Annotated in this window: 54 protein-coding genes and 1 pseudogene (2 of these 55 running past the window's edge); 41 read left to right on the top strand and 14 right to left on the bottom strand. The window is 62.6% G+C overall.

Annotation, left to right across the window (positions count from 1 at the left end):
• Window positions 1-527, top strand: partial view of a DUF6456 domain-containing protein gene (locus C8K44_RS05530; protein ID WP_245417369.1) — the 3' portion only. It extends 274 nt beyond the left edge of the window; the window shows 527 of its 801 coding nt (coding positions 275-801); its start codon lies beyond the left edge, outside the window; it ends in the stop codon at window positions 525-527.
• Window positions 528-530: 3 nt separating this feature from the next.
• Here C8K44_RS05530 and C8K44_RS05525 read toward each other — a convergent pair whose 3' ends face one another.
• Together C8K44_RS05525 and C8K44_RS05520 are read right to left on the bottom strand one after the other, a co-directional pair.
• Window positions 531-959 carry a SufE family protein gene (locus C8K44_RS05525; protein WP_109574749.1) on the bottom strand — a complete coding sequence of 143 codons (429 nt, stop codon included), beginning with the start codon at window positions 957-959 and terminating at the stop codon, window positions 531-533.
• Between the two features lie 104 nt (window positions 960-1,063).
• A complete protein-coding gene (locus tag C8K44_RS05520; protein ID WP_109574748.1) occupies window positions 1,064-1,408 on the bottom strand; it encodes a DUF5330 domain-containing protein in 345 nt (114 codons plus the stop codon).
• Window positions 1,409-1,863: 455 nt separating this feature from the next.
• On the opposite strand from C8K44_RS05520, the gene C8K44_RS05515 reads away from it, so the two are divergent.
• From C8K44_RS05515 to C8K44_RS05505, 3 genes are all read left to right on the top strand, one after another.
• Entirely contained in the window at window positions 1,864-3,639 is a 1,776-nt protein-coding gene (locus C8K44_RS05515) for a PAS domain-containing sensor histidine kinase (protein ID WP_109574747.1), read from the top strand.
• A complete protein-coding gene (locus C8K44_RS05510; protein WP_109574746.1) occupies window positions 3,614-4,417 on the top strand; it encodes a peptidoglycan-binding domain-containing protein in 804 nt (267 codons plus the stop codon). Before C8K44_RS05515 ends, C8K44_RS05510 begins: the two co-directional genes overlap by 26 nt.
• 84 nt (window positions 4,418-4,501) lie before the next feature.
• Complete coding sequence (locus C8K44_RS05505) at window positions 4,502-4,849, top strand: DUF1491 family protein (RefSeq protein WP_109574745.1); 348 nt, start codon at window positions 4,502-4,504, stop codon at window positions 4,847-4,849.
• Here the strand turns inward: C8K44_RS05505 and C8K44_RS05500 are convergent.
• From C8K44_RS05500 to C8K44_RS05485, 4 genes are all read right to left on the bottom strand, one after another.
• Window positions 4,836-5,837, bottom strand: a complete 1,002-nt coding sequence (locus tag C8K44_RS05500) for a DUF2336 domain-containing protein (RefSeq protein ID WP_109574744.1) — start codon at window positions 5,835-5,837, stop codon at window positions 4,836-4,838. The genes C8K44_RS05505 and C8K44_RS05500 overlap by 14 nt on opposite strands.
• Window positions 5,838-6,547: 710 nt before the next feature.
• Complete coding sequence (locus C8K44_RS05495; protein ID WP_109574743.1) at window positions 6,548-7,090, bottom strand: DUF1254 domain-containing protein; 543 nt, start codon at window positions 7,088-7,090, stop codon at window positions 6,548-6,550.
• A complete protein-coding gene (locus C8K44_RS05490; protein WP_109574742.1) occupies window positions 7,083-7,667 on the bottom strand; it encodes a DUF1214 domain-containing protein in 585 nt (194 codons plus the stop codon). Before C8K44_RS05490 ends, C8K44_RS05495 begins: the two co-directional genes overlap by 8 nt.
• Before the next feature lie 112 nt (window positions 7,668-7,779).
• The gene (locus C8K44_RS05485; RefSeq protein ID WP_109574741.1) at window positions 7,780-9,936 is read right to left on the bottom strand and encodes a penicillin-binding protein 1A; all 2,157 of its coding nucleotides are present in this window, start codon (window positions 9,934-9,936) and stop codon (window positions 7,780-7,782) included.
• A gap of 279 nt (window positions 9,937-10,215) precedes the next feature.
• Between C8K44_RS05485 and C8K44_RS05480 the strand changes: the two genes are divergently transcribed.
• The 32 genes and pseudogenes from C8K44_RS05480 to C8K44_RS05325 all read left to right on the top strand — a co-directional run bounded on the left by C8K44_RS05480 (window position 10,216) and on the right by C8K44_RS05325 (window position 39,424).
• A complete protein-coding gene (locus C8K44_RS05480) occupies window positions 10,216-10,683 on the top strand; it encodes a hypothetical protein (protein WP_146203908.1) in 468 nt (155 codons plus the stop codon).
• The gene (locus tag C8K44_RS05475) at window positions 10,625-11,905 is read left to right on the top strand and encodes a terminase family protein (RefSeq protein ID WP_109574739.1); all 1,281 of its coding nucleotides are present in this window, start codon (window positions 10,625-10,627) and stop codon (window positions 11,903-11,905) included. Before C8K44_RS05480 ends, C8K44_RS05475 begins: the two co-directional genes overlap by 59 nt.
• 12 nt (window positions 11,906-11,917) lie before the next feature.
• Entirely contained in the window at window positions 11,918-13,093 is a 1,176-nt protein-coding gene (locus C8K44_RS05470) for a phage portal protein (protein ID WP_109574738.1), read from the top strand.
• 28 nt (window positions 13,094-13,121) lie between these two features.
• Window positions 13,122-13,478, top strand: coding sequence for a DUF6107 family protein (locus tag C8K44_RS05465; protein WP_109574737.1), 357 nt, complete (start codon window positions 13,122-13,124; stop codon window positions 13,476-13,478).
• On the top strand, window positions 13,471-14,157 hold the full coding sequence (locus tag C8K44_RS05460) for an HK97 family phage prohead protease (RefSeq protein WP_109574820.1): 687 nt from the start codon (window positions 13,471-13,473) through the stop codon (window positions 14,155-14,157). Before C8K44_RS05465 ends, C8K44_RS05460 begins: the two co-directional genes overlap by 8 nt.
• Window positions 14,154-15,410, top strand: coding sequence for a phage major capsid protein (locus C8K44_RS05455; RefSeq protein ID WP_109574736.1), 1,257 nt, complete (start codon window positions 14,154-14,156; stop codon window positions 15,408-15,410). Before C8K44_RS05460 ends, C8K44_RS05455 begins: the two co-directional genes overlap by 4 nt.
• 102 nt (window positions 15,411-15,512) lie before the next feature.
• On the top strand, window positions 15,513-16,082 hold the full coding sequence (locus C8K44_RS05450; protein WP_109574735.1) for a head-tail connector protein: 570 nt from the start codon (window positions 15,513-15,515) through the stop codon (window positions 16,080-16,082).
• The gene (locus C8K44_RS05445; protein ID WP_109574734.1) at window positions 16,082-16,417 is read left to right on the top strand and encodes a phage head closure protein; all 336 of its coding nucleotides are present in this window, start codon (window positions 16,082-16,084) and stop codon (window positions 16,415-16,417) included. The genes C8K44_RS05450 and C8K44_RS05445 overlap by 1 nt, the downstream gene beginning before the upstream one ends.
• The gene (locus C8K44_RS05440; RefSeq protein ID WP_109574733.1) at window positions 16,414-16,602 is read left to right on the top strand and encodes a hypothetical protein; all 189 of its coding nucleotides are present in this window, start codon (window positions 16,414-16,416) and stop codon (window positions 16,600-16,602) included. Before C8K44_RS05445 ends, C8K44_RS05440 begins: the two co-directional genes overlap by 4 nt.
• A complete protein-coding gene (locus C8K44_RS05435; RefSeq protein WP_109574732.1) occupies window positions 16,583-16,996 on the top strand; it encodes a DUF3168 domain-containing protein in 414 nt (137 codons plus the stop codon). Before C8K44_RS05440 ends, C8K44_RS05435 begins: the two co-directional genes overlap by 20 nt.
• A gap of 49 nt (window positions 16,997-17,045) precedes the next feature.
• Window positions 17,046-17,462 (top strand): phage major tail protein, TP901-1 family, encoded by a 417-nt coding sequence (locus tag C8K44_RS05430; protein WP_109574731.1) that lies wholly within the window; start codon window positions 17,046-17,048, stop codon window positions 17,460-17,462.
• Window positions 17,459-17,800: a gene transfer agent family protein gene (locus C8K44_RS05425; RefSeq protein WP_109574730.1), complete on the top strand. Its 342-nt coding sequence runs from the start codon at window positions 17,459-17,461 to the stop codon at window positions 17,798-17,800. Before C8K44_RS05430 ends, C8K44_RS05425 begins: the two co-directional genes overlap by 4 nt.
• A 38-nt stretch (window positions 17,801-17,838) precedes the next feature.
• A pseudogene (locus C8K44_RS05420) lies at window positions 17,839-18,024 on the top strand (phage tail assembly chaperone); the annotation flags it as partial.
• A gap of 4 nt (window positions 18,025-18,028) precedes the next feature.
• On the top strand, window positions 18,029-18,592 hold the full coding sequence (locus C8K44_RS05415; RefSeq protein ID WP_245417376.1) for a phage tail tape measure protein: 564 nt from the start codon (window positions 18,029-18,031) through the stop codon (window positions 18,590-18,592).
• Between the two features lie 18 nt (window positions 18,593-18,610).
• Window positions 18,611-19,249 (top strand): DUF2460 domain-containing protein, encoded by a 639-nt coding sequence (locus C8K44_RS05410; RefSeq protein WP_109574819.1) that lies wholly within the window; start codon window positions 18,611-18,613, stop codon window positions 19,247-19,249.
• A gap of 2 nt (window positions 19,250-19,251) precedes the next feature.
• The gene (locus C8K44_RS05405; RefSeq protein ID WP_109574727.1) at window positions 19,252-20,133 is read left to right on the top strand and encodes a DUF2163 domain-containing protein; all 882 of its coding nucleotides are present in this window, start codon (window positions 19,252-19,254) and stop codon (window positions 20,131-20,133) included.
• On the top strand, window positions 20,130-20,576 hold the full coding sequence (locus C8K44_RS05400; RefSeq protein ID WP_109574726.1) for an NlpC/P60 family protein: 447 nt from the start codon (window positions 20,130-20,132) through the stop codon (window positions 20,574-20,576). The genes C8K44_RS05405 and C8K44_RS05400 overlap by 4 nt, the downstream gene beginning before the upstream one ends.
• 15 nt (window positions 20,577-20,591) lie before the next feature.
• Window positions 20,592-24,494 (top strand): glycoside hydrolase TIM-barrel-like domain-containing protein, encoded by a 3,903-nt coding sequence (locus C8K44_RS05395; protein ID WP_109574725.1) that lies wholly within the window; start codon window positions 20,592-20,594, stop codon window positions 24,492-24,494.
• A 36-nt stretch (window positions 24,495-24,530) separates the two neighbouring features.
• On the top strand, window positions 24,531-24,743 hold the full coding sequence (locus tag C8K44_RS05390; RefSeq protein WP_109574724.1) for a hypothetical protein: 213 nt from the start codon (window positions 24,531-24,533) through the stop codon (window positions 24,741-24,743).
• A 76-nt stretch (window positions 24,744-24,819) separates the two neighbouring features.
• Window positions 24,820-25,116, top strand: a complete 297-nt coding sequence (locus tag C8K44_RS05385) for a hypothetical protein (protein ID WP_109574723.1) — start codon at window positions 24,820-24,822, stop codon at window positions 25,114-25,116.
• 66 nt (window positions 25,117-25,182) lie between these two features.
• The gene (locus tag C8K44_RS05380) at window positions 25,183-25,848 is read left to right on the top strand and encodes a response regulator transcription factor (RefSeq protein ID WP_109574722.1); all 666 of its coding nucleotides are present in this window, start codon (window positions 25,183-25,185) and stop codon (window positions 25,846-25,848) included.
• A 45-nt stretch (window positions 25,849-25,893) separates the two neighbouring features.
• Window positions 25,894-27,270: an ATP-binding protein gene (locus tag C8K44_RS05375; RefSeq protein WP_199227022.1), complete on the top strand. Its 1,377-nt coding sequence runs from the start codon at window positions 25,894-25,896 to the stop codon at window positions 27,268-27,270.
• 98 nt (window positions 27,271-27,368) lie between these two features.
• Window positions 27,369-27,809, top strand: a complete 441-nt coding sequence (locus C8K44_RS05370; RefSeq protein WP_109574818.1) for a hypothetical protein — start codon at window positions 27,369-27,371, stop codon at window positions 27,807-27,809.
• A gap of 100 nt (window positions 27,810-27,909) precedes the next feature.
• Window positions 27,910-29,046 carry a c-type cytochrome biogenesis protein CcmI gene (gene ccmI / locus C8K44_RS05365; protein ID WP_109574721.1) on the top strand — a complete coding sequence of 379 codons (1,137 nt, stop codon included), beginning with the start codon at window positions 27,910-27,912 and terminating at the stop codon, window positions 29,044-29,046.
• A gap of 2 nt (window positions 29,047-29,048) precedes the next feature.
• The gene (ccmE, locus tag C8K44_RS05360) at window positions 29,049-29,489 is read left to right on the top strand and encodes a cytochrome c maturation protein CcmE (RefSeq protein WP_109574720.1); all 441 of its coding nucleotides are present in this window, start codon (window positions 29,049-29,051) and stop codon (window positions 29,487-29,489) included.
• Window positions 29,490-29,507: 18 nt separating this feature from the next.
• Window positions 29,508-31,496, top strand: a complete 1,989-nt coding sequence (locus C8K44_RS05355; protein ID WP_109574719.1) for a heme lyase CcmF/NrfE family subunit — start codon at window positions 29,508-29,510, stop codon at window positions 31,494-31,496.
• Entirely contained in the window at window positions 31,493-31,960 is a 468-nt protein-coding gene (locus C8K44_RS05350) for a cytochrome c-type biogenesis protein (protein WP_109574718.1), read from the top strand. Before C8K44_RS05355 ends, C8K44_RS05350 begins: the two co-directional genes overlap by 4 nt.
• 118 nt (window positions 31,961-32,078) lie before the next feature.
• Window positions 32,079-33,617 carry a DegQ family serine endoprotease gene (locus C8K44_RS05345; protein ID WP_109574717.1) on the top strand — a complete coding sequence of 513 codons (1,539 nt, stop codon included), beginning with the start codon at window positions 32,079-32,081 and terminating at the stop codon, window positions 33,615-33,617.
• Between the two features lie 189 nt (window positions 33,618-33,806).
• Entirely contained in the window at window positions 33,807-34,481 is a 675-nt protein-coding gene (locus C8K44_RS05340; protein ID WP_109574716.1) for a response regulator transcription factor, read from the top strand.
• On the top strand, window positions 34,481-35,932 hold the full coding sequence (locus tag C8K44_RS05335; RefSeq protein ID WP_109574715.1) for an ATP-binding protein: 1,452 nt from the start codon (window positions 34,481-34,483) through the stop codon (window positions 35,930-35,932). Before C8K44_RS05340 ends, C8K44_RS05335 begins: the two co-directional genes overlap by 1 nt.
• A complete protein-coding gene (locus C8K44_RS05330) occupies window positions 35,933-38,893 on the top strand; it encodes a bifunctional [glutamine synthetase] adenylyltransferase/[glutamine synthetase]-adenylyl-L-tyrosine phosphorylase (protein WP_109574714.1) in 2,961 nt (986 codons plus the stop codon).
• Between the two features lie 69 nt (window positions 38,894-38,962).
• The gene (locus C8K44_RS05325; protein WP_109574713.1) at window positions 38,963-39,424 is read left to right on the top strand and encodes a hypothetical protein; all 462 of its coding nucleotides are present in this window, start codon (window positions 38,963-38,965) and stop codon (window positions 39,422-39,424) included.
• Window positions 39,425-39,499: 75 nt separating this feature from the next.
• Here C8K44_RS05325 and C8K44_RS05320 read toward each other — a convergent pair whose 3' ends face one another.
• Together C8K44_RS05320 and pepN are read right to left on the bottom strand one after the other, a co-directional pair.
• The gene (locus tag C8K44_RS05320; RefSeq protein ID WP_109574712.1) at window positions 39,500-41,830 is read right to left on the bottom strand and encodes an ATP-binding protein; all 2,331 of its coding nucleotides are present in this window, start codon (window positions 41,828-41,830) and stop codon (window positions 39,500-39,502) included.
• A gap of 240 nt (window positions 41,831-42,070) precedes the next feature.
• Window positions 42,071-44,716 (bottom strand): aminopeptidase N, encoded by a 2,646-nt coding sequence (gene pepN / locus C8K44_RS05315; protein ID WP_109574711.1) that lies wholly within the window; start codon window positions 44,714-44,716, stop codon window positions 42,071-42,073.
• 149 nt (window positions 44,717-44,865) lie between these two features.
• Between pepN and C8K44_RS05310 the strand changes: the two genes are divergently transcribed.
• Entirely contained in the window at window positions 44,866-47,175 is a 2,310-nt protein-coding gene (locus tag C8K44_RS05310) for a xanthine dehydrogenase family protein molybdopterin-binding subunit (protein WP_109574710.1), read from the top strand.
• Window positions 47,172-48,113: a DMT family transporter gene (locus C8K44_RS05305; RefSeq protein ID WP_109574709.1), complete on the top strand. Its 942-nt coding sequence runs from the start codon at window positions 47,172-47,174 to the stop codon at window positions 48,111-48,113. Before C8K44_RS05310 ends, C8K44_RS05305 begins: the two co-directional genes overlap by 4 nt.
• Before the next feature lie 94 nt (window positions 48,114-48,207).
• Here the strand turns inward: C8K44_RS05305 and C8K44_RS05300 are convergent, their stop codons facing one another.
• The gene (locus tag C8K44_RS05300) at window positions 48,208-49,005 is read right to left on the bottom strand and encodes a helix-turn-helix transcriptional regulator (RefSeq protein ID WP_109574708.1); all 798 of its coding nucleotides are present in this window, start codon (window positions 49,003-49,005) and stop codon (window positions 48,208-48,210) included.
• 136 nt (window positions 49,006-49,141) lie between these two features.
• Between C8K44_RS05300 and C8K44_RS05295 the strand changes: the two genes are divergently transcribed.
• Window positions 49,142-49,540 carry a hypothetical protein gene (locus C8K44_RS05295; RefSeq protein ID WP_109574707.1) on the top strand — a complete coding sequence of 133 codons (399 nt, stop codon included), beginning with the start codon at window positions 49,142-49,144 and terminating at the stop codon, window positions 49,538-49,540.
• Between the two features lie 21 nt (window positions 49,541-49,561).
• On the opposite strand, the gene C8K44_RS05290 is transcribed toward C8K44_RS05295, so the two are convergent.
• Genes C8K44_RS05290 through C8K44_RS05280 form a run of 3 tightly spaced genes read right to left on the bottom strand, consistent with a single transcriptional unit; the run spans window position 49,562 to window position 51,768 of the window.
• A complete protein-coding gene (locus tag C8K44_RS05290) occupies window positions 49,562-50,215 on the bottom strand; it encodes a glutathione S-transferase family protein (protein WP_109574706.1) in 654 nt (217 codons plus the stop codon).
• A gap of 44 nt (window positions 50,216-50,259) precedes the next feature.
• On the bottom strand, window positions 50,260-51,117 hold the full coding sequence (locus tag C8K44_RS05285) for a uracil-DNA glycosylase (protein ID WP_109574705.1): 858 nt from the start codon (window positions 51,115-51,117) through the stop codon (window positions 50,260-50,262).
• A 36-nt stretch (window positions 51,118-51,153) separates the two neighbouring features.
• A complete protein-coding gene (locus tag C8K44_RS05280) occupies window positions 51,154-51,768 on the bottom strand; it encodes a hypothetical protein (RefSeq protein WP_245417368.1) in 615 nt (204 codons plus the stop codon).
• Window positions 51,769-52,057: 289 nt separating this feature from the next.
• On the opposite strand from C8K44_RS05280, the gene C8K44_RS05275 reads away from it, so the two are divergent.
• Window positions 52,058-53,740: an electron transfer flavoprotein-ubiquinone oxidoreductase gene (locus C8K44_RS05275; RefSeq protein ID WP_109574703.1), complete on the top strand. Its 1,683-nt coding sequence runs from the start codon at window positions 52,058-52,060 to the stop codon at window positions 53,738-53,740.
• 67 nt (window positions 53,741-53,807) lie between these two features.
• Here C8K44_RS05275 and C8K44_RS05270 read toward each other — a convergent pair whose 3' ends face one another.
• Window positions 53,808-54,848 carry an endonuclease/exonuclease/phosphatase family protein gene (locus C8K44_RS05270; protein WP_245417367.1) on the bottom strand — a complete coding sequence of 347 codons (1,041 nt, stop codon included), beginning with the start codon at window positions 54,846-54,848 and terminating at the stop codon, window positions 53,808-53,810.
• Window positions 54,849-55,068: 220 nt separating this feature from the next.
• Here C8K44_RS05270 and C8K44_RS05265 point away from each other — a divergent pair, with 220 nt between their 5' ends.
• Window positions 55,069-55,671, top strand: coding sequence for a DUF922 domain-containing protein (locus tag C8K44_RS05265; RefSeq protein ID WP_109574702.1), 603 nt, complete (start codon window positions 55,069-55,071; stop codon window positions 55,669-55,671).
• 63 nt (window positions 55,672-55,734) lie between these two features.
• Here the strand turns inward: C8K44_RS05265 and C8K44_RS05260 are convergent, their stop codons facing one another.
• Window positions 55,735-56,418 carry the 3' portion of an AMP nucleosidase gene (locus C8K44_RS05260; RefSeq protein WP_109574701.1) on the bottom strand. 819 nt of this gene lie beyond the right edge of the window, so the window shows 684 of its 1,503 coding nt (coding positions 820-1,503); its start codon lies off the right edge, out of view; it ends in the stop codon at window positions 55,735-55,737.

Genomic DNA, 56,418 nt, shown 5'->3' with positions numbered 1-56,418 from the left:
GCGATCTGGACACCATCATAGTAGATGGCGTTTCAGGGCAGCATGCAGCGCTGGTCAATTTGTCGGAGTCGCCACTTTGCCAACTCGTTAGGCGCAAGACCAAAGCTGGCGAGCCGTTTTTGAGCCATGGTGAATTCACGGCCGGCGAGCGGCTGCGCTCCGACTATACTCGTGGCCAGATCATGCCGCGCATGGGTGCCAACTGGGTGGCGAGTGTTTCGTCGGGCAAGCGGGGCGGTGGAGTGGCCGACCTTACCGATGCGGCACTTGCTGCGCGCCAACGCGTCGATCTGGCGATCGAAGCCGTAGGGCCGGAACTGTCGGGGGTGCTGATCGACGTCTGCTGCTTTCTCAAGGGCCTGGAACTGGTGGAGGCGGAGCGTAGCTGGCCGGTACGATCGGCCAAGATCGTTCTCAAATCGGCACTGGGCGTGCTGGCGCGCCACTACAATCCGGGCGCTGGTTCCCATCGTGGACGCAAGGTCCTGCACTGGGGCGCGGCAGACTATCGCCCGAAACTGGGCTGAGGCTTAGGCTACTTGGTGGAGTGCTGCCTCGGCGTCGCGCTTGATGCGCTTGACCATCGAGCGCAGGCCGTTGGCGCGCTGCGGCGACAGGTGCTCGTTGAGGCCGAGCTCCTTGAGAGTTGCTTCGGCATCGATCGCCTTGATCTCGCTGGCGCGACGACCGGAAAACAACGCCAGCATGATGGCGACCAGGCCACGCACGATATGTGCGTCTGAATAGCCGTCGAACCGGATGACCGGATCAGCACCGTCGTCCTGGTGGGTCACCAGCCAGACCTGGCTGACGCAACCCTGCACCTTGTTCGTGTCGGTCTGAGCGCTTTCGGGGAACGACGGAAGCGCTTCGCCGAGTTCGATGACATAGCGATAGCGGTCCTCCCATTCCTCCAGAAATGAGAAGTCGTCGCGGATGGTGTCGATCGAGGTCGTCATGATGTCTTGGATATAGTGGGAGCGCGGCTGCCCGTCACGAAAAAAAGAGCCAACGGAGGCGGGTGACCAGCGGCAATGGCCGCCGCAATGGTTCGAACCCTGGGCTAATTGGCCGGAGCCGGTGCCGCGATGGCCGGCAGGTCGTCCGTCGCCGGTACGCTGCCGGTCTGGGTGGCGGTATCAGGCTGACCGAACTGCTGGTCGAGCGCCTCATAAGCGATACGGGCGCTTTCGCGTGCCCGGACACCGATGGTCTGCATGGCGGCCTTGCCCGTCTCGCAAACCTCGGGCTTGCGCTCGCAGATACCGGCAATGTCGCCGACCGCTTCGCGCGCGGCGAAGATTGCCTGCAGCGGGCTTACGCTGTTTTCGCCATCCGGGCCGGTGCCGAGCGGCAACAGCAGCAGGACGAGCGAGAACCAGAATGCGGTCCTGATGAGAAAGCCCATGGGAAGCCTCTTGTGATCTGGCGGGGCCGGTTTGTCTTTAGGCGGCCATGCAACTTGTTGGGTCGACAATGGCATGAAGGAGCGAAGGAGCGCTTGCTTCAAAAGATGGCATTTTGAGAAGGCTTTTCACCAAAGTTTAACGGACTGCCCCGACCGGCAGGTATGTTCGCCCATGCAATTTGGCACGAGACTCGTAAGTAATTGATTTAAATTGCTAAAAATCACGACGGCAGGTTCAAGGCAGATTCGCGGACACCAAGTCGGCAAATAACCCTCCGTTTACCATGGCGAGAACTGTTCTCGAATGTCGCCGCCGCAATCCCGATATTCGCCATGTGGCCGGCTTTCGGTCGCCCTGCCTTATCCCTTCATTAAAGGCTCGGTGAGACTTTAGGGACAACTACAGAAGAGCCGCAAAGCGAGCCACGGAAGAGTGCGTAGCGTTGAGTTTTGTCATGACCAGATACGGTGAGTTTTCCGGCGCGGTCGCCGCCGGCTGCGACCGGTTGGTCCATCCGTCGATCGATGGCTCCGGGCGGCCGTTGCAACAGCGCCTTGTCGGCTTGCTGCTGGCAGCCCCGTTTCTCGTGGGCGGAGCAGGCGTGGTCCTGGTCACGGCGAATTTCGGCGCGGCTGCCACCTTTGCCGTCATTTTCGTAGCCTTCAGCCTGAGCTGGCTTGCAGCGCTCTTGGTCGCCGCGACTGGCAAGGCCAAACAGATTGGCTTGGCATCTCTGGTTGTCGGAACAGCCGCAATCGCTTCGATCATTGCTGCTGCGGGCGGGGTGACCTCGCCGGCCACTCTGCTGGTTGCTGCATTGCCACTCGAAGCGCTGTGGGTCTGGCGCACGCGCAAGGCGGCTCTTCTTGGCGCGGCTGCGGCCGTTGCCGCTTTGCTGTCTCAAGGTTTTCTCGGCACGTTGCCATTCGCCGAAGGCGCTGCGGTGTCGGCATGGCATTGGCTGTTGCCCGTTGCCTGGCTGGCCACTGTCGCCGCACGAGCCCGTGCGTTTTTGGTTCAACGTGTCGAACGGGATGTCGCGCCTACCCATGCCCTGGACAAGTTGCTCCAGGCGGTTGTGCTGCGCGTTGCCCATAATGGCGACGTGACGGACGTGTCGGAGCAGTCCCGGACGATATTGCGCCTGCAGCCGGAACTCATGCTGGGCACCGCCCTTTTCGATCGCATCCATGTTGCGGATCGCGTCGCCTATCTCTGCGCCCTGGCCGACATGCGCGACGGGGCCCAACTGCGCCAGGTCGACTTGCGCTTGCGCCTGCCCCGGCAGAATGAAAGCGATTCCGGCGATAATTTCCGGCCATTTGCGCTGGATCTGATCAAGGCCGAAGGCCAGTCGTTTGTTGCGATCGTCCGCGAAAACGACACGGTTGCAGACCTGCGCGACGAGTTGGCCAAGGCAGCCGACGCGGTGAAGAGTGCGGAGCTTGCCAAGAGCAATTTCCTGGCCGCTGTAAGCCACGAACTGCGGACACCGCTGAACGCGATCATCGGGTTCTCCGACATGCTGCTCCACGAGATGTTCGGTGGATTCCAAGAGCCGCGCCAGAAGGAATATGTCGGCATCGTCCGCGATTCAGGCCAGCATCTGCTCGAAGTCGTGAATTCGATTCTCGACGTCACCAAGATCGAGTCGGGCTGCTATGCGATCAACCCGGAGCCGTTCAGGTTCCGCGAGGCTGTCGACATGTGCACCTCGATGCTGGCACTGCAGGCACAGGCCAAGGCAATCGACCTGGCCGTCGAAGTGTCCACCGCCACCGGCGAGGTCAAGGCCGATCGCAGGGCAGTGCAGCAGGTGCTGATCAATCTGGTGTCCAATGCGCTGAAGTTCACGCCCGAAGGCGGCAGGGTCGAGATCGGCGCCAAGCGGCTGGGATCGCGCCTGCACTTTTGGGTGTCCGACACCGGTATCGGCATCGCCCAGGAGGATCTGCCGAGGCTGGGCACGCCCTTCATGCAGGTGCAGAACGACTACACCCGCCGCTTCGAAGGCACCGGCCTGGGGCTCTCGCTGGTCAAGGGGCTGGTCGCACTGCACGACGGAACCATGTCGATCGAAAGCGCACCTGGCCAGGGAACCACAGTGACCATCAGCCTGCCGATCGAAGGTCCGGCATTCCGTCCCGAGGCTACGAAGGGCGAAGTGATGCGGTTGCCTGCCAGCAGGAACAGGGAGATGCGCAATGGCTCGCTCCGCAAAGCAGGCTAGGCCCATCGTAGATGACCGCAGCCCGTTGCAGGAGGGTGTGCTTGCGCTTGGCGGGCTGGTTGCGCGCAATCCTGTCCTGGTCGGCGGCTCGACAGCCTTTTTGGTGGCGCTGTTTTACGTCTCGGCGAATGCGCTGTGGTACCAGCCTTATGCGCACAAGGGTGCATTCTTTTCAACCCGCGAGACGGTCGAGTTCCCCGATATGAAGGAAGACGCGCCGGAGACGACGATCAAGATCGAGCGCCCGCAGGAAGCCGTGGAAGTTGCGCGGCCGCAGGGCGACCCAAGGATCGAACAGGTCCAGGGCATCCTGAAGGACCTTGCCTTTTATGATGGGACGGTCGACGGGCTGAATGGACCTGCTACGCGCGGTGCGATCCAGGCCTATCAGAAGAAGGTCGGTTTGGCGGCCACCGGCGAGATCGACCAGTCGCTGCTTGAACAATTGGGCGCAGCTGAGATTACCGCTGGCATAGCTCCCAAGCCGACGCCCCGCGCGCAGGCGACACCGGCCCCGGCGCCCGCGCCACGAGCCGAAACGGCACCAGCGCCAGTTCGTGCTGAGCCGATGGGCGATGCCGGCGCCAGCGCCCGGATCATGAAAATTCAGGCTGGACTGAAGGCCTTCGGCAATGACGGCATCGAGATCGATGGGGTGCCCGGCGGAAGGACAAAAGCGGCGATCCGCGAATTCCAGGCGCTGTTCGGTCTACCTGAAACGGGCGAGCCAGACCCGGCGGTCTATGCCAAGATGCGCGAGATCGGCCTGACTAACTGACGACCGGTTCGGACCGGAGAGCCTGTGCGCCTTGCCCGCAAGACGTTATAGAGGCCGGATCGAAATCGCGATCGGGCCTGATGAATGCGCTTAACCACTGATTTTTGGGTATCGGCCTTGTTGAAGCGGGTCTTCGGTGAGGGGGGCTTCGGCGCCATTCTTAACCGGGGTGCGTTGGAGGCAGGTGCGGTCTTTATCCTCACTCGCGATCGCTTTGGCCAACAGAATCTCTATGGGCCAGCCCCCCAGACAAGCTACGACATGGCAAAACCTGACGAACGCCAGTTCAGCCTGCTCGAAAGCGACGATGATGGCACGGCAATCGACAAGCGGCTTGAGCGCGAGCGTCGGTTCGATCCCGACATCTGGGTCGTGGAAATCGAGCCGGGCAAATCCGAGATCAAGGACCTGGTTTCGCTTACGACGCCCTGAGCGAGGCGTCAGCCTTCGGCTGTGGCCGAAGACGTTCGGCGTTGCTGCGGATGCGGGCACCGATGGACGCAGCCTTCCAGTCGCGCACGCGATCGAGCGCTACATCGCGATGCAGCAGGCGGTAGCGCTCCAAAAACAACCTGATCGCTTCGGCATGGGTAAACTGGCCCGGAAATGTCGTGGCGGCGAGCAGGAACGCCTGTTCCTCCGGCAGGTCGAGCGCCTTCAACGCATCGATGAGTGAAGAGTAGCCTGCCTTTTCCGTGATCGAACGTGCAGTCTGGAAGTCGATTTCCAGCGCATCCGCAAGCGCTGTCTGGAAGAACGTGCTGTTGCCTGTAAGGGCGGTGGTCTTGAGCCTGTCGTAGGCCGCTGATCGGGGTGGCCCATCACGCGATTTGGACTGCTGCGGGGCATTGGGCGTCATCATCGACCGCAGCCTGCGGCGGGTGGCTTCGGCGAGTTGACCGGAAACAAAGGTGCTCGAGGCGTCTGGCGCCGGAGCAGCCACAGCCGGGCGGGTTTCAACGGCGGATGCCGCTTCAAGGGTTGCGCCCTCTGGATGAACCAGGCGGGGGCGTTCGAGCACCCTGATCAAGTCGGCGATTGTTGTGTTGAGGTTTGGGCGGCGGGCGATTGCACGTGCGTGCGGCAGACCGTGGCGCCCGATCAGCGCTATGAGCGCGACGTCGGACAGTACGGGCGAGCGGACAAGCAGCGGTGCTGCGATATCGACGCTTTCGTCGCAAAGCCGCCGAACCAGGCCAACGGGCGCATATTCGCAATCTGAAAGTGCCGCGGCGACAAACCGGCGGGCTTCAATTGACACCTTGTCGAAAAGCGGCAGCGTCAGATCTTCAAGTTGCGCGATCTCGCGGCGCGAAGGGCGGGGCAGGGCGCAAAATGCAGAGACTGCCGCCCGGAACAGCCGTTCGGGCTTTCCGAATTCGCGTCCGATAGCGATTTGCCTGAAGTCCGATGCTGACACGAACGGTTACGCCTGACACAACTAGACACTGCCTCGGAAGCGGTAGGCACTGCTGTACCCGTCCTTGAAGTCCCGAAGATGAAGATAAACTTAGCGCGGATTTGTTAGCGGACTGTTAACTTTGCTGTTAAGAAATACGTTCATTAACAAAAGGTTACGATGGTTTCTTTCTCTTTAGCCCCTTGCCATCCGTTGTCGGGCGAGCCCGGGTCTAAAATGTTGCAAAGGAAAAATGCAGTTTGGCCCCGACATTGGCAAAACGCTCACGGACCTTTCACACCCCCTGATTAAAAAGAGAGTGTCAAACGCATCGCCCCAGGAATTGAATCAAAGGCATGGCAGTAACTGACTGTTAACTCTCTGCTGGCCTTATCGGCTTTGGAGGCGTTGCGTGCTTACTCCGGTTCAACCGAGAGGGAATCGCCAGCCATGGGCAGCATAGTGTCATTCATGCCGCGTCGTGCGGCTACCCACCGGTCGCCAAGTGCACCGGGAACGTCGGCATCAATAATCATCTTCCCAGGCGTGCGCTACGAGCGCACATCGGGAACGGCTTCGGCAACGGGCGGTCGCACGCAACGCAGTGCCGCGCCTCGGCGGAAGGACCCGCTGCCGCGGCATTGAAGCGCCATGCATCCGCTGGACGCACAAAGGACACTTCAGGCCTTTGAACCTACCTGTCGAACTGTCCGGCTCTCGGGCCGGCGCGCTTACTGAATTTCGCAGTTGATGCCGTCGAGGAAGCGCGAGACCCTGGGCTTCCAGCTCTCGTCGGGAACAAAGACGCGGACAACGACGATGCCTTCGTCGATCGGCGTTTCCACGAAGATCGATTTTTCGAACTCTGGCGGCAATTCCTTGCGCAGGTCGATCATCTGGGCAGGTGTAAGCACCACAAAGTCCAGGCTGCCGTCGGTCGCCGTTCTGTCATTGAAGCTGTAGATGTTCTGCCCGCTCCGGTCATAGACCGAGGCCGACCAGTAGGGAACCTTGCCGGCGTTGTCGATGCGTACGACACCTTCGGTAAGGTCGAAACGACATGCGGCATCGTAGAAGGACGGGTCCAGCGACTTCACCACGGGTGCGCCGCCGACGTCCTGGTCGAGGCGCACGATCTTGTTGGGAGCGGCAACCATCGCAAGGCGTGACCACGCATCACGCTCGGAAAAGCTTGGCACCAGCAGCAGGATGACGATGTGCGCGATGCCAGCGCCGATCAACCCGATTGCCAGCGCGTGAAACAGCCTACGCATTGCACTGCACCCTGACAATGCGTGGCATTTCGATGCCGGACAGGCCGGTGCTGCTGGCGATGGGGGTATCGTAAAGCGTTAGCACCAGGTTCATGGCGCCCACGCCCGTAACTGCGAGCCAATTGCCGGGCTGGGGCCGGTTGCCAACCGAAATCTGGACGGAATTGTCCGGCTGGCGGAGAACTTCGAGCGAATGCACCGCAGGGTCGCGTCGCATTCCCGACTTGAGCGCGGTGCTTGCCCTGTCGGTGGCATAAAGCGTCCAGAACCTTGCAACCGGCAGCGATCCTTCGACGCGATAGTTACACTCGCTTCTCAATGTGACACCACTTGAGTCGCGTTCAGCGACGAAACTGAGACCTTCCGCGCGACCGAGCGCGAGTACGCCGTCGCGCGTCACGCGCGCCTTGGAATAGGGGTCGGCATCCGGTGTGCCGATGTCGGGAAATGCGGTCCACGGACCCACCGACACGGCACCGATGCCCTCCTGCGAATTGAGGACCATGCCCACGCTCGCAGCGCCACCGCCGACCGCGACGGCAAGGGCGAGAGCTATCAGGAGCGATTGTTTCAGCATGAGCCGCCGCAGGATGGAGTTGGCGGAGGAATATCCCGCCACAGGACTGGAAGGCAAGCGGGGAACGGCTGCAGCCGGTGCGAGAGCGATCGCTGGCCGACCATCAGCAACGTCATAGCGCCGAAAGCGTCTCGGGCTCGGCCGAGCGCTCGATGGCCGGTGCGTTGTGGAAGGAATCGGCGATGTTGCGCAGCGCACGCGTGGTCGTGCTCGACAGCACTGGAGGGCGATCAGACGTATCAGCCATCGCGGGCTGGGCTCCGTCTTTCTCGGCTTCCTTGGCCTTGGCGATCGCGGCCGGATCGACGAAGGGGTTCTTGATGCCCGGAATGGGCTTCAGGTCCATGTTCTGGTGCGCGTAGGCCATGAAGCGCTGCCATATCATCGCCGGTAGCGAACCGCCGGTCATCTTGTTGGTTGGTGAAAAGTCGTCGTTTCCAAGCCAGACGGCAGCGGTGTAATTGCCGGTGTAGCCGATGTACCAAGCGTCGCGATAGGACTGGGTTGTGCCGGTCTTGCCGGCGGAGCGGATGTTGGGAAGGGCGGCCTTGCGTGCGGTTCCAACCTCGGGAATCTGCACCATGATGGAGTTCATCGAACTGACCGCCTGTTCGGACAGCACACGGTGCGGCGGCGGCGCATCCTTGCTGTAGTCGTACACGACCTGGCCCGAATGCGTGACGAGCTGGGTAATGCCGTGGCGCGTGCCGACGACGCCGTCCTGAGCCAGAACGCTGTATCCGGTTGCCTGATCCATGACGGTCAGGCCCGACGTGCCTAGCACCATGGTCTTGTGGGAACTGACGGGAGATTCGACCCCCATCGCCTCGGTCATCGCCTTGATCGGTGGAATGGAAAGGTGGTCCTTGGCAAGGCGCACCGGCACCGTGTTGATCGACTTGACCAGCGCTGTGGTCAGCGTCATGCGTCCGGAATAGCCTCGCGTATAGTTTTTCGGCGACCAGGCGCCCCAACTGATCGGCGCGTCTGAAATGATCGAATCCGGGGTAAAACCGTTCTCCATGGCCGTGGCGTAGACATAAGGCTTGAACGACGATCCGGTCTGGCGCTGAGCCTTGGTGGCTCGATTGAACTGGCTCGCGCCGTAGTCGCGGCCTCCGACGATGGCGCGCACCGCTCCATTGGTCTCGATGACGACGACCGCACCTTCGGTGACGTTGAATTCCTTGCCGAACTGGCGCAGGTGAAACTCAATCGACTCCTCCGCTGCCTTCTGGATGTTCATGTCGATCGTGGTGCGCGCGACCAGCGAGTGGGTGCCCGACTTCGAGGCGATCTTCTTGACCTCGTCGAAGGCCCAGTCGAGGAAGTAGTCCGGACTCTTGCGGTCGCCGCGATCGACGATGTCAGCCGGGTGAAGCCGCGCTGACAGCACCTGGCCTTCTGTCATGAAGCCCGCCTGCACGAGGTTGCTGAGCACGACGTTGGCGCGAGCGCGGGCGGCCGGGAGGTTGATGTGGGGGGCGTACTTGGTCGGTGCCTTGAACAGGCCGGCAAGCATCGCCGCTTCAGCGAGGTTGAGATCCTTGACCTGCTTGCCAAAGTAGAAATCCGCGGCCGCCGCGATGCCGAATGTGCCGCCGCCCATATAGGCGCGGTCGAGATAGAGCTGCAGTATCTCTTTCTTTGACAGGTTCGATTCAAGCCAGAGTGACAGGAACGCTTCCTTGACCTTGCGTTCCACCGTGCGCTCGTTGGTCAGGAAAAGGTTCTTGGCCAACTGCTGGGTGATGCTCGAACCGCCCTGAACGACGGAGTTGGCGCGCATGTTTTCCGACATGGCTCGCACCAGCCCGAACAGATCGATGCCGTAGTGTTCGAAGAAGCGGCGGTCTTCCGTCGCCAGCACGGCCTTGATCACGTGATCGGGCATTTCATCGACAGGCACGGAGTCGCGCTGGATGATGCCGCGCTGGCCTATCTCGTTGCCGTAACGGTCGAGGAAGGTGACGGCGAAGTCGTCCTGGTTGCGCCAGTTGCCGGTAGTTTCCTGGAAAGCCGGCATGGCGAGTGCGAGCATCACTACCGAGCCGCCGGCAGCCATGGTGAATGACTCGCTCAGGACCTCGATAACGCCGCGGCGCCAGCCTTTGACGCGGAAGCGACGAAAAAAGATCGTGGCGCTTTCCCAAAACTGCTGGGTGCGGAATCGCAGTTCATAGAGCGTTGAATCGAGCCAGGCGTCGACGGCCAGCAGGCTAGCGGCGACATGGCCTCTCTTCTTGCGTGGTTCGGTGGGATTTTCCATTCGAGACGAGCCCGGCGCGTGACTGCAGCTTATACCAAAATACTTTTGCTGGCGAATTTGAGGGCGCGCGTCCCTTCGGCCCACGCCTGACTTGTCACCGATTTTTGCCGGCGCGACAAGGGCCAGTTGGACACAGCTGGGGATTTAAAAAAATCAGGCAATAGGAATATATTCTTGACAGCGTGACGGTGCTTTGGTAGTGTCTGGCTATCGTCAAAGAAGTGTAGCCGAAGCGGCGCACTGACAGGCAGTTCCCAAAACATGAATATGGAGGTCTCGTTGGTCGCGAAAGCGGACGAACGCTGGCGAGCACTGCGCGCTCTGTTCGAGGGTGCGCGCGTCGATGCCGAACTTCTATCGGCGGCGAGCGGTTGCGCGGTGTCCTCTATCGACAGGCGTGTTGCCCGGGATGGCTGGATGAGACCTGCCACAGCAGATTTCAGTGACCGGCTGGAACGGTTGGCCGAATCCCTGGTCGGACAGGTCGAGACGCTTCGGCTGGAAAACGAAGGCGGTCTCGACAAGGCCCAGTTGGACATGGTCGGCTCGATCATCAGGACGGTCGAAAAGATCAACGAGCTGATGCGGGGAGCGGACGCAGCAAAAGTGAGCCAGACGAACAGAGATGCAGAAATGGCGGACGTGCTTGCAAGGATCGACCGACGCATCGTCGAGCTTGCTCGAGACTATGCACGGGTGCTGGTCGCAGACGAACGTTCCCAGCCGATTGGCGGGGCTGATCGATGAGGAGTGGCTTCATTTCGCTCGCATAGGGCAATACCCGCTCGGGCGGAAGCCGGCGACATGGTTGGTGGTCGGCGGACGAGGTGCAGGCAAGACACGGCTGGGAGCGGAATGGGTAAACAGCATGGTGCGTGGGTTTTCACCCTTTGCGACCAGAGGGCATTCGCCGATAGCTTTGGTCGGAGAAACCCTTGCCGACGTTCGAGAGGTCATGATCGAAGGCCCGTCCGGGATCGCAACGATTTCGCGTCACGACAGGCCGCGTTTTGAACCAAGCCGCAAAAGGCTGGTCTGGGATAGCGGCGCGGTCGCACAGATTTTTTCCTCCGAAGACCCCGACAGTTTGCGTGGGCCGCAGTTTGAGGCGGCGTGGTGCGACGAACTGGCGAAGTGGAAACATGCGGAGGCCTGTTTCGACATGCTGCAGTTCGGGCTCAGGCTTGGCGACAAGCCGAGGCAGATCATCACCACGACGCCACGCCCGGTACCGCTATTGAAGCGGCTGCTGGCAGATCCGGAGGTCATGGTGACTCGCATGAGGTCGGACGAAAACAGCGCCAACCTCGCGCCAGGTTTTCTGAAGGCGGTCCGCGGCCGTTATGGCGGCAGTGTCCTGGGCCGACAGGAACTGGACGGCGAACTGATCGAGGATCGCGACGACGCCTTGTGGTCGCGCGATGTTCTCGAAGCGGCCCTGGTGGCAGAGACGAACGACTTGCGCCGCATCGTGGTGGCGGTCGATCCGCCGGCAAGTTCTCGAAAAACCTCCGATGCGTGCGGAATCGTTGCCGTCGGGCTGGATTGCGGGGGCCGGGCGGTGGTCCTGGCCGATGCCACGGTCCAGGCAGCGAAACCGCAGGACTGGGCAGGAACGGCGGTGAGGCTGTTTCACCGCCTTGAAGCCGACTGCATCGTTGCCGAGACCAACCAGGGGGGCGATATGGTGACGGCAGTCATCCGTACCATCGATCCGGCAGCGCCGGTGAAGGCGGTGCGGGCGCAGCGGTCGAAATGGCTGCGCGCCGAGCCGATCGCCGCACTCTATGCGCAGGGCAAGGTTCTGCATGCCGGGCGCTTTACCGCACTCGAAGACGAGATGTGCGATTTCGGCCCGAATGGGCTGTCGAATGGCCGCTCTCCCGATCGCGTCGACGCGCTTGTCTGGGCAATCGGCGAACTGATGCCGGACTGGTCGACTGAACCGCGAATCCGCGATTTTCTTTGAACAGGAAACGATATGGCTTTGAACTGGCCTTGGTCTTGGTGGACCGGGAAGGGTAGCGTCGTACCTGAACGCAAGAGCGGCGGCCCGACGGGCTTTGTCGCCTTGCATGCCCAGGGCGAGGCGCGCTGGACCCGGCGCGATTATGCCGGACTTGCGCGCGAGGGTTTCATGCGCAATCCGATCGTGCATCGCTCGGTGCGCCTGATCTCGGAGACGGCGTCGGCCATACCCTGGTTGCTCTATGAAGGCGCCAGCGAACTGGACGATCACGCCTTGCTCCAGCTGTTCGAGCGGCCAAACGAACGGCAGGCAGGCGGCAGCTTCATGGAAACGCTGTACGGGCACCTTCTGCTTTCGGGCAACGCCTATGTCGAGTTGGTCGAAGCGGGTGGCGGGACGCGTGAGCTGCACCTGCTGCGGCCCGACCGGGTTGCCGTGGCAGCCGATGCCAGCGGTTGGCCGACAGCGCTCGAACATCGTGAGGGCGGGGTGCGGCGGCGTATTGACCTTGGGCTCGGCGAAAAGGGCGGTGCGGCGCATCTGACGCTGTTCCATCCGCTCGACGATCACTACGGCTTTCCGCCGCTCGAAGCGGCTTTGATCGCGCTCGACACGCACAATGCGGCCGGGCGCTGGAACAAGGCGCTGCTCGACAACTCGGCGCGGCCTTCCGGAGCCTTGGTTTATGCGCCCAAGGATGGCGGCAATCTGAGCGACGAGCAGTTCGACAGGCTGAAGACCGAACTGGAAGAGGGCTATTCCGGTGCGACCCGTGCCGGACGACCGCTGTTGCTCGAAGGCGGGCTCGACTGGAAAGCGATGGGTCTGACGCCCAAGGATATGGATTTCATCGAGGCCAAGCATTCGGCAAGCCGCGACATCGCACTTGCGTTTGGCGTACCGCCGATGCTGCTCGGCATCCCTGGCGATAACACCTACGCGAACTATCAGGAGGCCAACCGCGCCTTCTACCGCCTTACCGTTCTGCCGCTGGTGGCGCGGACGGCAAAGGAACTCTCGGCCTGGCTTTCGCCGGCCTTCGGAGCCGACCTGCGGCTCTGGTACGACGCCGACCAGGTCGAGGGCCTTGCCGGCGAGCGCGACGCGCTTTGGTCCAGGGTCGAGGGGGCCAACTTCCTGACGGAAGACGAAAAGCGCGAGGCCGTCGGCTACCCGCCGCGTGGCTAAACAATCCGAAACACAGGACCGAAGAGCAATGACGTACATGTCCGACCCCGGCTGGCTTTGGCTGGCCAAGGGCGCGGGTGCGATTGCCGGCTCGGCGATCTCGCTCGCTTACATCTTGCCGCAAGGGCGGCGCGAGGCCGCTGTCCGCTTTTCGGTGGGCGTGGTTTGCGGGCTGGTATTCGGTGGAACGGTTGGTCTGAAGATAGCCGCCGAACTCGGCATCGAAGAGCTGATCAGCCCAACCGAGATGACCATGATGGGGGCTGCTGCGGCAAGCCTCTGCGCGTGGTGGGCGCTTGGCCTTGTCATGCGTGCCTTCGAAGGCAACCGCCTCGGCCGCTGGATAGACCAAAGACGCAAGAGGAGTGGCGCTCATGATGCATGAGGCAACGACGAGGAATGGCGAACGGAAGTTCATCGATCTCGTGCTCGACGAAGTCGCCGTCGATGGCACCTTCTCGGGCTATGCGAGCCTGTTTGGGCGTGTTGACCTCGGCAAGGATGTGGTCGAGCGGGGCGCCTTTGCCAAATCGCTGCGAACGCGCGGGGCGGCGGGCATCCGGATGCTGTTTCAGCACGATCCCAATCAGCCGATCGGCACGTGGACGGAGTTGAAGGAAGACAACCGTGGCTTGTTCGTTCGTGGCAGGCTGGCCAAGGACGTTGCCCGCGCACGTGACGTGCACAACCTTTTGCGAGGCGGCGCGCTTGACGGCCTCTCCATAGGTTTTCGCGCCGTGAAGGCACGGAAGGAACAGGCGAGCGGTGTGCGCCATATACTGGAGGCTGATCTCTGGGAAATTTCCATCGTGACCTTTCCCATGTTGCCCGAAGCGCGCATCGACACGGTCAAGGGGCGGGGGATGCTGCCGACAACCAGACAATTCGAAGGTTGGCTGACGCGGGATGCGGGGCTGACCAGGAGCGACGCCCGGGCGGTCATCGCCGAGGGGTTCGCCAGCCTCGTGCGCAAGCGGGACGCCGCATGGGGATCCGAGAGCGGCCTTGCCGAACGCATTCGGCAGGCCACGCGCATGATCAAACAAAAAGGAAACAGCGTATGAATGAGACCCACGCGCCGCGCGCACCCGACATCAAAGGGGCGGCTGGCGATGCACTCGACCTGAAGGATGCCTTTGGCGAGTTCATGACCACCTTCGAGGCGTTCAAGGACAGCAACGACGAACGCCTGGCGCAGCTGGAAGGCAGGCTGGGCGCCGATGTGGTGACCTCCGACAAGGTCGACCGCATTTCGCGCGCGCTCGACGAACAAAAAAGGACGCTCGACGGTCTTTCGCTGAAGCGGCTGCGGCCGGCACTTGGACGCGACGGTCGTTCGATGCCGAGCGAACACAAGGACGCATTCGAGGCCTATATACGCAGCGGCGGCGATCGGCAGCTGCGCTCGCTCGACACCAAGGCGATGTCTTATGGCTCCGGCCAGGACGGCGGCTACCTGGTGCCAAACGAGACGGAAGCCGAAATCGGGCGCCGTCTGTCGACATTGTCGCCGATGCGTTCGATCGCCTCCGTACGCCAGGTTTCAGCCGCAGTCCTGAAAAAGCCGTTCGCTGTCACAGGGCCAGCGGTGGGATGGGTGGCGGAGACGGCAGCGCGACCTCAGACGGCCACGCCGACGTTGGCCGAACTGCAGTTTCCGACCATGGAACTGTACGCCATGCCGGCGGCGACGGCCTCGTTGCTCGAAGACAGCGTCGTTGATCTCGACCAGTGGATCGCCTCGGAGGTCGAGACGGCCTTCGCCGAACAGGAAGGCACGGCCTTCATCAATGGCAACGGGGTCAACAAGCCCAAGGGATTCCTCGACTACAACAAGGTGGCCGAGGCGAGCTGGGCATGGGGCGACATCGGTTATGTGGTGACTGGCGTATCGGGCGCGCTGCCGGCATCGAGCCCTTCAGACATCCTGATCGACACTGTCTACACCGTGAAGGCGGGCTACCGGCAGAACGCCAACTGGGTGATGAACCGCAAGACCCAGGCATCGATCCGCAAGCTCAAGGACGCCGACGGCAACTACCTCTGGCAGCCGCCTTCGGCCCCTGGCCAGCGTGCCATGCTGATGGGCTTCCCGCTTGTCGAAGCCGAGGACATGCCGGATGCGGCGCCCAACGCCACCCCGATCGCCTTTGGCGATTTCGGCCGCGGCTATCTTGTCGTCGACCGCACGGGCGTGCGGGTGCTGCGCGATCCCTATTCCGCCAAGCCCTACGTGCTTTTCTATACCACCAAGCGTGTCGGCGGCGGCGTCCAGGACTTCAGCGCGATCAAGTTGCTCAAATACGGCACTGCGTAGGCCGGCTGAGCGGACCTCGGGTCCGTTCGCCGCTCAGTGCCGTCGCGGCCCCGGTTCCTCCCCGCCGGGGCCGCTCCCTTTCCACCCAGACACAGGTGATGAATGACCCTGATCAGAACCGTCGCGCCGGCGCTGGAGCCCGTGACGCTGGTCGACGCCAAGGCGCATTTGCGTATCAGTCATACGAGCGAAGACGGGCTGCTAAGCGGCCTGATCCGCGCCGCGCGCGAAGATGTCGAGCGCACGACGGGCATCGCGTTGATCGACCAAACCTGGCGATTGGTGCTCGATCAGTGGCCGAGAGACAATTTCGTGATGCTGGCGCGGCACCCGGTGCGGCAGGTGCTTTCGGTAACGGTTTTCGGCAGCGAGGGTGCGGCGTCAGTCGTCAATCCGGCCGCATACCAGCTCGACACATTATCGCGGCCCGCACGCATCCATTTCGACCGGGCGCCCGGACGGCTTCGCACCATGAATGGTGTCGAGATCGACTTCCGCGCCGGCTTTGGCGAGGCAGGGACGGAAGTGCCCGACCTGCTAAAGCGGGCGATGCTGCTGCTTGTGACACACTGGTACGAGTTTCGAACGAGCTTCGGGCCTGAGGATCAGCCGGTGTCTTATCCCGCTGGGTACGACCGCTTGCTTTCCAGCTATCGCGCGCGGAGGCTGTGATGCGGATGAGCTTCATCGATCCTGGCGCGCTGCGCAGCGAGTTTGCGCTGGAAGAATGCGTGACGACGCCGGACGCCCTTGGCGGCCATACACAAAGCTGGGTCGAACTGGCGACACTGTTTGCGTTGGTCGAACCGGTGTCGGCGCAAAGTGTGTTTGGCGCGGACCAGACGCTCGAAACCGCGACGCATCGGGTCACCATGCGATGGCGGGCCGGGCTCAAGAGCGGGATGCGGCTGCGCCGGAACCAGCGTGTGCTGGACATCATTACTGTCCACGATCCGGATGAAACGCAGCGCTACATCGTTTGTCGCACAAGGGAGCAAGGCGCATGAATGTGACGATGAAGCTGACGCTCGACGGGCTGAAGCGGGCGCTGCGCTGGAGGGCGCATGAACTGGCGGAAGATGTTGAACAGAGCTACCGTGGCGAGGCTTCCGGTGGGGAGGCTGCGGCACCGCCGAGGCGGGTAGATCCGCGCAGGTTGAGGGAGCGAGACGATGACCGCCCCGGCCGCTGAGTTGCAGAAGGCGGTGTTTGCCACACTTCGCGGCAATGCAGCGCTGGTGGCGCTCCTGGGCGGACCGAAGATCCATGACCAGGCGCCAGCCAATGTGATCTTTCCCTATCTGACCTTCGGCCGGACGAGCGTCTATGACTGGAGCACGGATACCGAGAGCGGTACCGAGCAGCTGTTTTCGGTTCATGTCTGGTCAAAGTCGCAAGGCAAGCGCGAGGCACTGGAGATCATGGAGGTCGTGCGTGCGCTGCTTGACGATGCAACGCTCAATCTCGGCACGCAGCATCTTGTGAGCATGCGGCTCGAATTTTCCGAGGCGCGTTTCGATGACAGGCTTTCGCTGCATCACGGGCTGTTGCGCTTTCGCGCGGTGACCGAGCCCAAAGGCGCCTGACCGCCGGATTGCGGCGACAACTTTCTCAAGACATTCAGGAGACCAATTCATGGTCGCACAGAAGGGCAAGGACCTTCTGCTCAAGATCGACATCAACGGTCTGGGCAGCTTCGTGACGGTTGCGGGTCTGCGCACCAAGCGCATTGCCTTCAACAGCGAGACCGTCGACATTACCGATGCGGAGTCCGCGGGACGCTGGCGCGAGCTGTTGGCCGGAACCGGGGTGCAGCGGGCGGCAGTGAGCGGGTCCGGCATCTTCAAGGATCAGCAATCCGACGCCAGGATGCGCAGTTGCTTCTTTGGCGGCGAAATTCTGAGGTGGCAGCTCGCTGTCCCCGATTTCGGCGTCGTCGACGGGCCGTTCCAGATCACCGCTCTTGAATACACCGGCAATCATGATGGCGAGGTGGCCTTCGAGGTGGCGCTCGAATCCGCCGGCGTCATTGGCTTCACGGTGACGCGATGACGGCGAACAGGCGACGCGGCGAGATTGCGGCCGAACTGGACGGAAAGAGCCATCGGCTTTGCCTGACATTGGGGGCCCTGGCGGAGCTTGAAGCGAGCTATGCCGCCGCCGATCTTGCGGCACTGGTGGAACGGTTTTCGAGCGGGCGTCTGTCGGCTACCGACATGATCCGTGTCATTGGCGCTGGCTTGCGCGGCGCCGGACATGAACTCTCCGACGACGAAGTGGGCGAAATGCGCGCTGAAGGCGGTGTCGCAGGTTTCGCCGCGATCGTTGCGGACCTGTTGACCACGACCTTCGGTTCCTCGCCCACGGCGGAGGACGGCCAAAACCCTTAGTCGCCGCAGCAGGCACCAGCGCGGAATTCCCCTGGGACAGCGTGATGGCTGCCGGGTTCGGCCTGCTGCGGCTTTCGCCGAGGGATTTCTGGGCAATGACGCCGCGCGAATTCGAAAAAGCCGTGAGCTACTTTGGCTCAGCCAAGGGCGAAGCTCCCGGCAAGGCGCAACTTGCTGAGCTGATGAAACTCTTTCCCGATCAGGCGGAGATCCAATTTGGTTGAGGTAGTGAACGTCAAGATCGAGGCGGACGACAGCGCATTCGTTGCGACGCTGAAGTCGCTGGAAAAACGGGCCGATACTTTCGGCGCCCATCTCACCAGCGCGCTGAAGATGGCGACTGTAGGTGGCCGCGAACTCGAGGACGTGCTGAGAGGACTAGGAATGAACATCGCCGGCATGGCGCTGGGGCAAGGGCTCAAGCCGCTTCAGTCGCTGGGCGGATCACTCTTCCAGGGCTTGATGCAGGGCCTGCAGAACGCGCTGCCCTTCGCCAAGGGTGGCGTGACGGGCGGCGTGGTGCCGTTCGCATCCGGCGGCGTGGTGTCGTCGCCGACCTATTTCCCGCACGGCAAGAACCTTGGCTTGATGGGCGAGGCCGGCGCCGAAGCGATCCTGCCCCTGCGCCGGGGTGCTGATGGCGCCTTGGGCGTTGCGGCACCCGGCGGTGGTGGCTCCGTCAATGTGGTGTTCAACGTGACCGCTCAGGACGCGGCGTCGTTCCGCAAGTCCGAAGCGCAAATCACCGGAATGCTGGCACGCGCGGTGTCGCGTGGCGCACGAACATTTTGAGGAGGGGTAGTGACCGAACTGGCCAGTTTCCATGACGAGGTCTTTCCGCTCGCCGTCTCGTTCGGCGCGACGGGCGGGCCTGAGCGACGCAACGAGATCGTGTCGCTGACCTCGGGACGGGAGAAACGCAACCTGCGCTTTTCCCAGTCACGGCACTATTATGACGCTGGAACCGGTGTGAAATCGCTGGACGATCTTCACGATGTCCTGGCGTTTTTCGAAGCGCGGCGCGGTTCACTCCACGCCTTCAGGTTCCGCGACCCGTTCGACATGAAGTCCTGCCGGCCGAGCGAGGCGCCCGACATGCTGGATCAGGTTTTGGGGACGGGCGACGGGATCAAAACGCGATTTTCCCTGATCAAGACCTATGGCGCCGGTGCCAATGCGTACAAGCGCCTGATTTCCAGACCGGTGGTGACCAGTCTGCGGATAGCGGTGGCCGGCGCCGCACTGTCATCGGCATCGTTCTCATTTGATGGCGCGACCGGCGAGGTGGTTTTTGCGGCCGGTTCGATTCCCGCCATGGGTGCGCGGGTGACGGCAGGTTTTGAATTCCATGTGCCCGTGCGTTTCGATGTCGAGCGGCTGTCCCTCAGCCTAACCGCCTTCAAGGCTGGGCAGATCCCATCCATTCCTCTCGTGGAGGTGCGCCTGTGACGATGCCCGCCGCGCTGACTGACCGTCTCGGCCGTGCCGTGACCAGTATATGCCACTGCTGGCGACTGACACGTGCGGACGGTGCGGTGAGCGGCTTTACCGACCATGATCGTCCGCTGGTGTTCGATGGCACGATGTTCGAGCCGGAAGCGGGCTTCGCCGCAAGTGAGGCGCGCAGCTCGCTCGGCCTCGCGGTCGATACTGTCGATGTCGAAGGCGCGCTTTCGTCCGAGCGCATTCGCGACTCCGATATTGCCGCCGGGCTTTACGACAATGCCAAGGTGGAGACCTTCCTTGTCAACTGGATGGCGCCTGAGCAATTTGTCCTGCTACGGACCGCGTCCATTGGCAAGATTACCCGCAGCGACCAGCGGTTCGTGGCCGAGCTGGAAAGTGCCACGCATGCGCTCGACCAGCCGAGAGGGCGCTATGTCAATCGCGCCTGCGACGCCGAACTTGGCGATGCTAGATGTGGCGTGATGCTGAACCAGGCGCAGTTTTCCGGCAGCGGCAAGGTAACGGCCTTTTCCGAGCCCGATATGCTGTCCGTGTCGGGCCTCGGCAGCTTCAAATCGGGATGGTTTACACATGGCACGCTCACCTGGACCACCGGGCCGAGGAGCGGTCGCGGCGAACGTATCGTCGCGCACCGCCGGGAGGCTTCTGGAGTGACGGTCATCATTGCGCCGAACGCGGGAGCAGCGATCACGGCAGGCGATGCCTTTTCCGTCCGCGCCGGTTGCGACAAGTCGTTCTCGACCTGCAAGGCGAAGTTCGCCAATGCTCTGAATTTTCGGGGCTTTCCGCATCTTCCTGGCAATGACGCCGGCTACTCCTATGTCACGGAAGGCGGCGTGTTCGACGGTCGGCCGATCGTTCCATGAACGATCAACACATTGCTGCGTCCGTCGTGGCAGAGGCGCTGGAGTGGGTCGGCACACCTTACCGTCACCAAGGCAGCCGCAAGGGTGTGGCCTGCGATTGCCTTGGGTTGGTACTTGGCGTCTGGCGTGAAATTTATAGCCACGAAATGGAGCAACCGGGGCCTTATGCACCCGATTGGGCCGAAGCCACTCAACAGGAGCGCCTGCTGGACGGATTGCGAAGGCATTTGTCGGAGAAAACGGTTGCATCAATGGCCGCCGGCGACCTCATAGTGTTTCGCTGGCGACCGCATTTGCCGGCGAAACACGCAGCGATCCTGACCGAGCCGGACTGTTTCGTGCATGCCTATCAGGACAACGGTGTGACGCTGACCCGGCTCGTGCCGCAATGGCGCAGACGTATCGCGGCTGCCTTCGCCTTTCCAAACCCAGAGCATTCCTGATCCCGGAGACCGTTGATGGCGACCATTCTGTTGCAGGCTGCCGGGGCATTTCTCGGTGGCATGCTTGGGCCCATCGGCAGCACCATCGGCACCGCTGCCGGTGCACTGGCCGGCTATGCCCTCGACCGCGCCCTGATCAACAGCACCAGAAGGATCGAGGGACCACGGCTTACGGCTGCGCGGCCTTTCACCGCCGAAGAAGGTGCCTCGCTGCCGAGGATCTACGGTACGGCACGTGTCGGCGGGACGCTGATCTGGGCGACGCGTTTCAAGGAGACGCGGTCGGCCCGGCGGCAGGGCAAGCTTGGCCCGAAGGTAACTGAGTACGCTTATTATGGAAATGCTGCCTTTGCGCTGTGCGAAGGCGAGATCGCAGGCATCAGGCGTGTGTGGGCGGATGGGCGCGAGGTCGATCGCGAGACGATCGACCTGCGCGTCCATCGCGGCACCGAGGGGCAGGCCGTCGATCCGCTGATCGCGGCCAAGCAGGGCACGGGCAATGCGCCAGCCTATCGTGGCGTTGCTTATGTGGTGGTCGAAAACCTCGACATCGGCGAACACGGCAACCGTATTCCGCAAATGCAGTTCGAGGTGATCCGGCCGATCGGCGAGCTGCGCAAGCATATCCGTGCGATCACGCTGATCCCCGGCGCGACGGAGTATGGCCTGTCGACCAGTCTTGTCACGCGGCAGAAGCGACCAGGGGATACAGAGGCGCTCAATCGCCACGTGCTCTACGCCGGTACCGACATTGTGGCTTCGCTCGACGAGTTGCAGATGATCTGTCCGAATCTCGAGAACGTGGCACTGGTGGCGACCTGGTTCGGCAACGATCTGAGGGCCGGGCAATGCCGGTTGAGGCCGGCGGTGACCAACGCCTCGACTGCTGGATTGTCGCCGGCCTGGCGCGTGTCAGGCGTGACCCGACCGAATGCAATGCTGGTTTCGACGCATGATGGAGGTCCTGCCTACGGTGGCACGCCCTCCGACAAAAGCCTCAAGGAGGCGATTGCCGAGATCAAGGCGCGCGGCCTGAAGGTGACGCTTTACCCGTTCATCATGATGGATGTTCCGAAGGCAAACAGCTTGCCCGATCCTCACGGCGGCACCAGTCAGGCGAGCTATCCTTGGCGAGGGCGCATAACCTGCATGCCAGCGGCGCGGCTCGCCGGTACTGCTGACCGCACGGCAGCGGCAAGGAGCCAGGTCGACGCTTTTTGCGGTTTGGCACTGCGGACCCAGTTTGCCAACGCAGGAGACGGCATCAGCTTTACAGGTAGCCCCGACGACTGGGGCTACCGACGCTTCATATTGCACTATGCGCATTTGGCGATGGCTGCCGGGGGTGTCGATGCCTTCCTGGTTGGAACCGAGTTGCGCGGCCTGACCACTCTCCGCGACGGTGCCGATGCGTTCCCGTTCGTTGAGACGCTTTGCGCCTTGGCGGCTGACGTTCGCACGTTGCTTGGCCCGGCGTGCCGTATCACTTATGGCGCCGATTGGAGCGAGTATTTCGGCTATCAACCCGGCGATGGAAGCGGCGATGTCTATTTCCATCTCGACGAGCTTTGGGCGCATCCTGCAATCGATGCCATCGGCATCGACAACTACATGCCCCTGTCGGACTGGCGCGACAAGGATTATGCGGGTGGCAATCCGGATGGGTTTGCGTCGCCATACGATGCCAGAGGTCTTGCCGCAGCGGTCGCCGGTGGCGAGGGCTTTGATTGGTATTATGCCAGCTTGGCAGATCGGCTAGCTCGGTCGAGAGCTCCGATCACCGACGGTGCCCATGGCAAGCCTTGGGTCTTCCGCTACAAGGACCTTGTCGGCTGGTGGGGCAACCCGCACCATAATCGTCGATCTGGAGTAGAGCTCGCGGCATCCACGGCCTGGGTGCCCCGTAGCAAGCCAATATGGTTCACCGAACTCGGATGCCCTGCCGTGGACAAGGGGCCGAACCAACCCAACATGTTTCCCGACATCAAATCGTCCGAGAGTGCAGCACCGCATTTCTCCAATGGCGGTCGGTCGGATATCGCGCAGCGACGCTTGCTGGAAGCGCATGTCAAACATTGGGATTCGACGGCTGCCGGCTTCAATGGCGCAGACAATCCCCTGTCGCCGATCTATGGCGGGCGCATGATCGACGTGGCGCGCAGCTATGTCTGGGCGTGGGACGCGCGACCCTATCCAGCCTTTCCATTGCAATCGAAGGTTTGGTCGGACGGCGACGCCTGGTATCTAGGCCACTGGTTGAATGGCAGGTTTGCCGGCCCGACAGTTTCCGACCTCGTAAACGAAATACTGGCAGATCACGGCCTGCCGGCGGCTGACGTGACCGGTGTCGAAGGCACGGTCAGTGGTTACGTCATCTCCGATCCGACCTCGGCAAGAGCTGCGCTCGAACCGCTCGTCGATCTGTTCGGCCTGTCGGTCAGTCAGGAAACGATTGGGCTGGTGTTCAGGCAAGCTGCTGCATCGAAGGATGTGGCCGTCGAACTGACCGAACTGGCTTTCGACGGTGCAAGCGCTGTGGTCGAGACCGTTCGCACGCCCGATCATGATTTGCCGGCTGAGACCTTGGTCAGATATGGCGATCCGGTCGCTGACTATCAGTCGGCATTGGCCAGGAGCACGAGGTTCGCCGCGGCCACAAGCCGGCAACACGTGATCTCGTTCCCTGGAATGCTGGAGGCGGGGCAGGCGAACGCCCTGGCCGAAGACTGGATGCGCAGGGTCTGGCAAGAGCGGGAGCGCCTGAGCTTCGCCCTTGCCGAGCCGCGCGCCGACATCGCGCCAGGCAGCATCGTCAAGGTGCCGGCGTCGGGCAGCCGCTCGGAATTCCTGGTGACCGAGATCGAGCAGGGACTGGTGCGAAAAGTGACGGCTCGCCAGCTGTCCCGTGTGGTTCCTGCGCCCTGGAGTTCTTCCAGCCCCGATGTGGATCCTTTGCCGCCGATCGTCGTCGGGCAGCCACATGCGGTTTTTCTCGATCTGCCGATGATGGCGGGCGGATCAGTGCTGCCACATGATCATTTCAGGGTCGCGGTGACCCAGCAGCCTTGGAAGAGCCAGGCGCTGTTCGTTTCGCCCGAGGATACCGGCTTTGCGTTGCGAGGATCGGTCGGTCGCCGTGCGGAGATGGGCAGTCTGACGGCCGCGCTTTCGCCTGGCCGAGAAGGCAGGATTGACCACGCTGCAGTGGTGACGGTCGAGCTTTACGAAGGCGAACTGGCCAGCGTCAGTCGCCTGCAGCTACTCAACGGTGCAAACTTCGGCGCGGTGCGGTCCGCCGGTGGCGCATGGGAGGTGCTCCAGTTCGAGAGGGCGCAAGAGACCGCGCCCAGGATCTGGCGATTGAGCGGCCTCTTGCGCGGGCAGTTCGGCACTGGCGACGCGGCTTCCTCTGGCGCACCCATCGGCTCTTCTTTCGTTGTCCTCGACGCGGGAGTCGTGCCCGCTGGTCTGTTGGCTGGCGAGGTGGGGCTGTTGCTCAACTGGCGCGTCGGCCCACTGGACGGTGACTTTTCAATTGCGAGCTTTTCGGCGCACCGGGAAGCCGGCGGCAGACGAGCGTTGACCCCGCTTTCTCCCGCGCATCTGCAGGGACGACTGACTGCGGGTAATGATCTGGCTCTCTCTTGGATCAGGCGCGCTCGCATTGACGCCGACAGCTGGGAATCGAGTGACGTTCCGCTTGGTGAGGAGCGTGAAGAGTATCGCATCGACATAGCCTCCGTGGGCGGACCTGTCGTTCGGTCGACGACGGTTTCGACGCCGGCCTGGATCTATGCGGCGGCCGACATCGCTGCTGATTTCGGCGCGCTCCCGGCTGCTGTCGACATCACCGTTCGCCAGCTGAGCGTTGCGGTCGGCTGGGGCATCCCGGTTTCGCGCCGAATTGGCATGGCGTGAAGTCGGTCAGGTCTTTTAACCGGAAAGGATCAGAGAATGTTGAACCTGAAACCTTGGTACCTTTCGCGCACCATCTGGGCATCTGTCGTAACGATGCTGTTGGGCGTGGCCGGTCTTTCTGGCATCCCCGTGGACGGCATCGACGGTCCCACGTTGACCGATACGGTGTTGCAGGCGATCACTGCGCTTTCGGGGCTGATTGCTATCTTTGGTCGGGTTTCGGCCAAGCAACGCATCGGCAGAAGCTAGCGGGCTTGCAATGGCGCCACTTGCATGAATTCATCGTTCATTCCACGTTCAGCACTAGCATATTAGAAATCGCAGCATGAAAACGCTTCGTTCCATATTCCGGTCAGCCACTACCGCGCTTTGCGCGGCAGGCCTGTTCGTGGCTTCCGCCGAGGCCTCGCCCTTGCCAATGGCCGAGACGGGCGAATTTGTGGTGGCAGCCGCGGATTGTTACTCGATCGGTCAGCAGGTGGCCGACCAGCAGGGCGGCACGTTGGCGCGCGCGACCGAGTCCAATCAGGGCGGGCAATCTGTCTGCGTGATCGTGGTGCTGGTGCCAGCCAAGGACGGTCAGCGTCCACGTCGCGTCGAGGTGGTTGTACCTGCCGGCTAGCCTGCATTTCCCGTCAGGGCGGAATCGCCTATATCTCTGCCATCTTTCCACTGGTCGCAAAATCGCATGCGCATACTCGTCGTCGAAGATGACAAGGACCTGAACCGCCAGATCTCCGAGGCGCTGACCGACGCCGGCTATGTCGTCGACAAGGCCTTTGACGGCGAGGAAGGGCATTTCCTCGGCAATACCGAGCCCTATGACGCGATCGTGCTCGACATCGGCCTGCCGCAGATGGACGGCATCAGCGTCGTCGAGCGCTGGCGCCGCGAGGGCCGCAAGATGCCGGTGCTGATGCTGACGGCGCGCGACCGCTGGAGCGACAAGGTTGCCGGCATCGACGCCGGCGCCGATGACTACGTGACCAAGCCGTTTCATATCGAAGAAGTGCTGGCACGGGTGCGGGCGCTGATCCGTCGTGCTGCCGGCCACGCCTCGTCGGAGCTCTCTTGTGGCCCGCTGAGGCTCGATACAAAGGCTTCCAAGGCCGATGTCAATGGCGTGCCTCTGAAGCTGACGTCGCATGAGTTCCGCCTGCTTGCCTATCTCATGCATCACATGGGCGACGTGGTCTCCCGCACGGAACTGGTCGAGCATCTCTACGATCAAGATTTCGACAGGGACTCGAACACCATCGAAGTGTTTGTCGGTCGACTACGCAAGAAGATGGGCATCGACATGATCGAAACCGTCCGCGGTATGGGCTACCGCATGCGCGAGCCGGAGGCGTAAGCGGAAAAGCTTGGCAAACGACTGGGTCGCTGGAAGCGCTACGTGCTGGACCTCGGTCCACGCTCGCTGGCATTTCGCGTCATCGCATTTTCGACCGTATGGGCGATCCTGGCATTCGCCTTGATCTTCACTGTCATCAGTTCGCTCTACCGCCAGACCAGCGAACGCGGTTTCGACAGCCTGCTTTCGGCGCATCTCTTCAATCTCATCGGCTCGGTGGGCGTGTCGGACAGCGGCACTCTGACCGGGGGTCCTGATCTCGGCGACCTCCGCTTCTCCGAACCGGAGTCGGGCTGGTACTGGTCGGTTGAACCGGTATCCAAGGGGCTAGTCGGGCAGCTGCGTTCCTCGTCCATGACTGAGCCGATCGCCTCGCCGGGCGCTGACGAGGTGCCATTCAACGCCGAGTTTCAGCGCCATTACCGCGTCGCTGGAATCGGCGGCGAGGAACTTGAGGTGTTCGAAAGCGAGTTCGTGCTGGATTCGCAAAACCGCATCGCGCGCTTCCGAGTCATGGGCAATCGTACCGAACTGGAAGATGAGATCCGGGGTTTTGAATGGCGCCTGTTCACATATCTGTCGCTGTTTGGCTTTGGCATGATCGCAATCAATGCGATTGCCATTCTGCTCGGCCTGCAGCCGCTGACGCGCGTGCGCAATGCGCTTGCCATGGTTCGGGAGGGAACGGCCCAGCGGCTGACTGGACGTTTTCCGGCTGAAATCCAGCCACTCGCCAACGAAACCAATGCACTCATTGAAAACAACCGCCGCATCGTCGAGCGGTCAAGAACCCAGGTCGGCAACCTCGCACATTCCCTGAAAACGCCGCTTGCCGTGATGGTCAACGAGGGGCGTGCTCTGGGTGGCCCCAAAGGCCAGCTCATCGCTGACAACGCCGCGGCGATGCAAAAGCAGATCGACCACTATCTTCAGCGCGCCCGCGTGGCGGCACAACGCGAAAGTGTCGTCTATCGCACCCCCGTCGGGCCGCTCCTGCAACGCATGGTTCGGGTCATGGACAAGCTTTCGCATGGCGCGGCTTTTTCTCTCAGCCTGCCGGCGAGTGAAGTGGTGTTTGCGGGCGAGCGCGAGGATCTCGAAGAGATTCTCGGCAATCTGCTCGAAAACGCGATGAAATGGGCGCACAGTGCCGTCAAGGTTTCGGTTGAGACATCGCCGCCCGTGGCCGAAGAGCCGCCCAGGTTTTCGATCCTGATCGAAGATGACGGGCCGGGAATTCCAGAGGACAAGGCCCGTGAGGCGCTGCAGCGGGGCAAGCGTCTTGATGAGACGAAACCGGGCACCGGCCTCGGCCTCGCGATCGTCGCCGATCTGGTCAAGGAGTATGGCGGCACGCTTCGGTTGGAACGATCTCCGATGGGTGGACTAAGGGCCGTCGTAGAGTTGCGTGGAGTGCAGTAGAAATGGCTGGCCGAATCGGCCCCATTTCGGCCAAAGATGCGCTCTAACGCGGCGCCAAGCCCTTGTAAGCGGACGCAAATTCGGGACCGGTGATGATCATGAGACTAAGGGTGGCACTGGTTGCGGGAATACTGGCCGGCTCCGGCTGCACAACCTCCGGTCTGGGTGGCGGCGGCGGAATCGTACCTTCTCTCGGCGGTGGTGACAGTTCTGCCTCCAGCGGCAAGGTCGCAACGCGCAACATCAATGCCATGGACGGCGGTTTGATTGGTGGCTCGATCGGGAGCGGTTTGAGTGACAGCGACCGCCGCAAGGCGCTCGAAGCCGAGTATCGCGCGCTGGAATATGGCCAAGGCGGACAGGCAGTTGCCTGGAAGGGCGAGGGACGTTCGGGTGAAGTTGTCGCAGCCCAGCCATATCGTGTCGGCTCGCAAGACTGCCGGCAATACTCGCAGACCGTGTTCACCAGTGGCACGCCGCTGACCGCGCGCGGGACGGCCTGTCGTAACGCCGACGGCAGCTGGACACCACTGACCTGAATTTTCACGCGTTGTTGCTTTGGCAAAAGCGCCTGAACCGTCAATAAGCCGCAGGACGGAGATGTTGGCAGCTTGGTGGCTGCTGGCTATTTAGGTGAGCATGTTGTTCTGGGTCATAGCTGCTGTATTGACACTTGGTGCGAGCCTTGCGGTTCTGTTGCCGTTGACGCGACAGGCAGAGGGCGAAGCTGACAACAGTCATGATCTCGAAGTCTATCGCGACCAGCTCGGCGAAGTCGACAAGGATGCGGCGCGCGGGCTGATCGCACCATCGGACGCCGATCTGGCGCGTGCCGAAATCGCACGCCGCATCATAAAGTTCGATGCCGAAGACGCGCCAAGGTCGAAAGGCGGCTCTCAGTTGGCGTCGCGGCTGGTTGGCGTTGTCGCAGTGCTCGCCATTCCTGTGCTGAGCTGGAGCGTTTACACCGTGATCGGCTCACCTGACGTGCCGTCGCAGCCTTTGAGCGCACGCCTGTCGCAGAAACCGGCGGACACTTCCATTGACGAACTGATCGCCCGCGCCGAGGCACATCTTGTCGCCAACCCGTCGGATGGCCGTGGCTGGGACGTGCTGGCACCCGTCTACCTCAGGATGGGCCGCGCCGATGACGCGATCACCGCTTATCGCAATGCGATCCGCATTGAAGGCACGACAGCAGCCCGCGAAGCTGGTCTTGGCGAGGCAATTGCCGGTTCGTCGGGCGGAATCGTTACCGCGGATGCGCGAATGGCCTTCGAGGCTTCGCTCAAGCTCGAGCCGGCCAATCCCAAGGCCCGCTATTTCCTCGCTTTGGCGCTGGCCCAGGAAGGCAAGCTCGCCGAAGCAGCAATCGTATGGCGCCAGCTGTCCGATAGTTTGCCACCGGATTCGCCGTGGCGTCCGGTCACCGAGCAGGCAGTTGCCCAAGCGGAAGGTCGTACTGCGCCAGCCAATGAGATGGCCGGCGGGCCCGGACCGAACCAGGGTGACATCGATGCCGCGGCTTCCATGTCGGCAGGCGACCGCACGGCGATGATCGAGGGCATGGTCGCGACGCTGGACGAGAAGCTGCGTCAGAACCCGCGCGATCCGGAAGGATGGCTGCGGCTGGTGCGTTCATATCAGGTGCTTGGCAAGACCGATCTGGCCCAGGACGCGCTTGGCCGCGCCTATGCGGCGCTTGGTCGTGACAGCGAGGACGGCCGCAAGCTTACGGAACTGGCCGGCTCGCTTGGCCTGAAGGTCACGGAGTAGGCATGACGCGCAAACAAAAGCGGCTTTCGGTGATTGCGGGCGCGCTGGCCTTCCTGGGCGCGGCAACGGCGCTGACCTTCTACGCGCTTGGCCAGAAAGCCTCCTATTTCTACATGCCCGGGGATTTGCAGACTGCCACCTTGGAGCCCGGTCAGCGGATTCGGCTCGGGGGCCTGGTCGAAAATGGAAGCATCGTGCGAGGGCAGGGAACCCAGGTCGAATTCGGCGTGACCGACTCCGAAAAGGCGGTGAAAGTGCGCTACACTGGCATCCTGCCCGATCTGTTCAGGGAAGGGCAGGGCGTGATCACCGAGGGCAGCTTTGGTTCCGACGGTGAGTTCGTCGCCGATAGCGTGCTGGCAAAACACGACGAGAATTACATGCCCAAGGAAGTCGCCGACAGCATGAAGGCGAAGGGCATTTGGCAGGAAACCACGCAATGAACGTCGGACGGCGCTGACATGGTCGAGATGGGTCACTTTGCGCTTATCCTGGCGCTCGCCTTGTCGCTGGTTCAGTCGCTGGTGCCGCTCTACGGAGCGCACAAGGGAGATGCCAGGCTGATGGCAGTTGGCGGGCCGGTGACGGTCACTGGATTTGCCATGATCGCGCTGTCTTTCGCCGTGCTGACGATGGCCTATGTCCAGTCGGACTTTTCGCTCGTCAATGTCTGGGAGAACTCGCATTCCCTGAAGCCGATGATCTACAAGATCACCGGGACCTGGGGAAACCATGAAGGCTCGATGCTGCTTTGGGTGCTGATCCTGAGCTTCTTCGGTGCATTGGTCGCGGCCTTCGGCGGCAATCTTCCCGCGACGCTTCGCGCAAATGTACTGGCCGTCCAGGGCTGGGTCGGCACTGCCTTCTTGCTCTTCATCCTCATCACTTCAAATCCATTCGCCCGCCTGGTGCCGGCTCCGATCGAAGGCAAGGATCTCAATCCTATCCTTCAGGATATGGGTCTCGCCATACATCCGCCGCTGCTGTATCTCGGCTATGTCGGCTTTTCTGTCTGCTTCTCCTTCGCCGTGGCAGCCTTGATCGAGGGGCGCATCGACGCTGCCTGGGCACGCTGGGTGCGTCCTTGGACACTCGCGGCCTGGGTGTTCTTGACCGGCGGCATCGCGATGGGTTCCTACTGGGCCTACTACGAGCTCGGCTGGGGTGGTTTCTGGTTTTGGGATCCGGTCGAAAACGCCTCCTTCATGCCCTGGCTCGCCGGCACTGCATTGCTACACTCGGCCATCGTCATGGAAAAGCGATCGGCTCTGAAGATCTGGACGCTGTTGCTCGCCATCTTGACGTTCTCACTCTCCTTGTTGGGCACCTTCCTTGTCCGCTCGGGCGTTTTGACCTCGGTGCACGCCTTCGCCAGCGATCCGAGCCGCGGTGTCTTCATTCTTTGCATCCTCACGCTGTTCATCGGCGGTTCGCTGGCCCTGTTTGCGCTGCGGGCGTCGACGCTGACGGCAGGAGGCATCTTCCATCCGATTTCGCGCGAAGGCGCGCTGGTGCTCAACAATCTGTTTTTGACTACCGCTACCGCAACGGTGCTGATCGGAACGCTCTATCCGCTGGTGGTGGAAGCCTTGTTCGGCGAGAAGATTTCGGTCGGCGAGCCTTTCTTCAACCTGACCTTCGGCCCGCTGATGATACCGCTGCTGGTGGTCGTGCCGTTTGGACCTCTGCTTGCCTGGAAACGTGGCGACGTTACTGCGGTCGCGCAGCGGCTGATGTTTGCTTTCGGCGCCGCCTTGCTGGTTGTCCTCGTCACCTACCTGTTCATCGATGGTGCATCGGTGTTCGCCGCCTTGGGCGCGGGCCTTGCAGCTTGGCTCGTGCTTGGCGCTTTGACCGACCTCGCGCTGAAGGCAGGCATCGGCAACGTTGCGCCGAAGGTGGCCCTGAGCCGGTTCCTTGGTCTGCCTCGTTCGGTGTTCGGTACCTCGCTGGCGCATCTTGGCCTTGGCTTGACCCTGCTCGGCATCGTCGGGGTCCTGTCGTTCCAGAAGGAGGCGATCCTGGTCATGAAGCCCGGCCAAGTGTTGGAGATTTCCGGTCATCAGCTTCGGTTCAACGGGCTCAGCCCGATGCGCGGACCGAACTTCACCGAAGATCAGGGGCGTTTCTCGCTGCTTGGAGCCAACGGCCAGCCTTTCGCCGAGATCGTCTCGTCCAAGCGCTTCTATCCAGTTCGACAGATGCCGACGACCGAGGCCGGCATCAAGACCATGGGGCTGAGCCAGCTGTACGTCTCGCTCGGCGACGAAACCGGCGACGGATCGGTGGTCGTTCGTGTCTGGTGGAAACCGCTGGTGACCCTGATCTGGGGCGGTACACTGGTGATGATGCTCGGCGGGTTCGTTTCGCTTTTGGATCGCCGCCTGCGGGTCGGCGCGCCAGCACGGCGCAAGTCCGGACAAGCCAAACCAAGCCCGGTCGCCGCATGAAAACGAAGTTGCCGGCAGTAGCGGGATTTTTGGCCGCCCTCCTTTTCGCGGGAACAGCGCTCGCGGTCAAACCAAGCGAGATGCTCGCTGATCCGAAGCTCGAGGCGCGGGCGCGCCTGCTGTCGGAAGAGCTGCGTTGCATGGTCTGCCAGAACCAGTCCATCGATGAATCCGACGCGGAACTGGCCGCGGATCTTCGCGTGCTTTTGCGCGAACGGCTGGTTGCCGGCGACAGCGACGAACAGGTGATGGACTACATCGTCTCCCGCTATGGTGAGTTCGTGCTGCTCAAGCCGCGTTTCAACCTGCGCAACGCCTTGCTCTGGGGGACGCCGGTCCTGCTGTTGCTGGGTGGCGGCACATTCGTTTTCCTGTCCGCCCTCTCAAGGCGCAGACAGGAGCCTGCGGCCCTGACGAAGGACGAACAGGAAGCTCTCGAAGCTATTCTGCGCAAGGACACCTGAGTAAGCCCAACATTACGAAAGTTTCATCCTGAGGAAATGGTGCCGTAATGTGAGCCTCTCTATCTCTTGATCCATCGGATGCGGAATCAAAGCATCCCGTTCAAGAGGATCTGAGACAATGAGCACCGCCCCCAAATCCATTTCGCGTTCGCGCAAGGGTCTCCTGGCAGCAGTCGCATCCATTGCCCTTGCAGGCACCATTGGTATCGGCGCGATGACCAGCGGAACCCTCCCGGTTTACGCCGACGCAGTGAATGTCACCGCACCCCAGGTCCCCAGCTTCGCCGATGTCGTCGAGCATGTCTCGCCGGCGGTGGTGAGCGTGCAGGTCAAGGCGAGGATCGATCCTGCTTCGGACACGGGCCCTTCGCCCTTCTCCGGCCAGCAGGGGCTTGACAATCTGCCGGACAATCATCCGCTGAAGCGCTTCTTCCGCCAGTTTGGACAGGACGGCAACGGCAACCAGAATCGTGGCCCGCGCTTCGGCCAGCGTGACGGCAGTCAGAAGCCGCGGCCGGTCGCCCAAGGATCGGGTTTCTTCATCTCCGATGACGGCTATCTCGTCACCAACAACCACGTTGTCGAGGATGGCACCGCCTATACCGTCGTTAGCAACGATGGCAAGGAATACGACGCCAAGTTGATCGGCACCGATCCGCGCACCGACCTCGCCGTGCTGAAGGTCGATGCCAGCACCAAGTTCACCTATGTCAGCTTCGCCGACGACGCCAAGATCCGCGTCGGCGACTGGGTCGTGGCAGTCGGCAATCCGTTCGGGCTCGGTGGTACCGTCACCGCCGGTATCGTATCGGCGCGCGGTCGTGACATCGGCGCTGGCCCTTACGACGATTTCCTGCAGATCGATGCCGCGGTGAACCGTGGCAACTCGGGTGGTCCGGCCTTCAACCTCAACGGCGAAGTGGTCGGCATCAACACCGCAATCTTCTCGCCGTCGGGGGGCAGCGTCGGCATCGCCTTTGCGATCCCAGCCTCCACCGCCAAGCAGGTCGTTCAGGACCTGATGAAGAATGGCAGCGTCCAGCGTGGTTGGCTCGGTGTGGAGATCCAGCCGGTCACCACCGACATTGCGGAGTCTCTCGGCCTCAAGAGCGAGAAGGGGGCACTGGTTTCCAGCGCCCAGGACGCCGGCCCGGCCAAGAAGGCGGGTATCGTCGCTGGTGACGTCATCACGCAGGTCAACGGTCAGGAGGTCGCCTCGCCGAGGGAACTCGCCCGTCTGATCGGCGCTGTCAATCCTGGCAAGGCGGTTGACGTCACAGTCTGGCGCAACGGCAAGACCGAAAACGTCAGCGTTGACCTCGGCACGCTTCCGGGTTCGGACAAGCAGGCCTCGGCCGACCAGCAGTCGGCACCGGGCGAGCCAAGCTCGCTGGCTGACCTCGGTCTCACCGTCGCCAAGTCCGAGGATGGCAATGGTCTCGTCGTTACCGACGTCGATCCCTCCAGCGATGCCGCCGATCGCGGCATCCAGGCCGGCGACATCATCACTGCCGTGAACTCGGCCGAGGTGAAGTCGCCTGCCGATGTGACACAGGCGCTCAGCCAGGCGGAAAAGGCAGGCCGCAAGGCCGTTCTCTTCCAGATCAGCCGCGAAAACAGCAACCGCTTCGTGGCCCTGCCTGTCAACCAGGGTTGACCGGGCACTCCCGTCGGGCGGTTTCACAACCCCCGAGCCGCCCGGTGGGAGACGACGGCGCCGGATAGTTTGTCAGCCTTCGATTACGGCCCAGGCGGCAGCGGGCTCCCATCGCCTGCTGCCGCTTCAATCTTTGGAGGAAACGACATGTCGCCTCTGATATCCCGCAAAATCGCGTATAACGACGGCATGAAGATTCTTGTCATCGAAGATGACCGCGAAGCCGCAGACTACATGCAAAGGGCTTTCGCGGAGGCTGGTCACACCGCCCATGTCGCGGGTGACGGCGATTCAGGTTTCGCCCTTGCCGATGCTGCCGAATACGACGTGATGGTCGTTGATCGCATGCTGCCGAGACGCGATGGTCTTTCGGTGATTGCCGGACTGCGTTCGCGCGGCAACACAACACCGGTCCTGATCTTGTCGGCGCTTGGCGAGGTCGATGACCGGGTAACCGGCCTGCGCGCCGGCGGCGACGACTATCTCACCAAGCCTTATGCCTTTTCCGAACTGCTCGCGCGTGTCGAGGTGCTGAACAGGCGCGCGCCCACACGCGAATCCGAGACGGTGTACCGCGTCGGCGATCTGGAGCTCGACCGGCTGTCACATACTGTGCGTCGCGGCTCCCAGGAAATCACGCTGCAGCCACGCGAGTACAGGCTGCTTGAATATCTGATGCGCCATGCCGGCCAGGTGGTGACGCGCACGATGCTGCTGGAAAACGTCTGGGATTATCATTTCGATCCGCAGACCAACGTCATCGACGTCCACGTTTCGCGGCTGCGCGGCAAGATCGAAAAGGGATTTGAAAAGCCGATCCTCCACACCATTCGCGGCGCCGGCTACATGCTCAAGGCAGGCTGATGGCGTTCAGACTGCCAGCCATCATGAAGACCACGGCAGCGCGCCTGTCGGCGCTCTATCTGCTGCTTTTCGCGCTTTGTGCGGTCCTGCTCGTCTTTTACATGACGTCGCTTTCGGCGCGCATGCTGATGGTACAGACGCAGGAAACCATCAACGAAGAAGTGCTCGGCCTTGCCCGCGCCTATCAGCGCGGCGGCATCCCCACGCTTGTGCGGGTGGTCGAACAGCGGGCCAGGCAGCCGGGCGCCAATCTCTATCTGCTTGCTGACCCCAACGGCCAGATCCTGTCGGGCAATGTCCAGAGCATCCAGCCAGGCGTGCTCCAGCGCGAAGGCTGGACCGAACTGCCCTTCTCTTACGAACGCTATGGCGAAGTCGCCGGCAGGCGTACGCCGGCAGGCACCGAAAAAACCGATTCGGAGATTGTCACCGAGGAGCGGCACAACGCCATCGCGGTGGTACTGCGGCTTCCCAACCAGATGCTGTTGATGGTCGGCCGCGATCTTGGCGAACCGGAGCGTTTTCGCGATGTCGTGCAGCGGGCGCTGATGGTTGCGCTCGGCATGATGGGGTTTGGCGGCCTGCTGATCTGGTATTTCGTCGGCCGCCGCGCATTGAAGCACATCGACGGCGTTTCGGAGGCCAGCCGACGCATCATGGCCGGTGATTTGACCGGCCGCCTTCCGGTCACCGGCGCGGGCGACGAGTTCGACCGGCTCGCCGAAAACCTCAACGTCATGCTGGCCCGCATCGCCCATCTCAATGACGGGCTGAAGCAGGTCTCCGACAATATCGCCCACGATCTCAAGACGCCGCTGACACGCCTGCGCAACCGCGCCGAGGCGGCACTGTCGGGAAAGAAGACGGGGGCCGACTATCGCGAGGTGCTGGAAGGCACCATCGCCGAGTCCGACCAGCTCATCCGCACATTCAACGCCATCTTGATGATCTCGCGGCTCGAGGCCGGATATTCCGCCGAATCCGTGGCCAAGGTCGACCTTTCCGCTGTCGTCCATGACGTTTTCGAGCTCTACGAGCCGGTCGCCGAGGAACTGGGAGTCGGCCTGGAGGCTCATGCCGCTGGCGAATTCATGATCAACGGCAATCGCGAGCTGATCGCCCAGGCACTCTCGAATGTGGTCGACAACGCCATCAAATACTCCGCCGGCGCGGTCGAGGCGCCGCATGTCAGCGTGGCGCTCAAGCGCGAAGGTGACGAAATCCACTTGTTGGTGGCCGACAACGGGCTTGGCATCCCCGACGAAGGCGACCGCAAGCGTGCCACCGAGCGTTTCGTGCGGCTGGAACAGAGCCGCTCGCAGCCGGGTTCCGGGCTCGGTCTTAGCCTGGCGCATGCCGTGATGAAGTTTCACAATGGCCGGCTTGATCTTTTGCCCGGCAATCCCGGATTATCGGTCCTGATGAGCTTTCCCGGATCGAAGGACGAATAGATGAAAAGCGCGGCGGCCAGGAAGAACGCGACCGGATGGCAGCTGACGCCAGTAGTCGATGTCGTGGCCCTCGATCCGGAACGCGCGGGGCGCGAACTCTCCGACCTGGCGAACCTCGCCAAGGAGGAGGGGCTTGGCCGGCTTGCGGCTTTCCTCGAGGCCAAGGGGCCTGCCCAGGATTTCCTTGCCGCGGTTTTTGATCTTTCCGAATTCATGCGCGCCAGCGCGCGACGGCAGCCGGAAATGCTCGACCGGCTGTTCGACCAGAGCGTCGAGGAGCGGCTTCAGGCGATCGGCGAGACGATCGCCGCCATCCCGCGCGAAGAGGGCACGACCGAGGCTATCCTGATGATGCGGTTGCGCCAGCTGAAAGGCGAGGCGCATTTTCTCATCGCCCTGGCCGATCTCGCCGGCGAGGCCGATGCCTCGGTCAGCGTGCGTCGCCTGAGCGACTTGGCCGACCTGTGCACCAGCGCTGCCGTGAACTTCCTGCTCAGGGACGCACATGGGCAGGGCAAGCTCAAGCTGTCCGATCCCGAGCATCCGACAATCGGTTCCGGCTGGATCCTCCTCGGCATGGGCAAGCTTGGCGCCCACGAACTCAATTTCTCCTCCGACATCGATCTCGTCGTCTTCTTCGATCCGGAAGCACCGGCGATCGGCGATCCGTATGAAGCAACCGAACTGTTCGCGCGCCTGACCAGGCGGCTGGTCCGTATCATGCAGGACCGCACCGAACACGGCTACGTCTTCCGCACCGACCTGCGCCTGCGTCCCGACCCCGGCTCGACGCCGCTGGCGATCTCGATCCATGCGGCGCTGCATTACTACGAAAGCCGCGGCCAGAACTGGGAGCGCGCCGCGATGATCAAGGCACGCCCCGTGGCTGGTGACATTGCTGCCGGCGAAGCCTTCCTCAAGGAACTGCAGCCCTATGTGTGGCGCAAGTATATGGACTATGCGGCCATCGCCGACGTCCATTCGATCAAGCGACAGATCCATGCCCACAAGGGCCACGGCGAGGTCGCCGTCAAAGGTCATAACGTCAAGCTTGGCCGCGGCGGCATCCGCGAGATCGAGTTTTTCGTCCAGACCCAGCAACTGATCGCTGGTGGCCGCTTTCCCGAGTTGCGCGGCCGCGCCACGGTTTCGATGCTCGACCAGCTTGCGGTACGCGGCTGGATCACGATGGAGGCCCGCGACGCGCTGGAGCGGCAATACTGGTTCCTGCGCCGCGTCGAGCACGCCATCCAGATGGTCGCCGACGAACAGACTCACACACTTCCGGATGATGACGAGGGTCTGGCCCGCATCGCCCACATGCTTGCCTTCACCGACGCCGAAGCCTTTTCGAAGGCCTTCCGGGCGTCGTTGCAGGAGGTCGAGCGGCACTATGCGGCCCTGTTTGAGGCAGCGCCCGAGCTTTCCTCAGGCGTCGGCAATCTCGTCTTCACCGGCGATGTCGACGACCCTGATACGCTTCACACATTGCACCAGCTCGGCTTCCAGCGCCCATCCGATATCTGCCGTGTCATCCGCAGCTGGCATTTCGGCCGCTATCGCGCCACCCAGTCGGCCGAAGCGCGCGAGCGCCTGACCGAGCTCACGCCAGCGCTGCTCGAAGCCTTCGGCAAGACTCGTCGGGCCGATGAGGCGCTGATGCGTTTCGACGAATTCCTCGCGGGTCTTCCCGCCGGCATCCAGCTGTTTTCGCTACTGCAGTCCAACCCGGCACTGCTCAAGCTCCTCGCCACCATCATGGGGGCTGCGCCGCGGCTTGCCGGCATCATCACGCGCCGCCCGCATGTCTTCGACGGCCTGCTCGATCCCGCATTACTGTCCGAGCTGCCGGACCGCGCCTACCTTGCCGCGCGGCTGTCGGCCTTCCTCGAAAGCACGCGGCTTTACGAGGAGGTGCTGGACCGGCTGCGCATCTTCGCAGCCGAGCAGAAGTTCCTCATCGGAGTGCGCCTGCTTGCCGGAGCTATCGACTCCGCGCGTGCCGGCAAGGCCTTTTCCGATCTCGCCGACCTGACCGTCGGTGCGGCCCTTGAAGCCGTCGAAGCCGAGTTCGCGCGACGCCATGGCAAGGTTGCGGGCGGGCGCGTCACCATCCTTGGCATGGGCAAGCTTGGCAGCCGCGAACTGACCGCCGGCTCCGATGTCGATCTGATACTGCTCTACGACCATGACGAGCATGCCGAGGAGTCGGATGGCGAAAGGCCGCTCGCCCCTTCTCACTACTATGCGCGCATGACCCAGCGCCTGATCGCTGCAGTCTCGGCTCCCACGGCCGAGGGGGTGCTCTACGAACTCGACCTCAGGCTTCGCCCATCTGGCAACAAGGGGCCGGTCGCGACCCATATCTCGTCGTTCCGCAAGTACCAGCGCGAAGACGCCTGGACCTGGGAGCACATGGCCCTGACTCGCGCCCGGCCCATAGCCGGTGATGCCTCGCTGTGTAGCGAGGTCGAGGCCGAGGTTGCCACGATCATCGCCTTGCCGAGCGATGCGGCGAAGATTGCCGCCGAGGCGCGCGACATGCGCCAGATGATCGAGGACGAAAAGCCACCGCACCATTTGTGGGACATCAAGCTTGTGCCTGGCGGATTGATCGATCTCGAGTTCATCGCCCAGGTGGCCGTGCTGACGGGCCAGCTCGAAGGACCGGGTCATGCCACGGGTACGGCCGACACGCTGCACAGGCTGGCGCCAGCCTTTGCCGACGCGCAAACCCGCCAGGATCTGGTCGATGCCTATGCGCTTTATTCGGCAATCACACAGATGACGAGGTTGTGCCTCACCGGTGCGTTCGAGCGGAACGATGTTCCGCCAGGACTGTCGGACCTGCTGCTTGCGGCAACCGATCTTCCTGATTTCGGCGTGCTTGAGGCACACCTCCACGAAACGTCGCAGAAGGTCAGAACGCATTTCGACCGTCTGCTTCGTGGGAAACGATGATGCCGGCGGTGGGAAGCCGGGCTCGTTTCCAACTGCATCGGGGGTAAACGGTGCAGTTGGAGAAGTACCATGAAAACGTCCACCACGCTCGCGCTCGCCTTCATCGCCCTGGCCGGTGTTGCCGGCACCGCCTACGCTGAACAGAACGGCGGCGATGGCATGCGAGGGCCGGGCAAGATGCGGCTCCAGAAGGCGATGAAGGATGCCGGCGGCAGCCTGACCTTCGACCAATTCTCGGCGGCGATGGACACGCGGCTGAAGAAGATCGTCGCCGACAATGGCGGCAAGGTCACGGTGGAGCAACTCGCCGCCGCGTTGGAGAAAGCTCGTTTCGAGGAGATGGCCAAGCGTATCATGTCGCGCTACGCGAGCGACAGCGACGGCACGCTGACCACCGACGCCATCCAGTCTCGCGAAAAGAAGATGTTCGCGCTGATGGACCGCAACGACGACGGCAAGGTTGCTCAGGACGAGCTGCCACGCCATGGTCCTGGCCGTCACGGCGGTCACGACGGCGGTGAAATGAAATAATCCGCTTGTCTGTCAGCCTTCCCGGGGAGCAATCTCCGGGAAGGTCGACGCTGATGTAACGGCCTTGCTGTCGCTTCAGGCGGCCTTGGCCATGCGCTCGACGCGGCGCACCGGAATTCGCACCGACACGATCGTGCCGACGCCTTCCGTCGACCTGATCTTCAGCGCGCCGCCATGCAACTCGGCCAGCGAGCGCGAGATTGCGAGACCCAGGCCCGAGCCGGCATGGTTTTTCGAAAACTGGTTCTGCACCTGCTCGAACGGCCGGCCGAGCTTGCCCAGCGCATGTTTCGGGATGCCGCAGCCATTGTCTTCGATGCTGAGCGTGAGCGCGCCAGACGCATTGCGTGCCCGCACTGAAATGCGTCCGCCCTGGCCGGTGAACTTCACCGCGTTCGACAACAGGTTGATGACGATCTGCTTGACCGCGCGGCGGTCGGCGAACAGCGTCATGGAGTCGGCGATCTGTGTCTCGACGGTGATCGACTTCTGCGCTGCCTGCAGCGAAACGACCCTGACGGTCTCGCGGATCAGCGGGCAGAGATCGATCTCCTCGCGGTCCATCGAGAACTGGCCGGCCTCGATCTTCGACATGTCGAGTATGTCGTTGATGACGCCCAGGAGATACTTGCCGCTGGAATTGATGTCGCGGGCGTATTCTTCATAGCGCGGCGAGCCCATCGGGCCGAAGAGGCGACCTTCCATCAGCTCCGAAAATCCGATGACCGCGTTGAGCGGCGTGCGAAGCTCATGCGACATGTTGGCGAGGAATTCCGACTTGGCGCGATTGGCGGCCTCGGCGCGCTCGGTTTCCTTCATGTATTTGCGGTTGAGCTCGACCAGTTCGTGTGAGCGCTCTTCCTCCGAACGCCGCGCCAGGCTGAGATCGTGGATCGTCGCCATCAGGCGGCGCTCGCTCTCCATCAGCTTGTCCTGGTGCTGCTTGATTTGGGTAATGTCGGACCCGACCGACACCATGCCGCCGTCGCGCGTGGTCAGTTCGTTGACCTGCAGCCAGCGCCCGTCCGCCAACTGGCGTTCGTAGGTCGCGCCCGCACGTGGCCCATTGGCGCTGGCCAGCCGCCGCTCCGAAGCGAAGGCGACCATGCGCTCTTCGAGGTCCTGGCGCGCCATTCCGGGCAGCACGTCGCGGTCGCTCAGGCCGTTGTCGTGCTGATATTTGGAGTTGCACATCACCAGGCGGCCATTGGCATCCCAAAGCACGAAGGATTCGGTGATGTTCTCGATCGCCGCCCTCAGCCGCTGGTCGGCCGCCTCCGAGCGCAAGGCCAGGTGCCGCTGCTCGGTGATGTCGACGGCAATGCCGGTCATCTGGATTTCGGGCGCCTCTGGATCGACCACCTGGGCACGGGCGCGCATCCATACCCAGCGACCGTCGGCATGGCGCATGCGGAACACGCGGTCGATATGGTCGACTTCGCGCGCCACCACCTGGTTGGCCAGTTCGAACAGGTCGCCGTCTTCGGGATGGATGATGCGCGCGACTTCGCCGAACGACAGCATCGCTTCGCAGGCTTCGTAGCCGAGCAACTGATACATCGAGCGCGACCAGTACATCTTGCCGCGCACCATGTCCCAGTCCCACAGCCCGCATTTGCCGCGCACCAGCGCCAGGTCGATGCGTTCATGGGCTTCGAGATAGATACCGTCGGCCGCTTGGGCGCGCGCCGCCTGGCTGAAATAGGCGTAGAGAATGATGATCAGGATGCCGGCGGTCATCACGAACAGCGCAACGTTCAGCGACACCGTCTTGCGCCATTCGGCGTACACCGCGTCTTGCGGCACCAAAGCGACGGCGGCTGCGCGCTTGCCGTCGGCGAGGCTGACTGCGGCGAGCCAGTCCTGCCCACCGATGCGCACGTCCATCACGCCGGCGCGGTCGCCGAACATGAAGAGCGGCTGGCCGCCCGAAATGATGGCGTCGAGCGCCTGGCCTTGCCATCCCGTCGACTGCGGGCTGACGGCGACGATACGGAAGTTCTGGTCGGTCAGGGCAATGACGTGGCTGCGGCTGAGCGTGCCTTGCTGGCTGGTACGCTCGAGCAGGTCCTGGCTTGCCGAGGCCAGCGGAACCTCGGTCGTCGCCCCGACCATGAGCGAATTGACAAGTTCGCCGGCTGAAAGCGCCAGGATCGCCTTGGCGTTACGTTCCACGTCATCGCGCAACGCCATCATCGACAGGATGCGCGTACCGGCAACGATAATCAGAAAAATGACGATCAGCGACGGGATCGAGCGGCGGAGCAAGGGCTCGGCGGCAAGGAGCCGGCGGTAGGCGGGTTCGGCGATAAGACGTGCATTGCCCGACAAGCCAGCGCCACGCGCCTGCCTGCGACGGCCAAAAGCAGTCTCATCGGGCGCGCCCCACGCGTCCGCCTTTGCCATAAATGGCTCCCCAAATCCCGTTTCCTGGTAGATGATCCGGCATACGCCGAACTTCCGAATCGTCACTAAAGAATCAAAGCTGATTCGCCTTGTCCAGTGGGGCGGGTGAAAAAGATTAAAACTTGGCTAAAAGTCAGCCGAATTGGCTGTGGCGTATCGCCCGACAAGCCAATGCGGCAGCCCCTGGATTTCAGAAGCCGCCGCATCCGGAAGAAGGTCTCAACCTGGTTCAGCCCTGAATCAAGCCAGTGTGCGCTCGATGATGTCGCGCAGGTCGGCCGACAGCCCTTCCTTGGCCTGGATCGAAAGCAGCGCGGCGCGCGCCTTGGCCTGGCGCTTCGGCTCGAGCGAACGCCACGACCGAAGGGCAGTGGCGAGGCGTGCGGCGACCTGCGGATTACGCTTTTCAACTGTTAGAACCGTTTCGGCAAAGAAGGTGTAGCCCGCACCGTCGGCACGGTGGAAGCCAGTCTGGTTGGCGCTGGCGAAGCCGCCGATCAGCGAGCGCACACGGTTGGGGTTGGCGATCGAGAAAGCCGGATGCTCGACCAGCGTTCTCACAGCATCGACGGCACCTGCGCCCGGCGCTGTCGCCTGGATCATGAACCACTTGTCCATGACCAGCGGGTCGCTTCGGTAGCGCTTGTCGAATTCGGAAAGCGCTGCCTTGGCTTCCACCGAGCCGGCATGGCGATGCGCCAGCACCGCAAGCGCTGCGGCACGGTCGGTCATGTTGGTTGCGGCAGCGAAATGCGCGGATGCCAGAGGCGCGCCGCCTGGCAGCATGGCGAGATAGTCCAGCAGGATGTTGCGCAGCGCGCGGCGGCCGGCACTTGCGGCATCAGGCGAGAAGGGGCCTGACATGCGCAAATCCTCGTAAAGCTGCGAAAAGACTCCGCTATTGCTCTCCGCGATCTTCCTCGCCAGCGCCTCGCGCCCGGCAAAGATCGCATCAGGATCGATGTTCTTGCCGATGTCGCGGGCGATGTCGGCTTCACCAGGCAGGGCAAGCGCCAGCGCCCGGAACGCATGCTCCAGCGCATTGTCGCCGGCGATGCGCCCGGCAAGCGCGGTCAGGTCGGCGCTGAACGCCGGCTGCTTGCCGCCGAGGATGTTCTTGAACGCGCCGATGGTTGCATCGGTCAGGAGCGTGTTGAACGCCTGCCAGCGCGAGAACGCGTCGCTGTCGTGCGAGGCGAGGAAGATCTGGTTTTCCGGCCGCTGCTCGATGCTCAGTGTGATCGGTGCCGAGAAGCCGCGGTTGAGCGACAGCACCGGCCGTTCGGTAACTCCCGAAAACGTCACCACGTGCTTGCGCTTGCGGACATGGATGACGCCGTTTTCGACGGTAGCACCCTCGGCGCTGGCATATGCCATGTCCTTGCCGTCTGGCCCGACAAGGCCGAAGGCAAGCGGAATATGCATCAGCCGCTTGCGGCTTTCCGACGGCGTCGGGGGCACAGACTGCTCGATTTCGATGGTGAACTCGGCTGCTGCCGGATTGTGCGCCGTGGTCACGCTGAGGTTCGGCGTCCCGGCCTGATGATACCAGAGCGCGAATTGCGACAGGTCGCGGCCGGACACATCCTCGAACACCTTGAGGAAATCCTCGATGGTCGCGGCATCGCCGTCGTGGCGCTCGAAGTACAGGTCCATGCCTTGGCGGAACAGCTCAGCGCCCAGCACGGTACGGATCATCCGCACCACCTCGGAACCCTTTTCGTAGACGGTGGCCGTGTAGAAGTTGTTGATCTCGCGATAGCGGCGCGGCCGCACCGGATGGGCCAGCGGCCCCTGGTCCTCGGGGAACTGATGAGCCCGCAGGGTGCGCACCTCGGCGATGCGTTTGACGGCGCGCGAGCGCTGGTCGGCGGAGAATTCGTGGTCGCGGAAAACGGTCAGCCCTTCCTTCAGGCAGAGCTGGAACCAGTCGCGGCAAGTGATTCTGTTGCCTGTCCAATTGTGGAAGTACTCATGCGCGATGATCGCTTCGATATTGGCGAAATCGGCGTCGGTCGCGGTCTCCTCGTCGGCAAGCACATACTTGTCGTTGAAGATATTGAGACCCTTGTTCTCCATCGCCCCCATGTTGAAATCGGACACGGCGACGATGTTGAAGACGTCGAGATCGTATTCGCAGCCAAACACCTCCTCGTCCCATGTCATCGAGCGGCGCAGCGAATCCATGGCGTAGCCGGCCTGGTTTTCCTTGCCGTGCTCGACATAGATCCCTAGCTCGACCGAGCGGCCAGATGCCGTGACGAAGCGATCCTTGATGCAGCCGAGATCGCCGGCGACCAGGGCAAAGAGGTAGGACGGCTTGGGGAAGGGGTCATGCCAAACGGCAAAGTGCCAGCCATCGGTAAGCTCGCCCGCCTCGACCGGATTGCCGTTGGCGAGCAGCAGCGGCGCCTCGGAGCGCAAGGCTTCGATGCGAACTGTGTAGACCGACAGGATGTCGGGCCGGTCGAGGAAATAGGTGATCCGGCGAAAGCCTTCGGCCTCGCACTGCGTGCAATAGACCTTGCTGGAGCGATAGAGCCCCATCAACGCTTCGTTGCGCGACGGCACGAGTTCGGTCTCGATCAGTAGCGTGAAGTGACCGGTTGCGGGCGGATTGTGGATGACCAGCCGATCGGGCGTGGCGTCGAAATCGGCGGCATCCAGCGGTTGGCCGTCGATCTCGATGCGGCGCAGCGTCAGTCCGTCACCGTCGAGTTCGAGCGGCACCGGCTTGTCGACGCCTGCGCGGCGCTCGATGGTCAGTCGCGCCACTACCTTCGTGCTGTCTTGTCCGAGGCGGAAATCGAGTTCGGTCCTGGGGATCAGGTAGTCGCTCGGCCGGTAGTCTTCGAGACGAAACACCTGTCCGGTATCAGTGCGCATGTGATGGGCCTTCCTGTCGACGTCCGTACGCTTGATGCGCGCTGGTAGAATAAATATGCGGCCGCTGCTCTTTACACGAAACGCCCCCTCGGCAAAACTGTCCGGGACCGCACATTTGCGCGCTCCTCACCAATCCTCACGAGGCAGATATGACAATCGTCACGCCGAAATTCGGAATGGGCGCGTCCGTTTTGCGCGTCGAGGACGGGGCCTTCATCACCGGCAAGGGCCGCTACACCGACGACATCGCGCCAGCTGCCCAGATGCACGGCTACGTCCTGCGTTCGCCAGTCGCCAATGCCAGCTTCACCATCGATTCGGTGGATGCCGCGCGTTCCGCGCCTGGCGTGCATCTCGTGCTCACCGGTGCCGATGTCGCCCACCTCGGCGCCCTCAAATCCACCGTCATGCAAAAGCAGCCCAATGGCACCCGCGCACCCACCCGCGACATCCCGATCCTGTGCCGGGACCGGGTCCATTATGTCGGCGATGCGGTTGCCTTCATCGTCGCCGACAGCCGCGCGCTGGCGCAGGACGCGGCCGAACTGATCGAAGTCGACTATGACGGCGAGGACGCCGCCGCCGCTACGGCCACCGCGCTCGACGATGACGCGCCGCTGGTGTGGCCCGAACTCGGCACGAACCGAGCCTTCACCTACCATCTCGGCGACAAGGCAAGGACCGAAGCGGCCTTTGCCAAGGCCGCACACGTAACCCGCGTCGAATTCATCAACAACCGCCTGATCTGCAACTACATGGAGCCGCGCTCGGCCATCGGCGAATGGCGCAAGGACGAGGACCGTTTTGTTCTGACCACCGGCTCGCAGGGCGTGCACTCGATGCGCGACATGCTGACCGGCCAGGTTTTCGGCATCGGCGCCGACAAGCTGCGTGTCGTCACCCCCGACGTCGGCGGCGGCTTCGGCACCAAGGCCTTCGTCTATCGCGAACATGCCCTTGTTCTGGAAGCCGCCAAGCGGCTGGGCCAGCCGGTCAAATGGGCGAGCGACCGCACCGAGCACTTCCTCACCGATGCGCAAGGGCGCGACAATGTCGTCAAGGCCGAGATGGCGATGGACGGCAACGGCCATTTCCTTGGCCTGCGCGTTGATCTGATCTCCAATGTCGGCGCTTACATCTCGCAATACGGTCCGATCATCGCCCATATCGGCGCCAGCATGTCGACTGGCGTCTACGACATCCAGGCGCTCGATGTGTCGATTACCGGTGTCTACACCAACACTTGTCCCGTCGATGCCTATCGCGGGGCAGGGCGTCCGGAAGCCGCGCTTCTGGTCGAGAAGCTGACCGACGCCTGCGCGCGCGACCTTGGTCTTTCGCTCGACGAAATCCGCCGCCGCAACTTCATCCGCCCCGAACAGTTCCCGTACCGTACACAGACCGGCCGGCTCTACGATGTCGGCGAGTTCGAGGCGCATATGGAACTTTCCATGCAGCGCGCCGATTGGGCCAGCTTTCCCGATCGGCTGGCGGATGCGAAGGAGCGCGGAAAGATCCGCGGCATCGGCATGGCGACCTATATCGAGGCCTGCGCTTTTGCCGGTTCCGAGCCGGCGCGCGTCGAACTCAACGCCGACGGCTCCGTGTCGGTCTTCATCGGCACCCAGTCCAACGGCCAGGGGCATGCCACCGCCTATGCCCAGTTCGTCGCCGAAAAGCTTAACCTGGATGTAGCGAAAATCAGCGTGCATCAGGGCGACACCGACCAGCTTGCCAGTGGCGGCGGCACCGGTGGTTCGCGCTCGATACCCCTTGGCGGCGTCTCTGCCTCCCGTGCCGGCGAGGCCCTGGCCGAGAAGCTGAAGAAGCTCGCCGCTGACGAACTGGAGGCCGCTGCCGCCGACATCGAACTGGACAATGGCGAAGCAAGCATCGTTGGCACCGACCGCATGATCGACTTCGCCGCCCTTCATGCGGCGGCCAAAAACCCTGACGATCTCAAGGCGATGGGCGAGTTTGTTCAGAACGAGGCGACCTATCCCAACGGCACCCATATCTGCGAAGTCGAGATCGATCCGGAAACGGGAACCACCGAAGTCATCGCCTACACAATCGTCGACGATTTCGGCGTCACGGTGAACCCGGTGCTGCTCGCCGGCCAGGTTCATGGCGGTGTGGTTCAGGGCATCGGCCAGGCACTTGCCGAAGAAGCTGTCTATGCCGAGGACGGCCAGCTTCTGACAGCGAGTTTCATGGATTACACCATGCCGCGCGCCGACACGGTGCCTTCATTCCACTTCGAGACCCGCAACGTGCCTTCGACCACCAATGCGATGGGCATGAAGGGTGCGGGCGAGGCTGGCACCATCGGTGCGACACCGGCGGCTCTCAACGCCGTCACTGACGCGCTCTATAGAGCCTATGGCATTACCCATATCGAGATGCCGGCGACCCCGGCACGCGTCTGGGCAGCAATAGAGGCGGCCCGGCACAAGTGAAGCATCAGGTAGTACACGGCGCGTCGTCGCCGCTTACGGGCATTGGACTCAAGATCATATCTGTTGCCATCTTCGTCGGCATGTCGACCGCCATCAAGGCGGCCGGCGATGTCCCCGCCGGCCAGATCGTCTTCTTTCGCTCGTTCTTCGCCGTCTTTCCGATCCTGATCTTCCTCGCCTTCCGGCGTGAACTGCGCACCGCCGTCGTCACCAAGCGCCCGCTCAATCACGTTGCGCGCGGCGTCGTCGGCGTCACCGCCATGGGTTTCGGCTTCTTCGCGCTGACCCGGCTGCCACTGCCCGAGGCGATCACGCTGAACTATGCACAACCGCTGCTCGTAGTTGTCTTCAGCGCACTTTTCCTCGGCGAGACCGTGCGCATCCACCGCTGGACCGCTGTCGCGGTCGGCCTTTTGGGCGTCGTCATCGTTTCCTGGCCGAACCTCTCCCTGCTCAGCACTGGCCTCGGCGACGAAGAAACCTACGGTGTAATCGCAGCATTGCTGGGGGCGGCGATGTCCGCAGTCGCCATGCTTCTGGTGCGCAACCTTGTCCACACCGAGCGTACGTCGACCATCGTGCTGTGGTTCTCGCTGACGGCCAGCGTTATGGCGTTGCTTAGCATTCCCTTCGGCTGGCAGGCGCTGACCTGGGAACAGACGGCGCTGCTTGTCACCGCCGGCTTCTGCGGCGGCATCGCCCAACTGTTCATGACCGAGGCCTACCGCCATGCCGAGGCGTCGACGGTCGCACCCTTCGAATATACCTCCTTGATCCTTGGCATCGCGGTCGGCTACTTCGTTTTCGACGATCTGCCGACCATCTACACCCTCGTTGGTGGCACCATCGTCATTGGTGCCGGCATCTTCATCATCTGGCGCGAGCAGCGCCTTGGTCTGGAGCGCCGCGCCGTCAAGAAGGCAACTCCGCCGCAGTAGACGGCGGTTCATGTAATCCCGGAGCCTGCCCGCTCGTCGGAACCATCTGAGGCGATCGATATTGGTCGAAAGGGTACGCAAGCTGGCTCCGTGCCTATTGGACGGCCAGGCACCTGAGACGTTCGGCCGTTTCCTCGTCGGCGGGGAAAAACGATTCGATGGCGAGTTCGGAGAGCGTGACGTCGAGCGGCGTGCCGAACACGGTGATCGTGCTGATGAACGACAAGACCGCATCGCCCATGCGAAGCCTGAGCGGATGCGCGATCGCCAGCGGATCGGCCTGCATCGGGCGTCCCGTGCGTGGCCCGTCCGGATAGGTCAGGAGTTCCTTCTCCAGCGCTTCGAGCACCGGGTCGCCGGCCGTGTCGTTCTGGTGCTTCAGTCGCTCGATCAGGTGCGAGCGCCATTCGTGCAGGTTGACGATGTGCGGCGCCACACCCTTGGGGTGGAGGCTGAGCCTCAGCACATTGACCGGCGGTTCGAGCAGCGAGGCATCCTCCACGCCGGCCAGCATCGGGCCGAGTGCTGCATTACCCTCGATCAGGTTCCAGTGCCTGTCGACGGCCAGCGCAGGGTAGGGCTCATGGCCCTTGAGCACCATGCGAACAGCGTCCATGGCTGGCGCGAGCGAAGGATGGCTGAGTGGCTTTTCGCTGAAGCTTGGTGCGTACCCGGCGGCAAGCAGCAGCTGGTTGCGCTGGCGCAGCGGGATCGAAAGCCGTTCGGCCAAATGAAGCACCATGTCGCGGGAGGGCGCGGAACGGCCGCTTTCCATGAAGCTCAGGTGCCGTTGCGAGATCTCGGCCTCCATGGCCAGATCGAGCTGGCTCATGCGCCGTTTGGTGCGCCATTCGCGGAGGAGGTCGCCTACGGGATTTTGCGTCGTCGTCATTGCGCTACATTAAGCGGACGAATTTCTGATTGCTATTACCTCCAGCGTAATCGCTTGGCTCCAGCGATGGTGACATGTTCGGTCTCAGGAAAGCGCGCTCTATGCCGCCTCCACAACCGAGCCAGGAGCTTCAGCCATGTCCATTGCCGTCACCCCCTTCCTCCGCAACGTCCTTTTCGCCGACGCGCTCGTCAGCGGCGCAGCAGGCATCGTGATGATCCTTGGGGCATCTTTGTTGGCGCCACTCCTCGAATTGCCCGCCCAACTGCTGTTTTGGGCCGGCATGGTACTGGTACCCTTCGTCGCCATGCTGGTGGCGATCGCGCGCCGCGCCACGGTGTCCAGGCTTTTGATGATCGACATCATCGCCATCAACGCCCTTTGGGTGGTCGGCAGCTTTGGCTTGCTTGTCTCGGGCATTGTCCAGCCAAACGTCCTTGGCATCGCCTTCGTCATAGTCCAGGCGCTGACGGTCGCGGTGTTCGCCGAACTGCAATTCGTTGGCATCCGTCGCGCGGCGGCGGCAGCCGCTTGAACGGGCTGGGCTAGGTCGGCGCTAGCCGGTCGACGGCTTGCCAGCATTCGCCGCCAATTGCGCGAAGAATGCCCGCTTGTAGGCCGGACGCGCTTCGCCGCGGGCCAGATAGGCGGCCAGGTTTGGATACTCGTCCACAATGCCCGACAATCTTAGCCTGAGCAGCACCGACACCATCATCAGATCGCCCGCGCTGAACGCTCCGTCGAGCCAATCGGCATCGCCAAGCCGAGCGGACAGTTGGTTCAGCCGGCTGCGGACGCGATCCGCGACCAGGGGCAGGCGCTCCTTGCTCCATGGTTTGTCGCCTTCGAGTAGCCTGGCGTTTGCGAGTTCAAGGATTGGCGGCTCCACCGTGTTCACCGCTGCAAACATCCATGCAATCGCCCGCGCGCGGGCATTGATGTCGTCCGGCAGCAGCCCCGCGTGGCACTCGGCGATGTGGAACACGATCGCCCCTGTCTCGAACATGGCGAGATCGCCTTCCTCATAGGTTGGAATTTGCCCGAACGGATGAAGCGCCAGATGCGCGGGCTCCTTCATGGCAAGAAACGATACAGGGCGAACCTCGTAGGGTTGCCCGACCTCCTCGAGCGCCCAGCGAACGCGCGTATCGCGCGCCAGTCCCTTGCCGCCGTCGGGTGACTGTTCAAAGGCCGTGATGGTGATTGTCACCGAAAGGCACTCCCTGACCCACGCCGGTTCAACGGGGCCAGGCGCTAGATGCCGCCCAGTTCCCTCAACTTCGCTTTGACCTCCAGGAAGTCCCGCCACGCAAGCTTCTTGTGGGCAGGATTCCTCAGCAGATACGCCGGATGCAGCGTCGGCATCACGGGAATGACCGTTCCGTCCGCGGTGGTATGGCTTTTCCAGCTGCCGCGCAGCCGCAGGATGCCTTCCGTCGAACCGACAAGCAGCTTGGCCGAGGGACCGCCCAGCGTCACCAGGACCTTGGGTTTGGTAAGCGCGATCTGACGCTCGATGAACGGCCGGCAGATCTCGGTCTCATGCGGCGTCGGCGTGCGATTGCCCGGCGGCCGCCACGGGATCACATTGGTGACAAAAGCTGACTTCCGCTCGATCCCGATCGCCGCGAGGATGCGGTCGAGCAATTGCCCCGAGCGGCCGACAAAAGGCAGGCCCTCGAGGTCCTCGTCGCGCCCGGGCGCTTCGCCCACCAACATCAGGTCGGCGTCAGGGCTGCCATCGGCGAAGACCATGCTCTTGGCAGTCGCCTTGAGATTGCAGCCGTCGAACCCTTCCATGATCTGACGCAACTCGTCGAGCGAGGCTGCCTGCGAGGCAAGCTCTCGCGCGGCTGCAGCCTGGGCTTCGTCAGGCAGGGCGGCTGATGCAGCGGGGCGCGGGGCGGGCGGCGTTGCGGTCCGGTCCGCGCCCGGACGAGGTGCGTCGCTGGGCTGAGCCACCTTCTGCGCCGGCGCGGCCTGGCGCTGTTGCGCACTTTCGGCGAATCTGTCGATCGGATCGTCGACAAGCGCGTCATCGACGCCCGCCGCCGCATAGAAGGCGAGCAGATCGCGCAGATCCGGACGTTCGTTTCCCGAAATTGAGGCCATGCCCCAGTTTCGACGTTACGCCACCGATTTGCAAGTTCACGACGAGGGAATGCGCGGGTCCTGCACCAGATAAAAGCGCCAGCGCGGCGTATAGTCGGTCAAGAGGAAGCTGAAATCGGCGATCTCGCCCGGATCGACCTTGCCGTCGATGAAGCGCAGCCGATCAAATGGTTCGAAGTCGCGGCTGTACCGGGAAAAGCTGTTCGACGAGATGTTGGCACTGTCGGTCCGCCGTTGGTCGAAGGACAGGCCATCGCCGAAATCGCTTGGCTTACCCTCGACCTCCTGCAACTCGAACTCGAACTCGACCCAGGCCTGGCCGCTGTTGTTCAAGGCCTCGATGCGCATGAACATGATGCCGTTGGCGTAGAAACCCGAGCTGTCGAACGGTCGGATCGGGCGGATCGTTCGCATCGTAAGCGTCACAGGTGAAGAGGATTCGAGCTCTTCCCTGACGACGAACGGGTCTTCCCTGGTGCCGCTGCCCGACACCCCTGTAATGCGAAAGCCGCCAAGTTCGTCGGAGAACGAATAGGCGCCGCTGACCCAGACCTTCTGGTCGGCCTCAGTCTCTTGCGAGCGACCTGCACTGCTCAGGCATGTCGCAATAAGAAGGGCAACCCCGGCCAGTATGTGGCGTCTAGGGTGCAAGCGCTTCGATCCGGTCCTGCAAGGCACGTATTGGCGCATGAAGAATCAATGGACGAATAGGCTGTTGAACAACACCTGTTTGTTGACAGTACGGGCCATGGCGCGCAGCCGAAAGGTGAAATATTTTGACCTTTACGTTAACGTAAGATATTTTATCCTCATGGAGGGGCGTCACTAGACCAAACAGCCGATGTGCGGATCGGTCCGGTTTGACGTTTGCCAACGATGCGCTATGCAGCGCTTAGCTACAGATTGCCCTTGGGACAGGGCTAGCCACGCGGAGGGATTGATGAGCGATATCGAACGCGAGAGCATGGAATTCGACGTTGTCATCGTTGGCGCAGGGCCGGCGGGCTTGGCAGCGGCGATCCGGCTCAAGCAGGTCAATCCCGAGCTTTCGGTCGTCGTGCTCGAAAAGGGCGGCGAGGTCGGTGCGCATATCCTGTCGGGTGCCGTCGTCGATCCGATCGGTATCGACCGGCTTTTGCCCGACTGGCGCGAGGATGCCGACCATCCGTTCAAGACGCCGGTCACCGACGACCATTTCCTCGTGCTGGGACCCGCCGGCTCGGTCAAGCTGCCCAATTTCGCCATGCCGCCTTTGATGAGCAACCACGGCAACTACATCGTGTCGCTCGGCAATGTCTGCCGCTGGCTGGCCACCAAGGCCGAAGCGCTCGGCGTCGAGATCTATCCCGGCTTTGCCGCCGCCGGCCTGCTCTACAATGACGAAGGTGCCGTCACCGGCGTCGTGACCGGCGACATGGGCGTCGAGCGCGATGGCTCGCACGGCCCATCCTTCGCGCCTGGCATGGCGCTGATGGGCAAGTACGTGCTGATCGGCGAGGGCGCGCGCGGCTCGCTCGCCAAGCAGCTGATCGCCAAATACGACCTTGGCGCCGGCAAGGAGCCGCAAAAATTTGGCATCGGCCTCAAGGAACTGTGGCAGGTCGCGCCCGAGCATCACAAGCCGGGTCTGGTCCAGCATTCCTTCGGCTGGCCGCTCGACTTCAAGACCGGCGGCGGCTCGTTCCTCTACCACCTCGAAGACAACATGGTTGCGGTCGGCTTCGTCGTTCACCTCAACTACAAGAACCCCTATCTGTCGCCCTTCGAGGAATTCCAGCGCTTCAAGACGCACCCGGCGATCCGCCACACCTTCGACGGCGCCAAGCGGCTGTCCTACGGCGCGCGCGCCATCACCGAGGGCGGCTACCAGTCGGTGCCGAAACTGTCTTTCCCTGGTGGCGTGCTGATGGGCTGCTCGGCCGGCCTGGTCAACGTTCCGCGCATCAAGGGTTCGCACAACGCCGTGCTGTCAGGCATGCTGGCCGCCGAACACGTCGCGGATGCCATCGCTGCCGGTCGCGCCAATGACGAGCTCGCCTCATACGAGGCCGCCTGGCGGGCGACCGACATCGGCAAGGACCTGAAGAAGGTCCGCAACGTCAAGCCTTTGTGGTCGCGCTTCGGCACCATTTTGGGCGTCGGCCTCGGCGGGCTCGACATGTGGCTCAACACGCTGTTCGGCGTTTCGCCCTTCGGCACGCTCAAGCATGGCAAATCGGACGCCCAATCGCTCGAGCCGGCTTCGAAGCACAAGAAGATCGACTATCCCAAGCCCGACGGCGTCTTGACCTTCGACCGCCTGTCGTCGGTGTTCTTGTCCAACACCAACCATGAGGAGGACCAGCCGGTCCACCTCCAGGTCAAGGACATGGAGCTGCAGAAGCGTTCGGAATACGAAATCTTCGCCGGACCTTCGAGCCGTTACTGCCCGGCAGGCGTCTATGAATGGGTCGATGCCGACGGCAATTCGATCGCCGGCGAGCCCGGCCATGCCGACGCCAAGTTCGTCATCAACGCGCAGAACTGCGTCCACTGCAAAACTTGCGACATCAAGGACCCCAACCAGAACATCAACTGGGTGCCGCCGCAGGGCGGCGAGGGGCCGGTCTACCCGAACATGTGATCGCGCGGGGTTTGCGCTCTGAAAATTGCAGCGGCCCGGAAATCGTCACGATTTTCGGGCCGCTTGCTTATCCGCGGGGCGTTGTTCCAGCCTGCGAAGACACCGTTTCGGTTTCGGCCTCTTCGGCGGGTACATGCGCGTCGCTGAACGAGAATTCCACCAGCAGCGGCCTGTGATCGGAGCCGGCGTCCTCGCCCATGGTCACCGAATGCACCACGACGTCGCCCTTGGCCAAGACGTGGTCGATGGTCAGCCCGGCAAAGCGCATGAACTCGGGCAGGGAGAAGGTCAGCCAGGTGCGCCCGGCGGCCGGCATCAGCGTGAGCCCTCCTGCCTCGGCAACCCTCGAAACCGTGGCGCTCCAGGGCGTGGCGTTGAAATCGCCGCCCAGCAATGCGTTTTCACCCATCGAGCCAAGGGGGCTGCTGAGCCGGGTTACCAGCCTCGACTGCTCGAAGGGCCATGGCCAGCCGAGGTGGAGGGCCGCAACGTCTGCCGTCCGTCCGCCGAAATCGACCTTGGCGATGGCCAGCGCACCATTGCCGAAGCACTGTGGCTGGGTACCCTCCGCAAAAGGCCGGCGCGACAGGAGCGCAACCCCGAACATGCGGTTCGGATAACGGCACAGCATGCGGTACGGATAGCGCATGAACAGCGGTTGCAGCTTGCCCGCCCACATGTCCGACACTTCTTCGAAGGCGATCACGTCAGGCTGCATCCGACCGACAAGCGACAGCACCTTTTCGGGGTAGGCGTTGTCGAAGCGCAGGTTCATCTGCAGCATCTTGTAGGCCGGCCTGTCGTCGGTACGTGGCTGAAACGCAGCGTGGACTGGTCCGAGGCCTGGCAGGGGAAGCGCGCTTGAGGTTGTCGAAAGTGCTGCCGCGCCAAATGCCAATGCGGCAATCGCCTGCCAGCGAAGCGACGAAAACAGCAGCGGTACCGCCGCCAGCATCATTAGGACGGCCAGGTGCACCCGGAAATGAGCGAACGAATCGAATGCCGGATGCCAGGTGCCGAAAAAACCCGCCACTAGCGGCAGCGAAAGCAGCATCATCGCCAGGAAGCAGGCGATCTTGCCGGAATTGAAAAAAGCCATGGTCGTCATGTCAGCTTCATGTCGCGAGAATTGCGGCCCATTGATGATCGATTATGTGCCCCTCGATGGTTGCTGCAAAGTGACCCTGGCATGACCAATCGGCGTAGACTTGGCGCCAGCCTCGGTTGAAATGCGACGCGAACCGTGAGACCGATGGGCCGAACAAATGCGGTTCACCGGTGTTGCACCGGTGTTTCGCGCTCGCTGCGACTGTCATGCGGAGAATGGAATGAAAACAGCCGCCAATCATTGGCTGCGGGCATGTGCGGTCGTGCTTGCCATCGTGCCGTCAGCCGTCCGCGCCGAAGGCCAGACTGTCGAACAGGTCAAGACTTACGCCATTTCAGGCAGCTCGGCGGCCGAGCTCTATGCCTCGATTGGCGAACGGGGCCCCAAAGCCGGCATGGGGCGTGCCATCGCCCACACCAATTTCAAGCTGACCTGGCAGCGAAAATACGAGCCGCAGGGCGGCGCCTGCACGCTGGTCTCAGCCAAGCCCAAGCTCATCATCACCTACACCTTGCCCCAGCCGACCGGCCGCCTGCCGGCCGAGCTGCAGAAACGCTGGGATGTCTTTTATGAAGGTGTCCGGCGCCACGAGCTGGTGCATGGCCAGATGATCAAGGAAATGGTCGCGACAATCGAAAGGACCACCATCGGCGTTTCGGCCGCCAGCGACCCGAACTGCAAGAAGGTCAGGCAGGAGATCATCAAGCCGCTTTCAGAGGCCTCTTTGGCGCAACGCGAGAAAAGCCGCGACTTCGACCGCGTCGAGCTTGGCGATGGCGGCAACGTCCACCGCCTGATCCTGGGTTTCGTGAACGGGCAATAGCTCAAGCACCGACGCGCGCAAGGAGAGCCGCGTTCGCTGTTTGCGAGCGCGACGAGTGCAGCGTTATTGAAAAGCCGTCTCGGCAAAACTGCGCAGCTTGCGCGAATGCAGCCGCTCATTGGGCATTTCGGCGAGCTTTTCCATGGCGCGTATGCCGATGGTCAGATGCTGGGCCACCTGCCGCTTGTAGAACTCCGTCGCCATGCCCGGCAGCTTCAGTTCGCCATGCAGCGGCTTGTCGGATACGCACAACAGCGTGCCGTAGGGCACGCGGAAGCGGAAGCCGTTGGCGGCAATGGTTGCAGATTCCATGTCGAGCGCGATCGCGCGTGACTGCGACAGCCGCTGCACCGGGCCGCGCTGGTCGCGCAGTTCCCAGTTGCGGTTGTCGATGGTCGCAACGGTTCCCGTGCGCATGATGCGCTTGAGGTCGTAGCCGGACAGGCCGGTAACCTCGGCGACCGCCTCCTGCAGCGCCACCTGCACTTCGGCCAGAGGCGGGATCGGGATCCACACCGGCAGGTCGTCGTCGAGCACGTGGTCCTCGCGCACATAGGCATGCGCCAGCACATAGTCGCCGAGCGCCTGGGTGTTGCGCAGGCCGGCGCAGTGGCCGAGCATCAGCCAGGCATGGGGCCTCAGCACCGCGATGTGGTCGGTGATGGTCTTGGCGTTGGATGGGCCGACGCCGATGTTGACCATGGTGATGCCGGCATGGCCCGGTTTCTTCAGATGGTAGGCCGGCAT

The sequence above is a fragment of the Aminobacter sp. AP02 genome, assembly GCF_003148805.1.
Taxonomy (GTDB): Bacteria; Pseudomonadota; Alphaproteobacteria; order Rhizobiales; family Rhizobiaceae; genus Aminobacter.
This window is presented reverse-complemented; position numbering and strand designations above follow the sequence as displayed.

What these genes read in the sequence shown, in the direction of transcription:
- C8K44_RS05525 (WP_109574749.1), bottom strand. Translation starts at nt 959, where the DNA reads ATGACGACCTCGATCGACACCATCCGCGACGACTTCTCATTTCTGGAG.
- C8K44_RS05520 (WP_109574748.1), bottom strand. Translation starts at nt 1,408, where the DNA reads ATGGGCTTTCTCATCAGGACCGCATTCTGGTTCTCGCTCGTCCTGCTG.
- C8K44_RS05515 (WP_109574747.1), top strand. Translation starts at nt 1,864, where the DNA reads ATGACCAGATACGGTGAGTTTTCCGGCGCGGTCGCCGCCGGCTGCGAC.
- C8K44_RS05510 (WP_109574746.1), top strand. Translation starts at nt 3,614, where the DNA reads ATGGCTCGCTCCGCAAAGCAGGCTAGGCCCATCGTAGATGACCGCAGC.
- C8K44_RS05505 (WP_109574745.1), top strand. Translation starts at nt 4,502, where the DNA reads ATGCGCTTAACCACTGATTTTTGGGTATCGGCCTTGTTGAAGCGGGTC.
- C8K44_RS05495 (WP_109574743.1), bottom strand. Translation starts at nt 7,090, where the DNA reads ATGCGTAGGCTGTTTCACGCGCTGGCAATCGGGTTGATCGGCGCTGGC.
- C8K44_RS05490 (WP_109574742.1), bottom strand. Translation starts at nt 7,667, where the DNA reads ATGCTGAAACAATCGCTCCTGATAGCTCTCGCCCTTGCCGTCGCGGTC.
- C8K44_RS05485 (WP_109574741.1), bottom strand. Translation starts at nt 9,936, where the DNA reads ATGGAAAATCCCACCGAACCACGCAAGAAGAGAGGCCATGTCGCCGCT.
- C8K44_RS05475 (WP_109574739.1), top strand. Translation starts at nt 10,625, where the DNA reads ATGCACGGGTGCTGGTCGCAGACGAACGTTCCCAGCCGATTGGCGGGG.
- C8K44_RS05470 (WP_109574738.1), top strand. Translation starts at nt 11,918, where the DNA reads ATGGCTTTGAACTGGCCTTGGTCTTGGTGGACCGGGAAGGGTAGCGTC.
- C8K44_RS05465 (WP_109574737.1), top strand. Translation starts at nt 13,122, where the DNA reads ATGACGTACATGTCCGACCCCGGCTGGCTTTGGCTGGCCAAGGGCGCG.
- C8K44_RS05460 (WP_109574820.1), top strand. Translation starts at nt 13,471, where the DNA reads ATGCATGAGGCAACGACGAGGAATGGCGAACGGAAGTTCATCGATCTC.
- C8K44_RS05455 (WP_109574736.1), top strand. Translation starts at nt 14,154, where the DNA reads ATGAATGAGACCCACGCGCCGCGCGCACCCGACATCAAAGGGGCGGCT.
- C8K44_RS05450 (WP_109574735.1), top strand. Translation starts at nt 15,513, where the DNA reads ATGACCCTGATCAGAACCGTCGCGCCGGCGCTGGAGCCCGTGACGCTG.
- C8K44_RS05445 (WP_109574734.1), top strand. Translation starts at nt 16,082, where the DNA reads ATGCGGATGAGCTTCATCGATCCTGGCGCGCTGCGCAGCGAGTTTGCG.
- C8K44_RS05440 (WP_109574733.1), top strand. Translation starts at nt 16,414, where the DNA reads ATGAATGTGACGATGAAGCTGACGCTCGACGGGCTGAAGCGGGCGCTG.
- C8K44_RS05435 (WP_109574732.1), top strand. Translation starts at nt 16,583, where the DNA reads ATGACCGCCCCGGCCGCTGAGTTGCAGAAGGCGGTGTTTGCCACACTT.
- C8K44_RS05430 (WP_109574731.1), top strand. Translation starts at nt 17,046, where the DNA reads ATGGTCGCACAGAAGGGCAAGGACCTTCTGCTCAAGATCGACATCAAC.
- C8K44_RS05425 (WP_109574730.1), top strand. Translation starts at nt 17,459, where the DNA reads ATGACGGCGAACAGGCGACGCGGCGAGATTGCGGCCGAACTGGACGGA.
- C8K44_RS05405 (WP_109574727.1), top strand. Translation starts at nt 19,252, where the DNA reads ATGCCCGCCGCGCTGACTGACCGTCTCGGCCGTGCCGTGACCAGTATA.
- C8K44_RS05400 (WP_109574726.1), top strand. Translation starts at nt 20,130, where the DNA reads ATGAACGATCAACACATTGCTGCGTCCGTCGTGGCAGAGGCGCTGGAG.
- C8K44_RS05395 (WP_109574725.1), top strand. Translation starts at nt 20,592, where the DNA reads ATGGCGACCATTCTGTTGCAGGCTGCCGGGGCATTTCTCGGTGGCATG.
- C8K44_RS05390 (WP_109574724.1), top strand. Translation starts at nt 24,531, where the DNA reads ATGTTGAACCTGAAACCTTGGTACCTTTCGCGCACCATCTGGGCATCT.
- C8K44_RS05385 (WP_109574723.1), top strand. Translation starts at nt 24,820, where the DNA reads ATGAAAACGCTTCGTTCCATATTCCGGTCAGCCACTACCGCGCTTTGC.
- C8K44_RS05380 (WP_109574722.1), top strand. Translation starts at nt 25,183, where the DNA reads ATGCGCATACTCGTCGTCGAAGATGACAAGGACCTGAACCGCCAGATC.
- C8K44_RS05370 (WP_109574818.1), top strand. Translation starts at nt 27,369, where the DNA reads ATGAGACTAAGGGTGGCACTGGTTGCGGGAATACTGGCCGGCTCCGGC.
- ccmI (WP_109574721.1), top strand. Translation starts at nt 27,910, where the DNA reads ATGTTGTTCTGGGTCATAGCTGCTGTATTGACACTTGGTGCGAGCCTT.
- ccmE (WP_109574720.1), top strand. Translation starts at nt 29,049, where the DNA reads ATGACGCGCAAACAAAAGCGGCTTTCGGTGATTGCGGGCGCGCTGGCC.
- C8K44_RS05355 (WP_109574719.1), top strand. Translation starts at nt 29,508, where the DNA reads ATGGTCGAGATGGGTCACTTTGCGCTTATCCTGGCGCTCGCCTTGTCG.
- C8K44_RS05350 (WP_109574718.1), top strand. Translation starts at nt 31,493, where the DNA reads ATGAAAACGAAGTTGCCGGCAGTAGCGGGATTTTTGGCCGCCCTCCTT.
- C8K44_RS05345 (WP_109574717.1), top strand. Translation starts at nt 32,079, where the DNA reads ATGAGCACCGCCCCCAAATCCATTTCGCGTTCGCGCAAGGGTCTCCTG.
- C8K44_RS05340 (WP_109574716.1), top strand. Translation starts at nt 33,807, where the DNA reads ATGAAGATTCTTGTCATCGAAGATGACCGCGAAGCCGCAGACTACATG.
- C8K44_RS05335 (WP_109574715.1), top strand. Translation starts at nt 34,481, where the DNA reads ATGGCGTTCAGACTGCCAGCCATCATGAAGACCACGGCAGCGCGCCTG.
- C8K44_RS05330 (WP_109574714.1), top strand. Translation starts at nt 35,933, where the DNA reads ATGAAAAGCGCGGCGGCCAGGAAGAACGCGACCGGATGGCAGCTGACG.
- C8K44_RS05325 (WP_109574713.1), top strand. Translation starts at nt 38,963, where the DNA reads ATGAAAACGTCCACCACGCTCGCGCTCGCCTTCATCGCCCTGGCCGGT.
- C8K44_RS05320 (WP_109574712.1), bottom strand. Translation starts at nt 41,830, where the DNA reads ATGGCAAAGGCGGACGCGTGGGGCGCGCCCGATGAGACTGCTTTTGGC.
- pepN (WP_109574711.1), bottom strand. Translation starts at nt 44,716, where the DNA reads ATGCGCACTGATACCGGACAGGTGTTTCGTCTCGAAGACTACCGGCCG.
- C8K44_RS05310 (WP_109574710.1), top strand. Translation starts at nt 44,866, where the DNA reads ATGACAATCGTCACGCCGAAATTCGGAATGGGCGCGTCCGTTTTGCGC.
- C8K44_RS05300 (WP_109574708.1), bottom strand. Translation starts at nt 49,005, where the DNA reads ATGACGACGACGCAAAATCCCGTAGGCGACCTCCTCCGCGAATGGCGC.
- C8K44_RS05295 (WP_109574707.1), top strand. Translation starts at nt 49,142, where the DNA reads ATGTCCATTGCCGTCACCCCCTTCCTCCGCAACGTCCTTTTCGCCGAC.
- C8K44_RS05285 (WP_109574705.1), bottom strand. Translation starts at nt 51,117, where the DNA reads ATGGCCTCAATTTCGGGAAACGAACGTCCGGATCTGCGCGATCTGCTC.
- C8K44_RS05275 (WP_109574703.1), top strand. Translation starts at nt 52,058, where the DNA reads ATGAGCGATATCGAACGCGAGAGCATGGAATTCGACGTTGTCATCGTT.
- C8K44_RS05270 (WP_245417367.1), bottom strand. Translation starts at nt 54,848, where the DNA reads ATGACGACCATGGCTTTTTTCAATTCCGGCAAGATCGCCTGCTTCCTG.
- C8K44_RS05265 (WP_109574702.1), top strand. Translation starts at nt 55,069, where the DNA reads ATGAAAACAGCCGCCAATCATTGGCTGCGGGCATGTGCGGTCGTGCTT.